Origin of the sequence: Novosphingobium sp. NPDC080210 (genome assembly GCF_050281025.1) — a bacterium.
Lineage (GTDB): Bacteria > Pseudomonadota > Alphaproteobacteria > Sphingomonadales > Sphingomonadaceae > Novosphingobium.
Map to the genome: position 1 here is coordinate 1181013 of NZ_JBNNWL010000001.1, position 57671 is coordinate 1238683.

The 57671-nt window shown below is 61.5% G+C and carries 51 protein-coding genes and 2 pseudogenes (2 of these 53 cut by a window edge); 22 read left to right on the top strand and 31 right to left on the bottom strand.

Going from position 1 to position 57671, the window contains the following annotated elements:
- The 8 genes and pseudogenes from ACQKOE_RS05620 to ACQKOE_RS05655 all read right to left on the bottom strand — a co-directional run.
- Positions 1-224, bottom strand: partial view of an SMP-30/gluconolactonase/LRE family protein gene (locus ACQKOE_RS05620; RefSeq protein ID WP_427511912.1) — the beginning only. 682 nt of this gene lie to the left of the window's left edge; the window shows 224 of its 906 coding nt (coding positions 1-224); the start codon lies at positions 222-224; its stop codon lies off the left edge, out of view.
- The gene (locus ACQKOE_RS05625; RefSeq protein WP_427511913.1) at positions 179-979 is read right to left on the bottom strand and encodes a cyclase family protein; all 801 of its coding nucleotides are present in this window, start codon (positions 977-979) and stop codon (positions 179-181) included. Before ACQKOE_RS05625 ends, ACQKOE_RS05620 begins: the two co-directional genes overlap by 46 nt.
- Before the next feature lie 14 nt (positions 980-993).
- Positions 994-2232 carry a thiolase family protein gene (locus tag ACQKOE_RS05630; protein ID WP_427511914.1) on the bottom strand — a complete coding sequence of 413 codons (1239 nt, stop codon included), beginning with the start codon at positions 2230-2232 and terminating at the stop codon, positions 994-996.
- An 11-nt stretch (positions 2233-2243) separates the two neighbouring features.
- On the bottom strand, positions 2244-3800 hold the full coding sequence (locus ACQKOE_RS05635) for a class I adenylate-forming enzyme family protein (RefSeq protein WP_427511915.1): 1557 nt from the start codon (positions 3798-3800) through the stop codon (positions 2244-2246).
- A gap of 18 nt (positions 3801-3818) precedes the next feature.
- Positions 3819-4715, bottom strand: coding sequence for an MBL fold metallo-hydrolase (locus ACQKOE_RS05640; RefSeq protein WP_427511916.1), 897 nt, complete (start codon positions 4713-4715; stop codon positions 3819-3821).
- A gap of 93 nt (positions 4716-4808) precedes the next feature.
- On the bottom strand, positions 4809-7193 hold the full coding sequence (locus ACQKOE_RS05645) for a TonB-dependent receptor (RefSeq protein ID WP_427511917.1): 2385 nt from the start codon (positions 7191-7193) through the stop codon (positions 4809-4811).
- 115 nt (positions 7194-7308) lie between these two features.
- Positions 7309-7956 carry a TetR/AcrR family transcriptional regulator gene (locus ACQKOE_RS05650; RefSeq protein ID WP_427511918.1) on the bottom strand — a complete coding sequence of 216 codons (648 nt, stop codon included), beginning with the start codon at positions 7954-7956 and terminating at the stop codon, positions 7309-7311.
- Between the two features lie 522 nt (positions 7957-8478).
- Positions 8479-8643 (bottom strand): annotated as a pseudogene (locus tag ACQKOE_RS05655) (transposase); the annotation flags it as partial.
- Between the two features lie 99 nt (positions 8644-8742).
- Between ACQKOE_RS05655 and ACQKOE_RS05660 the strand changes: the two are divergent.
- A complete protein-coding gene (locus ACQKOE_RS05660) occupies positions 8743-8919 on the top strand; it encodes a hypothetical protein (RefSeq protein ID WP_427511919.1) in 177 nt (58 codons plus the stop codon).
- A gap of 77 nt (positions 8920-8996) precedes the next feature.
- On the opposite strand, the gene moaA is transcribed toward ACQKOE_RS05660, so the two are convergent.
- From moaA to ACQKOE_RS05690, 6 genes are all read right to left on the bottom strand, one after another.
- The gene (gene moaA, locus ACQKOE_RS05665; RefSeq protein ID WP_427511920.1) at positions 8997-9977 is read right to left on the bottom strand and encodes a GTP 3',8-cyclase MoaA; all 981 of its coding nucleotides are present in this window, start codon (positions 9975-9977) and stop codon (positions 8997-8999) included.
- A gap of 153 nt (positions 9978-10130) precedes the next feature.
- Complete coding sequence (gene cobA, locus ACQKOE_RS05670) at positions 10131-10910, bottom strand: uroporphyrinogen-III C-methyltransferase (RefSeq protein WP_374590881.1); 780 nt, start codon at positions 10908-10910, stop codon at positions 10131-10133.
- Positions 10907-13489: a molybdopterin-dependent oxidoreductase gene (locus ACQKOE_RS05675; RefSeq protein ID WP_427511921.1), complete on the bottom strand. Its 2583-nt coding sequence runs from the start codon at positions 13487-13489 to the stop codon at positions 10907-10909. Before ACQKOE_RS05675 ends, cobA begins: the two co-directional genes overlap by 4 nt.
- Before the next feature lie 4 nt (positions 13490-13493).
- Entirely contained in the window at positions 13494-13835 is a 342-nt protein-coding gene (gene nirD, locus ACQKOE_RS05680; protein ID WP_374590879.1) for a nitrite reductase small subunit NirD, read from the bottom strand.
- The gene (nirB, locus tag ACQKOE_RS05685) at positions 13832-16330 is read right to left on the bottom strand and encodes a nitrite reductase large subunit NirB (protein ID WP_374590877.1); all 2499 of its coding nucleotides are present in this window, start codon (positions 16328-16330) and stop codon (positions 13832-13834) included. Before nirB ends, nirD begins: the two co-directional genes overlap by 4 nt.
- A gap of 242 nt (positions 16331-16572) precedes the next feature.
- Positions 16573-17826 (bottom strand): nitrate/nitrite transporter, encoded by a 1254-nt coding sequence (locus tag ACQKOE_RS05690; RefSeq protein ID WP_374590875.1) that lies wholly within the window; start codon positions 17824-17826, stop codon positions 16573-16575.
- A gap of 95 nt (positions 17827-17921) precedes the next feature.
- On the opposite strand from ACQKOE_RS05690, the gene ACQKOE_RS05695 reads away from it, so the two are divergent.
- A complete protein-coding gene (locus ACQKOE_RS05695) occupies positions 17922-19613 on the top strand; it encodes a bifunctional protein-serine/threonine kinase/phosphatase (RefSeq protein WP_374590873.1) in 1692 nt (563 codons plus the stop codon).
- A 226-nt stretch (positions 19614-19839) separates the two neighbouring features.
- Here the strand turns inward: ACQKOE_RS05695 and ACQKOE_RS05700 are convergent, their stop codons facing one another.
- A complete protein-coding gene (locus ACQKOE_RS05700; protein WP_374590871.1) occupies positions 19840-21051 on the bottom strand; it encodes a CmpA/NrtA family ABC transporter substrate-binding protein in 1212 nt (403 codons plus the stop codon).
- A complete protein-coding gene (locus tag ACQKOE_RS05705; protein WP_374590869.1) occupies positions 21051-21629 on the bottom strand; it encodes an ANTAR domain-containing response regulator in 579 nt (192 codons plus the stop codon). Before ACQKOE_RS05705 ends, ACQKOE_RS05700 begins: the two co-directional genes overlap by 1 nt.
- A gap of 577 nt (positions 21630-22206) precedes the next feature.
- Between ACQKOE_RS05705 and ACQKOE_RS05710 the strand changes: the two genes are divergently transcribed.
- From ACQKOE_RS05710 to ACQKOE_RS05720, 3 genes are read left to right on the top strand one after another with little or no spacing between them, the layout of a single operon-like run.
- Positions 22207-22668, top strand: coding sequence for a DUF2924 domain-containing protein (locus tag ACQKOE_RS05710; RefSeq protein ID WP_427511922.1), 462 nt, complete (start codon positions 22207-22209; stop codon positions 22666-22668).
- The gene (locus tag ACQKOE_RS05715) at positions 22665-23981 is read left to right on the top strand and encodes a recombinase family protein (RefSeq protein ID WP_427511923.1); all 1317 of its coding nucleotides are present in this window, start codon (positions 22665-22667) and stop codon (positions 23979-23981) included. The genes ACQKOE_RS05710 and ACQKOE_RS05715 overlap by 4 nt, the downstream gene beginning before the upstream one ends.
- The gene (locus tag ACQKOE_RS05720; RefSeq protein WP_427511924.1) at positions 23978-24469 is read left to right on the top strand and encodes a hypothetical protein; all 492 of its coding nucleotides are present in this window, start codon (positions 23978-23980) and stop codon (positions 24467-24469) included. The genes ACQKOE_RS05715 and ACQKOE_RS05720 overlap by 4 nt, the downstream gene beginning before the upstream one ends.
- Here ACQKOE_RS05720 and ACQKOE_RS05725 read toward each other — a convergent pair.
- A complete protein-coding gene (locus ACQKOE_RS05725) occupies positions 24466-25083 on the bottom strand; it encodes a GntR family transcriptional regulator (RefSeq protein WP_374590863.1) in 618 nt (205 codons plus the stop codon). The genes ACQKOE_RS05720 and ACQKOE_RS05725 overlap by 4 nt on opposite strands.
- 142 nt (positions 25084-25225) lie before the next feature.
- Here ACQKOE_RS05725 and bioB point away from each other — a divergent pair, with 142 nt between their 5' ends.
- From bioB to ACQKOE_RS05745, 4 genes are read left to right on the top strand one after another with little or no spacing between them, the layout of a single operon-like run.
- Positions 25226-26245: a biotin synthase BioB gene (gene bioB / locus ACQKOE_RS05730; RefSeq protein WP_374590861.1), complete on the top strand. Its 1020-nt coding sequence runs from the start codon at positions 25226-25228 to the stop codon at positions 26243-26245.
- 5 nt (positions 26246-26250) lie between these two features.
- Positions 26251-27378 carry an 8-amino-7-oxononanoate synthase gene (locus ACQKOE_RS05735; protein WP_374590859.1) on the top strand — a complete coding sequence of 376 codons (1128 nt, stop codon included), beginning with the start codon at positions 26251-26253 and terminating at the stop codon, positions 27376-27378.
- Positions 27375-27992, top strand: coding sequence for a dethiobiotin synthase (gene bioD, locus ACQKOE_RS05740; RefSeq protein WP_427511925.1), 618 nt, complete (start codon positions 27375-27377; stop codon positions 27990-27992). The genes ACQKOE_RS05735 and bioD overlap by 4 nt, the downstream gene beginning before the upstream one ends.
- Positions 27989-29248, top strand: coding sequence for an adenosylmethionine--8-amino-7-oxononanoate transaminase (locus ACQKOE_RS05745; RefSeq protein WP_374590855.1), 1260 nt, complete (start codon positions 27989-27991; stop codon positions 29246-29248). Before bioD ends, ACQKOE_RS05745 begins: the two co-directional genes overlap by 4 nt.
- Before the next feature lie 71 nt (positions 29249-29319).
- Here ACQKOE_RS05745 and ACQKOE_RS05750 read toward each other — a convergent pair whose 3' ends face one another.
- From ACQKOE_RS05750 to ACQKOE_RS05770, 5 genes are all read right to left on the bottom strand, one after another.
- Positions 29320-29580, bottom strand: a complete 261-nt coding sequence (locus ACQKOE_RS05750; protein WP_374590853.1) for a hypothetical protein — start codon at positions 29578-29580, stop codon at positions 29320-29322.
- Between the two features lie 37 nt (positions 29581-29617).
- Positions 29618-29950 carry an excalibur calcium-binding domain-containing protein gene (locus ACQKOE_RS05755; RefSeq protein WP_427511926.1) on the bottom strand — a complete coding sequence of 111 codons (333 nt, stop codon included), beginning with the start codon at positions 29948-29950 and terminating at the stop codon, positions 29618-29620.
- A 21-nt stretch (positions 29951-29971) separates the two neighbouring features.
- Complete coding sequence (locus ACQKOE_RS05760; protein ID WP_427511927.1) at positions 29972-30826, bottom strand: DNA/RNA helicase domain-containing protein; 855 nt, start codon at positions 30824-30826, stop codon at positions 29972-29974.
- Positions 30802-31914 (bottom strand): DNA/RNA helicase domain-containing protein, encoded by a 1113-nt coding sequence (locus tag ACQKOE_RS05765; RefSeq protein WP_427511928.1) that lies wholly within the window; start codon positions 31912-31914, stop codon positions 30802-30804. Before ACQKOE_RS05765 ends, ACQKOE_RS05760 begins: the two co-directional genes overlap by 25 nt.
- A gap of 245 nt (positions 31915-32159) precedes the next feature.
- Complete coding sequence (locus ACQKOE_RS05770) at positions 32160-32789, bottom strand: hypothetical protein (RefSeq protein WP_427511929.1); 630 nt, start codon at positions 32787-32789, stop codon at positions 32160-32162.
- A 611-nt stretch (positions 32790-33400) separates the two neighbouring features.
- On the opposite strand from ACQKOE_RS05770, the gene ACQKOE_RS05775 reads away from it, so the two are divergent.
- Positions 33401-34587 (top strand): IS3 family transposase gene (locus ACQKOE_RS05775; RefSeq protein WP_414690812.1). Its coding sequence is split into 2 segments (ribosomal slippage): positions 33401-33653 and positions 33653-34587, totalling 1188 coding nucleotides; the frame shifts between segments, so codons are not numbered across the junction.
- A 23-nt stretch (positions 34588-34610) separates the two neighbouring features.
- Here the strand turns inward: ACQKOE_RS05775 and ACQKOE_RS05780 are convergent.
- From ACQKOE_RS05780 to ACQKOE_RS05795, 4 genes and pseudogenes are all read right to left on the bottom strand, one after another.
- Positions 34611-34805, bottom strand: a pseudogene (locus tag ACQKOE_RS05780) (transposase); the annotation flags it as partial.
- A gap of 633 nt (positions 34806-35438) precedes the next feature.
- Positions 35439-36968 carry a DHA2 family efflux MFS transporter permease subunit gene (locus ACQKOE_RS05785; protein WP_292970588.1) on the bottom strand — a complete coding sequence of 510 codons (1530 nt, stop codon included), beginning with the start codon at positions 36966-36968 and terminating at the stop codon, positions 35439-35441.
- Positions 36969-36974: 6 nt separating this feature from the next.
- Positions 36975-38120: an EmrA/EmrK family multidrug efflux transporter periplasmic adaptor subunit gene (locus ACQKOE_RS05790; RefSeq protein WP_292970586.1), complete on the bottom strand. Its 1146-nt coding sequence runs from the start codon at positions 38118-38120 to the stop codon at positions 36975-36977.
- The gene (locus ACQKOE_RS05795; protein ID WP_292998785.1) at positions 38117-39604 is read right to left on the bottom strand and encodes an efflux transporter outer membrane subunit; all 1488 of its coding nucleotides are present in this window, start codon (positions 39602-39604) and stop codon (positions 38117-38119) included. The genes ACQKOE_RS05790 and ACQKOE_RS05795 overlap by 4 nt, the downstream gene beginning before the upstream one ends.
- 92 nt (positions 39605-39696) lie before the next feature.
- Between ACQKOE_RS05795 and ACQKOE_RS05800 the strand changes: the two genes are divergently transcribed.
- Positions 39697-40161: a MarR family winged helix-turn-helix transcriptional regulator gene (locus ACQKOE_RS05800; protein WP_169495421.1), complete on the top strand. Its 465-nt coding sequence runs from the start codon at positions 39697-39699 to the stop codon at positions 40159-40161.
- Between the two features lie 28 nt (positions 40162-40189).
- Here ACQKOE_RS05800 and ACQKOE_RS05805 read toward each other — a convergent pair whose 3' ends face one another.
- Genes ACQKOE_RS05805 through ACQKOE_RS05820 form a run of 4 tightly spaced genes read right to left on the bottom strand, consistent with a single transcriptional unit; the run spans position 40190 to position 43072 of the window.
- On the bottom strand, positions 40190-40582 hold the full coding sequence (locus ACQKOE_RS05805) for a PaaI family thioesterase (protein ID WP_169495422.1): 393 nt from the start codon (positions 40580-40582) through the stop codon (positions 40190-40192).
- Positions 40579-41430, bottom strand: a complete 852-nt coding sequence (locus ACQKOE_RS05810; RefSeq protein WP_427511930.1) for an alpha/beta fold hydrolase — start codon at positions 41428-41430, stop codon at positions 40579-40581. The genes ACQKOE_RS05805 and ACQKOE_RS05810 overlap by 4 nt, the downstream gene beginning before the upstream one ends.
- Positions 41431-41446: 16 nt before the next feature.
- Positions 41447-41773 carry a 2Fe-2S iron-sulfur cluster-binding protein gene (locus ACQKOE_RS05815; protein ID WP_100868275.1) on the bottom strand — a complete coding sequence of 109 codons (327 nt, stop codon included), beginning with the start codon at positions 41771-41773 and terminating at the stop codon, positions 41447-41449.
- A gap of 33 nt (positions 41774-41806) precedes the next feature.
- The gene (locus ACQKOE_RS05820) at positions 41807-43072 is read right to left on the bottom strand and encodes a cytochrome P450 (RefSeq protein WP_169495424.1); all 1266 of its coding nucleotides are present in this window, start codon (positions 43070-43072) and stop codon (positions 41807-41809) included.
- A 276-nt stretch (positions 43073-43348) separates the two neighbouring features.
- Between ACQKOE_RS05820 and ACQKOE_RS05825 the strand changes: the two genes are divergently transcribed.
- Genes ACQKOE_RS05825 through ACQKOE_RS05875 form a run of 11 tightly spaced genes read left to right on the top strand, consistent with a single transcriptional unit; the run spans position 43349 to position 56980 of the window.
- The gene (locus ACQKOE_RS05825; RefSeq protein ID WP_240960230.1) at positions 43349-44050 is read left to right on the top strand and encodes a FadR/GntR family transcriptional regulator; all 702 of its coding nucleotides are present in this window, start codon (positions 43349-43351) and stop codon (positions 44048-44050) included.
- Between the two features lie 22 nt (positions 44051-44072).
- The gene (locus tag ACQKOE_RS05830; RefSeq protein WP_169495426.1) at positions 44073-45212 is read left to right on the top strand and encodes an NAD(P)H-dependent flavin oxidoreductase; all 1140 of its coding nucleotides are present in this window, start codon (positions 44073-44075) and stop codon (positions 45210-45212) included.
- Between the two features lie 15 nt (positions 45213-45227).
- The gene (locus ACQKOE_RS05835) at positions 45228-46025 is read left to right on the top strand and encodes a ubiquinone biosynthesis protein COQ4 (RefSeq protein WP_240960231.1); all 798 of its coding nucleotides are present in this window, start codon (positions 45228-45230) and stop codon (positions 46023-46025) included.
- Entirely contained in the window at positions 46022-47194 is a 1173-nt protein-coding gene (locus tag ACQKOE_RS05840; protein WP_169495427.1) for a thiolase C-terminal domain-containing protein, read from the top strand. The genes ACQKOE_RS05835 and ACQKOE_RS05840 overlap by 4 nt, the downstream gene beginning before the upstream one ends.
- Complete coding sequence (locus ACQKOE_RS05845) at positions 47194-47643, top strand: Zn-ribbon domain-containing OB-fold protein (protein ID WP_206379278.1); 450 nt, start codon at positions 47194-47196, stop codon at positions 47641-47643. Before ACQKOE_RS05840 ends, ACQKOE_RS05845 begins: the two co-directional genes overlap by 1 nt.
- Positions 47644-47657: 14 nt before the next feature.
- The gene (locus ACQKOE_RS05850; protein ID WP_169495428.1) at positions 47658-48881 is read left to right on the top strand and encodes an acyl-CoA dehydrogenase family protein; all 1224 of its coding nucleotides are present in this window, start codon (positions 47658-47660) and stop codon (positions 48879-48881) included.
- The gene (locus ACQKOE_RS05855) at positions 48881-49975 is read left to right on the top strand and encodes an acyl-CoA dehydrogenase family protein (RefSeq protein ID WP_169495429.1); all 1095 of its coding nucleotides are present in this window, start codon (positions 48881-48883) and stop codon (positions 49973-49975) included. Before ACQKOE_RS05850 ends, ACQKOE_RS05855 begins: the two co-directional genes overlap by 1 nt.
- Positions 49976-49996: 21 nt before the next feature.
- Positions 49997-51610, top strand: a complete 1614-nt coding sequence (locus tag ACQKOE_RS05860; protein ID WP_169495430.1) for an acyl-CoA synthetase — start codon at positions 49997-49999, stop codon at positions 51608-51610.
- Entirely contained in the window at positions 51607-53214 is a 1608-nt protein-coding gene (locus ACQKOE_RS05865; protein WP_292970569.1) for a flavin-containing monooxygenase, read from the top strand. Before ACQKOE_RS05860 ends, ACQKOE_RS05865 begins: the two co-directional genes overlap by 4 nt.
- 21 nt (positions 53215-53235) lie before the next feature.
- A complete protein-coding gene (locus ACQKOE_RS05870) occupies positions 53236-54210 on the top strand; it encodes an alpha/beta fold hydrolase (protein WP_169495432.1) in 975 nt (324 codons plus the stop codon).
- A 55-nt stretch (positions 54211-54265) separates the two neighbouring features.
- Positions 54266-56980 (top strand): TonB-dependent receptor, encoded by a 2715-nt coding sequence (locus tag ACQKOE_RS05875; RefSeq protein WP_292970564.1) that lies wholly within the window; start codon positions 54266-54268, stop codon positions 56978-56980.
- 91 nt (positions 56981-57071) lie between these two features.
- On the opposite strand, the gene ACQKOE_RS05880 is transcribed toward ACQKOE_RS05875, so the two are convergent.
- On the bottom strand, positions 57072-57671 hold the 3' portion of the coding sequence (locus ACQKOE_RS05880) for an NUDIX hydrolase (protein WP_169495434.1). It continues 174 nt past the right edge of the window; 600 of the gene's 774 nt are visible here — the last part of the coding sequence; the start codon falls outside the window, past its right edge; it ends in the stop codon at positions 57072-57074.

A 57671-nucleotide genomic window follows, 5' to 3' on the forward strand; every position in this document is an offset into this window, starting at 1 on the left:
TTGAACGGCAGGGTCAGCTCGGTGCGCAGATCACCGGCCAGGCTGACCGACTTGATCGCATTGTCATGGATATCAATGAACCACAGCCGATCCCCGCGCCAACGGGGGCTTTCGGTAAAGCGCAGCCCGTGGCCAAGGTCGATCAAGGTGCTGGGATGATGCAAGGCCTGTATCCTCGTCAATTGGGAACGAAAGCAACGACCCGCGACGGGGCGGCGCTGCACCGGGCGAGCTTGATCGGAAAGAAGCCGACATGGAAACCGGTGGGAGGCAAAGCGCCAAGGTTGCAGAGCTGCTGGACGATGAATGCTTCGCGCTTGGTGATGGCCTTGTGCCCGTCCCATAGCAGCGCCTTGTCACCTTGTTCCTGCCACTTGGCATTCATCAGGCGGAACGGCAGATCCCAGCCAACAGCGTCGGTGCCCAGGATCGTCGCGCCCATGGCGGTGAGGTGCAGAGTCGATTCTGCCGACATGCCCGGCTGGTTGTAAAACTGCGGATCATCCATCGTGTAGGCTTCCTGCCCGGTGCGTAGCAGAACCGCATCGCCGGGTTGCACCGGCCGTCCGACTGCCGCAATCGCGCGGTCCAGCATGTCAGGCGTGATATATTCGCCGCCCTTGGCCCAGGGCCGCAGATCGAGCACCATGCCGGGACGATAAAGTTCGTTCAGGTCGATCTGGTCGATGGTCCGGGCAGGTTTACCCTCGCACTGCGTGCCGGAATGCAGCGGTGCGTCGACATGGGTGCCGCAATGGGAATTGAAATCGTTCAGGTGCTCGCTGCCCCAGCCTTCGCCATCCGGCAGATCTCCATGGGTGCAGCCCAGGCTGGCACAGAATTCATCCTTGCCGGCCTGTTCTGCCGGGTTGTTGTAGTCGATCCGCGGCGCCACCACGCCCGCGGCGTGTTGCAGTGCGGGCGGCAGCTTCTCGCGGTTGGCGGGATCGAGCAGAACGGTCAGGTCGATAAGGCGCATGGTTGCTGTTCCGATCACTTGCTGAGGATGTGCACGGCAACGGCCGCTTCTTCGACGCCGATATTGCCGCCACCGTTTTCCTGAATGGCATGGCGCGCGCCTTCAACCTGGCGTGCGCCAGCTTCGCCGCGCAGTTGGGTGACGAGTTCGTAAAGCTGGCCGATGCCGGTCGCACCCAAAGGATGCCCCTTGGACTCAAGCCCACCTGACGGGTTGACCGGCAGACGTCCGCCGATGGTGAAATCGCCGCGCTCCGCCGCAGGTCCGCCTTCGCCCATTTCGACGAAACCGAGGTTTTCGACCTGGATGATTTCGCCCATGGCGGCGGCATCGTGAACTTCGGCAACGTGCATGTCGCTGGGGCCAAGACCGGCAATTTCGTACGCCTGATTTGCAGCGAGGCGCGCCAGATTGAGATCTTGCTGGTCAATGCTGCGGCTGGTTGCCGAGCGTACCACGCTGGCCGCGACCTTGATGCAGCGGCTGCGATCAGCCCCGATGCGCTTCAGCCCCTCTTCGGTGCAGATGATCGCTGCGGCCGCGCCATCGGTTACCGGGGCGCACATCGGCAGGGTCAGCGGATAGGTGATCGGCGGAGAGGCCAGCACTTCGTCAATCGTGAACGGCTTGCGGAACTGCGACCACGGATTGTGCACCGAGTGTTGGTGGTTCTTGGCCGAAACCGCGGCGATCTGGCGCTGCGTAGTGCCCCACTTCTTCATGTGATTGCGGCACAGGGCGGCATAGATCGACATGAACTTGGAATAGGGTTTGTCGGATTCCGAACCGGCTGGCGGTTCAATTCCTTCGCCCAGCTTGACCAAGCGGGCATAGTTTTCCTCAACCCGGCTAACGTCCCATCCGGCTTCCATCAGTTTGAGAACGGAAAGCTTGTCCTCGACGTTCATCTTTTCGGCGCCGAGCGCCAGCGCAACATCGGTAACGCCCGCTTTCAGACTTTGCACGGCAAGAGCGAAGGCAGACGATCCCGCCGCGCAGCCATTGTCGATATTGTAGACCGGGATCCCTTCGATCCCCAGCTTGCCCAGCACGACCTGGCCCGGAATGGCAAATTGGCCTTGCAGCGGACCATTGGTGATCCCGGCGTAGAATGCCGTGCCAAGGTCTTCCCGGCGAGCGCCGGCATCCTTGAGTGCACCGTCAACGGCTTCACGCGCAAGGTCTTCAAGGCTGCGTTCGAAGTGACGGCCAAAAACCGTCATGGCAATTCCGGCGATGTAGATATCGGTCATGTCCTGTCCCTTCAGATTTTCTTGTCGTGACCCTGCCAATAGGCAGCGCGCAGGTCTTTCTTGAGCACCTTGCCCACCGGGCTGCGGGGCAATGCGGGTACGAAATCGACGCTCTTGGGCGCCATCACACTGCCCAGCTGGTCCTTGCACAGTGCAATGATTTCCTCTGCGCTGACGCTTTGCCCCGGCACCAGTTCGACCACGGCCTTCACCGCTTCGCCCCATTTGGGATCGGGCACGCCGATCACGGCGCAATCCTGGACGGCCGGATGGCCCCAGATCACCTGCTCAACCGTGGCCGGGTAAACGTTGAAACCGCCGGTGATGATCATGTCCTTCTTGCGGTCGGTCAGGTGGAGGTAGCCGCTGGCATCAATGTGGCCGATGTCGCCGGTGTGCAGCCAGCCGTCGATGATCGTTTCGGCGGTCTTGTCGGGCGCCTTGTAATAGCCCTTCATGATCAGATCGCCGCGCACGCAGATTTCTCCGGTTTCACCGCGCGGCAGGATGCGGTTCTGATCGTCCATGATCTCGACCCGGACCAGCGGATTGGGACGGCCCACGGAAGCCAGCTGTTCGTCGCTGGCCATTTGCCCGTTCACCATATGCTCGTCGGCGCGCAGTGTTGCGATCGACCCCATTGCCTCGCTCTGGCCATAGGATTCGGTCAGCACCGGCCCCCACAGGGCGATTGCCTTCTTCAGCTTTTCGACCGACATCGGCGCGGCCCCGTAGAGCAGGTAGCGGACGCTGGAAAAGTCGACCTTCTCGATCCCCGGCGCTTCCAGCAGGGCATAGATCACCGTTGGAGGCAGGAAGAATTCCGTCACCCGGTGCTTGCCAATTGCCTGGACCAAAAGCATCGGGTCGGGCTTGGCCAGCACCACCACGGTTCCACCCTGCGCCGTGCACGGTAGGGACAGAAGCCCGGCAGTATGGGTCATCGGCGCAGCCGTAAGGTTCACCGGCAGCGTGCCATCACGATAAGTGCAGTTCAGCATGAAATGGACGAAAGTCGTCTGCGCCGCCCGGTGGGTATTCATGACACCCTTGGGCGCACCAGTCGTGCCGCCAGTGGGCATGATGATGAACACATCGTCCAGCCCGGCCACAAGCGGCGGCTTGGTGACGGGCTGCGCTGAGCACCATTGATCAAGGCTGGGTGCATCCGGCAAGTCCGCATCGATGCAGATCCAGTGCTTGATCTTGGGCAAGGCGGGGCGAAGCGCGGCAATGGTGTCGCTGAAGGCGTGCTGGTAGAACAGCACCTCGCAGTCAAAGGCATCGAGGAGGTAGCGGTTGTCTTCCGTGGCATTGCGCGGATTGACCGGAATCCAGGTCATGTTCGCCCGCCACAGGCCCAGCGTGCAGGTCCAAGCCATGACGTCGTTGCCTGACCAGACTGCGCCCTTGGTGTCCTTGGGTAGGCCCAATGCCAGCAAGGTATTGGCGATCCGGCAGGACAGTTCGCCCACTTCATCGAAAGTGAACGTGCGATCATCCTGGATATAGGCGATGGCTTGGCCGTTCAGATCCCAGCCGCGGTCGAAGAAATCAATGATGGCCATCGCTATGTTTCCTTCTGTTCAGTAAGCGCCGAGATCATGGGCGAAAACGACCGGACCGCGCCATTTCCGGGCCAGTTCCGATCGCGCCGCCTGCATCCGCGCAGGGGTGATGCCGATGTGGGTAAACACAACCCGTCCTACGCCTGCGGCCTGCGCCAGACTGCCGGCGGCCTCTGAGCTCAGGTGATGCTGGGCAAAATGGGCACGCGCCGTTTCGAAAAAGGCGGGCGGAGCGTTCGGACGGCTGGCCCGGATAGTGGCAACGGCCGCGTCCAGATCGAGGATCGAGGACACCAGCACGTCAGCGCCGCGCGCCAGTTGGACCAGCCGCTCGCTGGGGCCAGTGTCTCCGGTCAGGACGATGCTACGGCCCGGAAAGTCAAAGCGCAGCGACAAGGACTGGGCCAGGGCCGGGTCGGGCGCATTGGCGCCGGATAGATAATGGGTATTGGCAATGGTCCGAACCCTGACCCCTTCGATGGTCAGATCGGCGCCATCAGAAAATTCCACGACTTTCACACCGTCACCCGGATTGCGCAGCGGCACACCGGGAAGCGCCGGGCTGGTAAGCTTCAAAGGCTCCATCGCTGCAACCAGGCCGTTGACCATGACCCGGGTTCCAGGCGGGCCAAAGATCGTGATCGGCGGGTCCATCAATTGGTAACGCCGGGTAAGCAAGGCGAAGAGCCCGCCAATATGATCCGCATGGATGTGCGTGATGATCACGCTTTTCAGGGGAACAGGATCAATCCCGGCCCGTGCCATTTGCTCAACCGCAGCGTCCCCGACGTCGACCAGGATCATTCCGCCCGGCCATTGCAGAAGTGTGGCCGGCTGGCTGCGCTCCGGGTTTGCCATTGGTCCGGCCATGGTCCCCAGCGTGACGATCCGGGCTTCAGGAGTGCTCGCCCCCACACTTCCTGGAGCAAGCAGCGCGGCGAAGAGCGCAAATGCCAGACCGGTCCGTGCGAACCGGCTTTTCGGCGCTGTCTCTTCGCCGCGCATCGATCAGAACCCCAGCCGTGCGGTCACGCCGATCTGGCGAGGCGCACCCAGATAGTTCTGATAACCAGAGGTAGTGCCAAAGAAGCTCAGCACGCCCGACTGGTTGACCACGGTCTTGTTGGTCAGGTTGGTCGCCCAGACCGAGAGGTCCAGTCCGTTTTCAAGGCGCAGACCGAGCCGCGCGTTGAGCAGGGCATAGGCACCCTGCAGATTGCGCGGATCAAGGCTGGCGCTGTTCGTATTGGCCTTACCCTGCCAGTTCAGATCGGTGCGGGCATAAAGCTCGCCGAACGAAACCGAACGCTCGTATTGCAGTGCCGTGGTCATGCGCCATTTCGGAGCAAGCGGCAGCTGCTGGCCTGACAGATCGCAGCTGGTGAAAGCTCCAGTGGGGGTCGGATTGGCATCTGGTGCGCGCCCGAACCAGCAGGCTCCGCCAGTATATTGGCGGAACTTGGCGTCGATATAGGCCGCGCCAAGGTTTATGGTCAGGCCCGATCCCAGACGGAAGGTGCCTTCGGCTTCAGCCCCCGTGACCCGCACCTTGTCAGCGTTGTTCACCAGATACTGCAGGCCTACAAAACCTGCGTTCTGGTAATTGGTATAGTCGGACCGGAACAGGCTGAGAGCAATCCGCGCCTTGCGGTCGGCCAGGTCAAATTTGCCACCCAGTTCCCAGTTATCGACCTTTTCCGCGCCGAAACCGCGTTGCGCCGGTACGGCATTGCCGAAGCCGATGTTATGGCCGCCAGATTTGGTACCCCGCGCATAGCTGGCATAGAGCAAGGTATCGTCATTCGGGGTGACATTGGCCGTGACGTTCCAGGTGACATTGTCATCCTTCACATCGGGCAGCGCCCCGTTGATCTTCACGCCTGCGGGGAAAGTCGCAGACGGAACCAGGACGGCGGTCAGGAAGTTGAGGCCAGCCAACGGATGCCCTGCAGGCAGGCCGGGATTGGGCGTAAAGGTAGCGCTATTGTTGATCGAAGCCTTCTTGGTTTCGGTCTGCCAACGCAGCCCGCCGGTCAGCGCAAAGAGGTCGCTGAAGCGATAGGTCGCCTGCCCGAACAGGGCAAAGTACTTCGAGCTGGAACGGGAATCGAGGTAACCCTTGTCGCCGTTCTGACCATAAACGATCAGCGGCGATGGGGCGCCGGGGATGGAGAACCGCGAGGCGGCGGCCTGAACTTCGAACATCGGCGTCTTGCCGCGATCACCGCGTTCGAAGCTGGTGTCGAGGTAGTAGCCGCCGACCAGCCACTCGAAAGCTCCGCCGGACGGCGAAACCAGGCGCATTTCTTGCGAGAAGGATTCCCCTTCCTGCGTATCGCGGAACGTGAAGAGCGGCAGCGAAACCTGATCGATGTCGGTGGCCAGCAGGCTGCTCTTGTACTGCGACCAGCCAGTGATCGATGTCAGCGTGGCTGCACCCAGATCTGCCGTCAGCGTACCCGACACCATGTCCGACGTGCTGTTCGAACGGTTCGGGTCGGTGGTGCAGATGATCCGGTTGGACGGATTGTTGTCCGGGCAGGCTGTCACGCCATACAGCGTGTTCAGCGCCGCATTGTTGTCGAGCAGATAGCTGGGCTCGGCGATGGTACCGCGATACCAGTCGGGATTGGTGCCGTTGCTATCCAGGACTTCGCTGCGGGCTGCGGTAATGTTGATGGTGACGGCTTCGCCCAGATCGAACTCAACCTGACCGCGCAGCGCATAGCGCTGCATTTCATTGGCCTGCTCGGCATTCGGTGTCAGATTGCGGAAGGTTGCTCCCGCATCATAATAGACACCGGTCAAGCGGACGCGAACCTTGTCACCGATCGGGCCAGTCAGCGAGCCCGCAAAGCGCATGGCCGTGGCATTGCGGCCACCCTCGATGTTCGACAGCGACGCTTCGATGCTGCCGCCGAATTCACTGGCCGGACGCGCCGAGACGACGCTGATCACGCCTGCCGTGGCATTCTTGCCATAGAGCGTCGATTGCGGGCCCTTGAGCACTTCGATGCGGGCGATGTCGACCAGGTCCTCAACCCCAAGCCCGGTGCGCGGCATGTAAACGCCATCGATAAACAGAGCGACGCTCGGTTCGAAGGTCGGGATGTTGGGATCGGTCCCAAGCCCGCGGATGCGATAGCTTTGCGCTAGCGGCTGGTTGTTCGAGACGGTCGCCAGCGAGGGAACCATGGCTGCAAGTCCGTCGATACCAGTGGCGCCAGCCTCGCGCAGGGTTTCACCCGACACAGCCGAGATTGCCATTGGGACATCCTGCAACGATTGTTCACGCCGCTGCGCGGTAACGATGATTTCCTCGATCCCGCCGTCTCCAGCGGACGCATCTTGCGCGATTACGGGCGTTGCCAGCAAAGCCGTCGCGAGTGCCATTCCGCTCGCATAGGCAAGCCCAGTTTTGACGTGTTTCATAGACAATACCTCCCCGTTCCCGCCGAAGCGGCGAGTTTTTGAAATTCAGTTTTTGGATTGAGGCTAGTTAGTTAGCTCACGGCTCGGCCTCGTCGGGCTTGGTCAAATCGGCCATTACCAACCGGGTCATGCCAAGCAGCATGTCCCTGAACTGGCTGCGATCAATACGCTTGGTTTCCAGCCGCTGCTCCGCGTGAATGCCGACCATCATCGACAAAATAGCCGCCGCAGCGAGATAAACCCTCTGCCCTTCCACGCCGGTCTCGCGGGCCAGTTCAGCCGCAATCAACTGTCGCAGATGCTCGTGGAAGTCGGCGTAAAGTGGATGGATGGTGGAATTTTCTCCGAACTCCACGAACATGCGCGCAAACAGGTCCGCCGTTGGCGAATTATCAAATGCGCGGTCCAGTCGATGAATTAAATCAAGCGCACCCGAACCCGCAGCAGGAACAAGCTGCGTTTTGGCACGGGCCAAGGCATCTTCAAGGCAGGCTTCAAGCAAGCCAGCCTTCGTCTTGAAATGGAAGAACACCGTGGCTTGGCCGTAACCAGCTTCCTCGGCAACCTGCTCTGTCGAGGTGCGCGCAAAACCTTGCCGACCGAAAATGGCCGTAGCCGAATCAAGAATCTTGCGCCGCGCCTCTGCCGAATTCTTCGACACGCCGCGCACCCGCTTCTGACGCGGAGCAATATCCTCGGATTCGCGTTCTTTCGCTTTTCCCATTCAAGCCGTATCGCACAGGCGTAAAAACTGATCAAGTGATTATTTGAGTGAACACTCAGTTGAGTGTCGAGTCAGATGAGCGAAAAATCCTCCATCTGTTAGCGGCTGAAAATCAATGAAATATTGACTCATCAATGAAACAGCGAGGTGCCGAAAACTGTTTAAACTGGATATTTGGGACACACGCAGTCACCGATTTAAATCTTAATCAGCCCACCGACTTGAATATGGCGGCACTGACTCGCCACTCGTTGGAATCACGAAGCACACTGAAAATCGTACAACCGAAATTCAAACTAGTGAGGCTTCAACCTAATTTTCCCGCTTCTTTCATTCGCAGAATTCCCTGAGCCAGTATCCGACCAACCTCGGCGATGCGCTCATCATCCGTTATGGTTGCGGGGTTAAGGCCCTCTCCGACCCAGCCCAAAGGCTGAGGGTAAAGCTTGGCATAAAGCTCCGTAACCCAGTTAGGCTGTTTGGCTATCAAAGCTAAGAGGACCTTAGCGGGCCCCGTAGGCTGCCATAGTCCTTCGGCGCATCACACCAGCGCGACCCGTTGCGATTGACGAAAATGATCCCGCTCAGCACCCGCCGATCATCCACACGTGGCCTGCCGTGGCTCTTGGGAAAATACGGCTGAAGCCGCGCCATCTGCTCGTCCGTCAGCCAGTACAGGTCGCTCATGTTCAGTCTCCTTGCGGAGCCTGAATCAGATCATGCCTCTCGGATCAATGGGTCCTGAGCCTAGTGGACATGGGCCGCGCAGTGCCAACCCCGCCGGGGGTGTTCGTGCTGCACGACGGGATTGGCCTGGTCGCTAAGCGTCTAGAGCACATCCCCAATAGCGAGCCGCCCGTCGTGCGAGTCCTTTCAGACAACAAGACCTATTCCGCCTACGAGCGCACCGCTGACGAGGTGAACATCGTTGGAAGGGTTCGGTGGTTCGCGCGGGAAATCTAACTTATCCGACCGCTGACCCTAATCACAGCTTGTCCCGTTTTCCGGCTCACAGTTCCACGCTCAAGCGGGCAGTCACGCTATCCTCCGATCGAAGCCAGGTGCGGCGTGCCGCCGCTGTTGCCTTCGTGCAGGCGGTGCGCGGGGGCCTTGGTCGCGGTCAGCTTCATGATCCGCCGGACCAGCTCATCGCCCTGCGCATCGTCCTGCAGCAGATCGCGCAGGTCAATCCCGTGATCGCCGAACAGGCACAGGTGCAGCTTGCCCTTGGCCGAAACGCGCAGGCGGTTGCAGGTGGTGCAGAAATCCTTGGAATAGGGCGCGATGATCCCGATCCGGCCGGGCGATCCCGCCTGGGCATATTCCACCGCGGGCCCGGCGCCAGCCTGACGCGGGAGGCGCTGCCAGCCGAGCGCTTCCAGCCGCTGCGCGATTTCCGCTCCAGCCAGGTGATGGCGCTGGAAGAATTCGGTATTGTCGTTGGTACGCATCACTTCGATGAAGCGCAGCGCTATGTCGTGCTGCTGGACGAAGCCGATGAAGGCGTCCAGCTCGTCATCGTTGACCCCGCGCATCAGCACGCTGTTCAGCTTGATCGAAGCGATCCCCGCCGCGCGCGCTGCCGCGATCCCGGCGAGTACTTCGCCCAGCCGGTCATGCCCGGTAATGCTGGCAAAACGTGCCGGATCGAGCGAATCCACGCTGACGTTCAGCGCGCCGATCCCGGCAGCGGCATAGTCCTGCGCCCGCTCTGCCAGGCGGTAACCGTTGGTGGTCATCGCCACGCGGCGGATGCCGGGAACGGCAGAGACAGTGCGGGCAATGTCAATCAGTTCGCGCCGCAGCGCCGGTTCGCCGCCAGTCAGCCGCACTTTCCACAGGCCGAGGCGGGCAAAGGCGGTGACCAGCCGGCGGATTTCCTCCACCGACAGGCTGGCCGGCTGCTCCGCCTGCTTGCGATAGCCATCGGGCAGGCAATAGCTACAGCGGAAATTGCAGACATCGGTCAGCGACAGGCGCAGGTATTCGAACCTGCGACCATGTCGGTCGTGGAGGATCACAGAGTGCAGTCCATTTGTGCACCGAATTGAAATTTCATGCGCTCGCATATCCGCAGCACGGGCATCGTTTTTTATGCGCGGGGACTCTCCAAACTTTGCCGCAAAGTATGCAGACCGAGGGAAGTAGAATGCGGAGCGCCTGCTCAAGTCCTTTCATGGAACAACCTCCGGAATGATTGCCCCTACTGCAGCTTGCGCCGCAGTATCCAAGCGCATCGCTTCGCCGATCAGCAGCAGGACCGGGCCGCTGCCCAGCCCTGCCTTTGCTGCCAATGGCAACAGATCAAGACGCGTCGCGATATGGCGTTCGTCCGGCAAGCTGGCATTCTCAATCAGCGTCACCGGCGTGGAAGCAGGCAGCCCCGCAGCGCGCAGATTGCGCGAAACCTCTGCTGCGGCGGCTTTGCCCATGTACACGGCAAGCGTGGCCTTCGGATCGGCCAACGATGCCCAATCGAGATCCAGCGGCTCTTTCGCCTTGGCATGTGCGGTTACGAACACAAGTTTGCGCGCCATTCCCCGCAAAGTGAGCGATCTGCCCAGGCTTGCGGCAGCCGCGCTGGCGGCGGTAACACCGGGGCAGATTGCCACAGGGACGCCTGCCGCGCGGCAAGCCTCGATCTCTTCACTGGCCCGGCCGAAAATTGCAGGGTCTCCCCCCTTGAGGCGAACCACGCGTTCACCCGCCAGCGCCGCCGCAACGATCAGTCGATCGATAGTGCCCTGATCCTTGGAATGCCGTCCTGACCGCTTGCCCACGTAAACCAGCCGGGTTCCAGGCAGGGCCAGGTCGAGCACGCCGGGACCGACCAAGGCATCGTGGAAGATCACACTGGCAGTCCGAATCAGGCGTTCCGCCTTGCGGGTCAGGAGTTCGGGGTCGCCCGGCCCGGCTCCGACCAGCCAGACCATGCCTGCGCTAAAATCACTCATTCTGCCGCCTCCAGGTTGATGGCCAGTGCCGCTTCGAGCAGTTTGGCGATTGCCGGCCGGCACGAACCGCAATTGGTCCCAGCCTTGGTGGTCGCGCCAATCGCGTCGATCGTAACCGCACCTGCGCAGGCCGCAGCGGTGATCTCGTTCGCGCCGACGCCTAGGCAGACGCAAGTGATCGGCCCGCGGTCCAGGGCTGGGAATGCGGGTCGGCCCGCCAGCAGTTCCGGCCCTGACGCCTCCGCTCGTGTAAGTTGCTGCGCAGCCCAATCGCGACGGGGAAGTTCGCCGGTTCGGGTGATGTAGAGCGCTGCTTCGAGCCGGCCTTCAGGATCCAACACGGCAATCCGCCGCATCCCCCGCACCAGATCAGCCGCTTCCAGGCGGAGGCCAGCGGGCAAGATTGCCTCAGGCTCGAGATCTTCGTCGCCGGCCAATTCACAGAGCCACCCGCCCTCGACCCGCGACCGGCTCCAATAGGTCAGGTCAGGCAAATCCGGAGCAACGCGACAGATCAGGAATGCGCGCCACTTCGGCCTGACTGGCGCTACGTTCGCCGGAGTATCCTTGAATGCTGGCTGCCCGGAAACCGGATCGACCTCGGACAGCGCGAGGCGGTTAGCTCGTGCTTCCCCTGCCATCACATCAGTCCAGTGCATTGGCACGAACAGATCGCCGGGGCGCTGGCCCGCGCAGATCGCTACCCGGAATACCGCGCTTCCAGCGGCTGTGCCCACGCGCGCCAGTGCGCCATCGACCAGGCCATGGCGCGCGGCATCGCCAGGGTGAATCTCAAGCAAGGCTTCGGGCCGATGCTGCGACAAGGTTGCCGAAAGTCCGGTGCGGGTCATCGTATGCCACTGATCGCGGTATCGACCGGTATTGAGCCGCAGTGCGAAGCCGGCATTGCTTGGCGTCACAGCTGGTGCAGCAATCGGCACGATCCGCGCCTTGCCGTCGGCGTGACTGAACCGCGCAGCCAACGGCTTACTACCGCCCCATTGGAACGGTTCCAGATCCGCGTAGTCAGCATCGGATAATTGCGCCAGCGACGTCAGGTCGAGCGCTTTGCCGTGTCGCCGCGACAGCGCCGTCATCGCTGCATATTCCCGGAAGATCTTGGCTGCACTGGCGAACTGGAATGCCTCGCCCCAGCCCATTCGTGCAGCGACGTCGCACAGGATCGCCCAATCGGCGCGCGCCTCTCCAGGAGGGGCGAACAAGGCGCGCTGGCGGCTAATCCGGCGTTCTGAGTTGGTGACGGTCCCGTCCTTTTCTCCCCAGGCCAAGGCCGGCAGACGGACATGGGCCAGCCGGGCCGTGTCGGTATCGGCAATGACATCGGACACCACGAGCGTTTCGCACCTGGCCAGCGCCTCGCGGACAAAACCGGCGTCCGGCATTGAAACGGCAGGATTAGTGGCCATTACCCACAGGAACCTGACCTGCCCGGAATGGACCGCGCGAAACAGGTCCACGGCCTTCAGCCCGGGACCAGTGCAAAGGTTGGGCGCGTCCCAGAAGTCGGCCACTTGCGCGCGCTCTTCGGGAGAAAAGCCAAGGTGGCAGGCCAGCGTGTTGGCAAGTCCGCCCACCTCGCGTCCCCCCATGGCGTTGGGCTGGCCGGTGATACTGAATGGCCCCGCACCGGCGCGATTTATGCGCCCGGTAGCAAGGTGGAGGTTGATGATTGCATTGCCTTTGTCGGTCCCGCTGCGGGACTGGTTGGCGCCCTGGCTGAACAGAGTGACCATGCGAGGCCGGGCTGCAATGAGATCGGCCAGGGCAGCAAACGCGCCCGGATCAATTCCGTGCGCATGGGCATCCAGTTCGGCCAGCAAGTCGTCCGGCACATCGCATCGGGCCTGCAGGAACTGACGGTCCAGCAGTCCGCGATCCCGCATTTCGGCCAGCAATGCATTGAACAGCGCCACGTCACCATCCGGCGCAAGCTGGACATGAAGATCTGCCTGCTCGGCGGTTTCCGTCCGGCGCGGGTCGATCACGACAAGCCGGGTGCCGCGTTTGGCGCGAGCCGCCTCGATCCGCTGCCAGATCACCGGATGGCACCAGGCCGTGTTTGATCCCACCAGCAGGATCAGATCCGCCACGTCGAGATCTTCGTACGTGCATGGCACCACGTCTTCGCCGAATGCGCGATTGTGCGCGGCCACTGCACTGGCCATGCACAGGCGACTGTTGGTGTCGATGTTGCCGCTGCCGATAAAGCCCTTCATCAGCTTGTTGGCGACATAGTAGTCTTCGGTCAGCAGCTGGCCCGAGACGTAGAAGGCCACGCTTTGGGGACCATGCTCGGCAATACAGGCGCTCATTCGCTGGGCAACAAGGTCCAGCGCCTCATCCCAACTGGCCTGCAACTCGCCAATCATTGGATGGAGCAAGCGCCCCTCCAGTCCGACCGTTTCGCCAAGATGGGTGCCTTTTGAACAGAGCCGCCCCAGGTTTGCCGGATGGTCCGCGTCTCCTCTGATGGTGACGGTGCGTTCACCGCCCACCAATGCCCGGATCCCGCAGCCAACGCCGCAATAGGCGCAGGTGGTGCGAACCTCGCGGCCCATCGGCCTACGCAACCTTCGGCCGCACGACGGCTTCGCGCAGCAGGTAGATGCGTCCGGCATCGACCCGCAGAGGAATTGTCGGGACGCAGCCCTTGTCATCGCCCAGCGCCTCACCGGTCTTGAGCGAAATGTTCCAGTTGTGCAGCGGGCAGGTCACCACGCTGCCGTGAACGATGCCCTGGGACAGCGGGCCGGCCTTGTGCGGGCACTTGTTGACCAGTGCATAAAAGCCGCCTGCAAGCGTGTGAAATACGGCGATCTCCTCTCCGCCCCGCACTGGCAGGGTCCGCGCCGTGCCAGGAGCGATCTGACCCACCGGGCCGATATCAAGCCATTCACCGATCATTGGGCAGTCTCCAAAACAAGGGGGCGCACTTCAGCCAGGTGCTGGTGCAACTGGGAATCCTCGCCGGCCACGCGGCGGGCCCAAGGGTCTTCCTGCATGAAGGATTGCGAATACCGGAACCGTGCTGCCAGCCGCGCGACGGCATCAGGATCGTCCAGCAGCGCCGACTTGACATAGTCCAGCCCGACCCGTTCGATCCATGGTGCGGTACGTTCAAGGTACCAGGCATCCTCTCGGTAGAACTGGATGAAGGCGGCGCATACTTCCATCGCCTGTTCCTCGGTCTCGACCTTGCACAACAGGTCGGTCGCGCGAACCTTGATCCCGCCATTGCCGCCGACGTGCAGCTCGTACCCGCTGTCAACGCAAACCACGCCAAAGTCCTTGATCGTCGCCTCGGCGCAATTGCGCGGGCAGCCGCTGACTGCGATCTTGAACTTGTGCGGCATCCAGCTGCCCCAGGTCATCTGTTCAAGTTTGACGCCCAGGCCGGTCGAATCCTGGGTACCGAACCGGCACCATTCGCTGCCCACGCAGGTCTTTACGGTGCGCAGCGACTTGCCATAGGCGTGCCCTGAAACCATGCCGGCGGCGTTGAGATCGGCCCATACGGCGGGCAGGTCTTCCTTCTTGATCCCGAAGATGTCGAGCCGCTGGCCGCCGGTGACCTTGACCATGGGCGCATCGTATTTCTCTACCACGTCGGCAATCGCGCGCAGTTCCCGGGGGTTGGTCAGCCCGCCCCACATGCGCGGGACCACCGAATAGGTGCCGTCCTTCTGGATGTTGGCGTGCAATCGTTCGTTGACGAAACGGCTCTGCTGATCGTCAACATATTCACCCGGCCAGGCGCAGAGCAGGTAATAATTGAGCGCGGGACGGCATGAGGCACAACCATCCGGCGTCGACCAGGATAACTCTTGCATCACCTGCGGGATCAGCCTGAGCTGCTTTTCCAGGATCAAGCGGCGCACATCGGAATGGGTAAAGCTGGTGCACTTGCACATGGTTTTCGGGCCGCTTGCGACCGCATCGCCCAAGGTAAGCGCCAGCAGGCTTTCGACCAATCCGGTGCAGCTGCCGCAGCTGGCCGAAGCCTTGCACTGGCTGCGTACCGCATCAAGGCTGCAAGCCCCTGCGCGGATCGTTTCGACTACCTTGCCCTTGGTTACGCCGTTACAGCCGCAGATTTCGGCATCATCCGAAAGCGCTGCAACGGCGGCATTAGGGTCCGCAAGGGCACCTCCCGCAGCAAAGGCCTGGCCGAAGATAAGCGCTTCGCGGATCGCGGATATGTCCTCGCCTTTTTTCAGCAGGTCGAAATACCAGCTGCCATCAGCCGTATCGCCATAGAGCACCGCGCCGATCAGGCGGTCGTCCTTCACGATGACGCGCTTGTAGATCCCCCGCGCCGCATCGCGCATCACGATGTCTTCTGCGCCCTCGCCGCCGGAAAAATCTCCGGCCGAAAAAAGGTCGATCCCCGAAACCTTCAGCTTGGTGGAAGTCACCGAGCCGTGGTAGCCGGTCGGCGCATCCGTCGCCGCATCGGCCAGTGCCCGGCACATGTCCCACAGCGGCGCGACCAGGCCGTAGCATTGCCCACGGTGCTGCACGCATTCACCCACCGCCATGATCGCCGGGTCCGACGTGACCATGTGATCGTCCACCAGAATGCCGCGCTCAACCTCGATCCCGGCCGCCTGGGCCAGACCGGTCGCCGGACGGATGCCAACGGCCATGACCACGATGTCGGCGGCAAATTCGCGGCCGTCTTTCAGCCTTACCCCGCCGACGCGTCCATCACGGGCCATGATCTCGGCCGTGTCGCCGCCCGTCACAATGGTTTGCCCGCGCCGTTCCAGTTCGCTCTTAAGCAGGTAGCCGGCCGCTTCATCCAACTGACGCTCCATCAAAGTGGGCATCAGGTGCACGACCGTCACCGCCATTCCGCGCAGGGCGAGTCCGTGGGCAGCTTCCAGGCCGAGCAGGCCGCCGCCGATGACCACCGCGCTGCCGCCACGACCCGCAGCTTCAAGCATCCGTTCGACATCGTCGAGGTCGCGGAACGTAACCACACCAGGCAAATCGTGGCCGGGAACCGGAATGATGAACGGGTCCGATCCCGTGGCGATCAGCAGCCGGTCATAAGGCTCGACCCGGCCCGACCGCGCCACGACCGTCTGGGTCGCCCGCTCGATCGCCACCACCGGGTCGCCCGACACCAGCGTGATGGCATTCTCTTCGTACCACGCGGCGTCGTTGATCACGATATCGTCAAACGCTTTCTCGCCGGCCAGGACGGGGGAAAGCATGATGCGGTTATAGTTCACCCGCGGCTCGGCCCCGAAGATCGTGATCGCGTAGCGGGCGGGGTCGCGGGCCAGGATTTCCTCGACCGCGCGGCAACCCGCCATGCCGTTGCCAATCACCACAAGGCGTTCGGCCCTGCCCCCATCCGAATCTGTCTGCTTGAAGTTTGCGGGCGCGTTCACCGGTTTTGCTCCTTCATCACGCGCAACGCAAAAAACCGCCTCGGACCGGTCCCTTGAAGGAGCGGTACGGGCGGCTACGTTGCCACGCGTCGTTCGATTGTTCAGCGCCGATGCTGCTTCGTCCATCGTTGGACGGCATCAAGCGCTGAAAGGAAGACTAAGGGATTCGCTTGCCGCGATGCAAGCGTTTTTTGCAGTGCAGCATGGCGGGACAGGCGTTTTCCTGTCCCGCCACGAACCAGTCAGATCCGCGCGCCCTGTACCGCCGCGCCCCAGGTCGTCCGCCAGCGACGCTTCACCGCCGTCAGCCCAGCCAAAGCGACCAGCGCCAGGGCGGCGAAGATCACGAAACCGATCGAAGGGCTGCCGGTGGCCTGCTTGATCGCCCCCAGGGACGAGGCGAGGTAGAACCCTCCCAGACCGCCGCCAAAGCCGACCAGGCCGGTCATTACCCCGATCTCTTTGCGAAAGCGCTGCGGGACGAGCTGGAACACGGCCCCGTTACCAATGCCGAGCGTCCCCATCACGACAACGAACAGCGCTACGGCCAGCCACAACCCTTGCGTAGCGACCGCTGAAATCACGCTCAGCAATCCTGCCGCAACAGCATAGACAACGCTCAGGGTCTTGATCCCACCCAGCCTGTCGGCCAGCGCGCCGCCAACCGGGCGCAGCAGCGATCCCATGAATACCGCCGCCGCAGTGCAATAGCCGGCCACCACAGGAGTCACGCCAAAGCTGTCGGCATAAAACGTGGGCAGCGAGCTGGAGAGGCCGACAAAGCCGCCGAAAGTGACGAAGTAGAACAAGATGAACCACCAGGCATCCTTTTCACCCAGCACTGCGACATAGGTCGACAGCGGCTTGGGCGCGGGCTGTTCGGGACTGTCCTTGGCTGCGATCAGGTAAACCGCGAAAACCGCCACCAGCGGCACCAGCGCCAGGCCCAGTACATTGTTCCACCCGAAGGCATTGGCCAACAGGGCAGCGAACAACGAAGCGAAAACTGTGCCGGAGTTGCCCATTCCGGCAATCCCCATGGCCTTGCCTTGGTGTTCGGGCGGATACCATCTGCTCGCCAGCGGGAGCGATACGGCGAAACTCGCCCCGGCAAAGCCAAGCACCACGCCTACAGCCAGAATTGCCGCATAGCTGGAGACGCCGAACCACCAGGCTGCGAACAGGCCGCAGATCACCACCACCTGGTTGAACGTTCCCGTCCGCTTGGGCCCGATCCGGTCGACCATGAACCCGTTGATCAAGCGGATCATCGCTCCGGCAAGCGTTGGCACTGCAACCATGAACCCTTTTTGGGCAGCATCCAGCCCAAGGTCTTTCGAGATGATCGGAGCGAGCGGGCCAAGCAGAACCCAGCACATGAAGGCAATGTCGAAATAGAGGAACGCTGCCAGCAGCGTTGGCCGATGGCCAGACTGCCAAAAAGGCTTGCCGGTGGGAATTGCCGGAACATCCGGCGTCATCGCGAAAGATGCCATGATAAGGCTCTCCTGAGGCTTGACGGAACGAGGAAGGGAACGATCCTCACGCGGGCGGGCGACGTGCCCGTGCGCGTAAGGGGCTGATTTTGACGATGCGCAGCAAAGGGGAACTCGTGGTCGCGGTGGGCTTTGCCACGCTGACCGGACCGCGGGCCGACAACCAGGACTTTGGTGGCGTCCATCTTGGCACCGCATTGGAACGCGCGCGCCACGGAATATTGGCTGCGGTGGCGGATGGCGTATCGGGAGGAAAGGCCGGGCGCGTCGCTGCGGAACTGGCGGTGCGCGCGCTGATCGAGGGGTTCTATGCCATGCCCGCCACGATCGGCCCAGCCCGCGCCATGCATCGGCCGTTGGCGGCGTTCAATCGGTGGCTGTTCAGCCAGGCTCGCACCGAAGCGATGACCAACAGCGCCACGACTTTCACCGCGCTGGCGCTGCGCGGCAGGCGCGCGCACTTGGTCCACGCGGGAGACAGCCGGGCATGGCGCTTTTCGGGCGGTCGGCTCACCTGTCTCACCACCGACCATGTCCGCCCCGAACCGGATCTGAGCCACGTGCTTATCCGCGCTCTGGGCATCGAGCCGGAACTGCGGCTGGACCATAGCGATGTGGAACTGGCTGAACTGGACCGCCTGGTGCTCACTACCGACGGGATCCACGGCGTGCTTTCGCCTCCGCGAATCGCTGCGATCCTCTCGGAACACGCGAGCGCCGAAGCGACCGCACAGGCGCTTGGCGACGCGGCGATCGCGGCCGGGGGCCAGGACAATGCAACCGCGCTGGTGCTCGATATCGTGCGGTTGCCGGATCCGGACCACGACGGAATCCTGGCTGGCATTTCCGCGCTGCCCTTCGCGGCAGCGCCCCTGCCCGGAGAAAGCATCGACGGCTTCCGCGCCGAACGCGTGCTGTCCGAAGGTCGCCACGCCGTGCTGCTGCTGGCCACCGATACCGAGGACGGCAGCAAAGTGGTGCTCAAATTCCCGCAGCGCGAAGTGCTGTCGGAACGGGCATTGCGCCTCGCTTTTGCGCGCGAAATGCTGCTGGCGCAGCGGATTGCCAGCCCGTTCGTCCTGGCCGCCCATGCGGTCCGGCCAGACCGGCAAAGCGCGCTTTATTCGGTCCTGCCGTTTCTTGACGGGGAGACGATGGCGCAGCGTTTGGAGCGCAGCCTGCCGCCGCTCAGGCAGGGGCTCGATGCCGCGATCATGCTGACCCGGGGGGTTGCGGCACTGCACCGCTTGGATGTCGTTCACCGCGACATCAAGCCCGACAATGCGATCCTCACGGCCACCGGCGGTCTGAAGCTGATCGATCTTGGGGTTGCGCGGCTCCCCAAGGTTGAAGATTTCAAAAGCGACGAAATACCGGGAACGCCCGGATTCATGGCGCCCGAGCAGTTCCATGGCAATGCCGGCGACGCACTGACCGATCAGTTCGCGCTGGGCGTTACGCTGTACCGTTGGTTCACCGGCAAGTGGCCTTATGGCGAACAAGAAGCCTTCCAGCGGCCGCGGTTTGGCCGAGCCTTGCCACCTTCGCGGCACCGGCCGGAGATTCCGAGCTGGCTGGACGATGCTATCATCACGGCGATCCAGCCCGAACGCGATGCCCGCTTCGGCGATGTGATCGAACTGCTGCGCACGCTGGAAGGCGGCGGTGCGCTGGATCTCGGTCCGCCCCGGAAAACCGCCTTGATCGAGCGCGAGCCGGTACGGTTCTGGCAGGCAGTCAGCGCGCTGCTCGGCGCGGCGCTGATCGCCTCGCTGCTGCTGCGCTGATCCGCCACGTGCCACGCCGTAAAACCCCTTGCTTTCGCGCACGCAAAAAAGCCGCCGCGAACAAGCTCGATAGAGCTAATTCGGGCGGCGCCGTTGCCACGCAATGTCAGTCTAACGCCGGTTGCTGGTTACGTCCCGTCATTGGAACGCGCATTCCCGGCGGAGCTCAGGCTAAGCGAAGAACAGGCTTCGCCGCAAGAACTTTTTTGCAGTGCAGCAAGATCCGTCAGGGCAGGTTTGCAAGGTAGCCGCGCATCTCGTGCGGATCGAACGCGATTCTGTCAAAGAAGCGGTTGTCTTCCAGCGTCATGGCCCCTTGTTGCGTCCCCACGGCGGTCAGCCCGGCAAGGCTGCCTTCAACTTTCGAACTGGCTCCGGGCAGCGGCTCCCTGCTGCCCAGCAGCGCACTACGATAGACGTCGGGGCGGAACACGCGCGCTACCTTCTCGGCCTCTTCGTCGGAGTACTCTGTACCGTCCCACCGCGTCATCTGGGTGTAAAGCCAGAGCGCCTGGCTGATCCAGGGAAAGTTCGCCGCCTCACGATACTGGAACATGAAGTCCGGATAGTGAACGGGCTTTCCGTTCTTTCTCAGCAGCAGTCGATCAGAGATCGCGCGCCGGATCAATTCCACTGACCCGTCAAGATATTCGCTACGCGCCAGTATGGCAGCATTTGCCTCATGGTTGTCCGGATCTACAAAATGCCGCGCGGCAGCGATCAACGCGCGGACCAGGGCTTCGATGTCTTCGCGCCGCTCGGCCAGCACCGGTTCCCGCATCGCGAGTACCTTTTCCACCCCGCGGCGCCAGATTTGCGCCGTGGCCAGTACGATCCGGCCCGCGCCGCGTGCTACGGCAACGCTGTTCCATGGTTCCCCGACGCAAATGCCATCGACGTCCCCAGCTTGCAGTGCATCTGCACAAAACGGCGGCGCAACGGTAACGATTTCGACATCCGCATCGGGGCGAACACCGCAGGCTGCCAGCCAGTAACGCAGCATATAGTTATGGCTCGAATAGCGATGGACCACTCCGAACCGCAGGCGGCTGCCCGCGCGCTTGCGTTCCATTGCTGCTTCCCGCAGCGCGGCACCGACAGCAGTGGGATCGCCAAGTCGCCCAGCACTGGGCGCAACCCGGTCCGCAAGGTCGCACCGCAGCGTGATCGCGTTCCCGTTCAGCCCCAGCACAAAGGGGACGGACAAAGGGGTGGCCGGTCGCCCCCGCCCCAGCGTTGTCGCAAGCGCAAGCGGCGCGACCATGTGCGCAGCGTCGCTTTGCCCATAGAGCAAGCGATCCAGCACCGTCGCCCAGCTCGCGTCCTTGACCAACCGAAGCGAAAGTCCCTCTGCTTCGGCAAATCCATGTTCGCGCGCCAGGATCGGCAGACATGCATCGATCAGCGGAAGAAAACCGACCGTCAGTTCGCTTGACATCACTTTCCTCCAAGCAACTGGTGCGCGGTTAGGACAGCCTCGGCAATGTCGATGATCCGTCGCCCCTGGTTCATCGCAGTCTTGCGCAGCTCTGCATAGGCTTGCGGTTCGCCCATACCGCGGCTGTCCATCAGGATGCGCTTCGCCCGGTCAATTGTTTCGCGCTCGGCCAGCTTACCGCGAGCCTCGGCCAGGTCCGCCTCAAGCCGAGCGAATGCATTGAAGCGCCGAACGGCCAGATCGAGCACTGGCCGAATGCGGTGCGGAGCGAGGCCATCGACGACATAAGCTGATACTCCTGCCTCGACAGAAGCTGCGATTGATTCCGCATCGCTTTCATCAACGAACATGGCGATTGGCCGAGCCACCGCCCGACTAACCGCAAAGTATTCCTCGAGCATATCACGCGATGGATTCCCAAGGTCCATGAGAACAATATCGGGCGACACCGCGCTAATTCGCGCCACCATTTCCCGGCGTTCGGTAATGACGAAAAGCTCGCAATCATCAAGCGCAGCCAGGCCATCGCAGATTACTGCGGCCCGCGTAGCACTCTCATCGACAACCGCAATGCGCATTCCCGCCTTGTGCAATGCTGCATTGCATCATTCAATCGCAAATCGGGAATTGACACTTCGAATGAAGTTGGAGCTGTCGAATTGCGCCAAAGGAGTCAGCTTTTACGAGCAGAGGTGGTCTTTCCACCTCGAAGCATCATGGTGAAGCTCTGAGCATAGCTCCGGCCATATTTCCGAAAATCCGAATCAAATTACGCCCGAACTCGCTGGCCATGCTTCAGACAGTGGCTCAGCGCTCTCCGAAAATTACGCCCACCTACGATTGTAAACGTCGAAACCAGATAAGTCCCAATTTCTTATTGTTATTCTGCTCACCACGCGTACCTCCGAACAACCCCTCGGAAAGATCGCAGGACCAGATGCAGGCCGGACAAATACCAGATCGCCATAACATGATAGCAAACATGACCGACGATCAGCGCTTCACCGAGTTGGGGCAAATTATCGCCGCCGGCATCATACGGATGCACGCAAAGTCCAGTTCTATATCTGCGGGGGACGCAGATAGTTCACTCGCTATCTCGCCGAGCAAGAGCGTGTGTCGAACCCGGGGACGCCCCCGAGTTGGAGAACGCTAATGCAGAACTATGACGACCCGCAGGTGCTTGCGCGCCTGGCCGCGCTAAAGACCATGACAATGCCGCAGCTACGGCAGCAGTGGGAGAAGCTCTTTGCTGCCGGTGCTCCCAACAACAGCCGCCCTTTTCTTGAGCAGCGCCTCGCCCACCGGATCCAGGAGCTAGCCTTCGGTGGCCTTAGCAAACCCATCATCCGCACCCTGGGTATGCTGGCCGACGAGGTCGAGGGCAAGAAGATCAGGAAGTCGGTGATCTCAGATCCCCGCAACCCTATCATTGGCACGCGCCTGATCCGGGATTGGAAAGGGACCGAGCACACGGTCTTGGTCGCCAAGGATGGATTCGACTGGAATGGTCGGCGCTATAAATCGCTCTCGGCGATTGCCAAATCTATCACCGGCACGAACTGGAACGGATATCGCTTCTTTGGCCTGCGGGCAGCCGAGGGAGGTGCGCGATGACTGAAGCACGTCGCCGCATCCGCTGCGCTATCTACACCCGGAAGTCATCAGAGGAAGGCCTTGAGCAAGAGTTCAACAGCCTCGATGCGCAGCGCGAAGCTTGTGAAGCCTACATCGCAAGCCAGCGCCACGAAGGCTGGCTCACCATGCGCGAAGGGTATGACGACGGCGGGTATTCAGGGGGCAACCTTGATCGTCCGGGCTTGCAGAACTTGCTGGAAGACATCCGCGCAGGCCTGGTCGACGTCATCGTAGTTTACAAGATCGACCGCCTGTCCCGCTCGCTGATGGATTTTGCTCGGCTCGTCGAGGTGTTTGATGAGCACAAGGTGACGTTCGTGTCGGTCACCCAGTCATTCAACACGACGACCTCGATGGGGCGCCTCACCCTGAACGTCCTCCTCTCATTCGCGCAGTTCGAGCGCGAGGTGACCGGTGAGCGCATTCGCGACAAAATTGCGGCCAGCCGCGCCAAGGGTATGTGGATGGGTGGGTTCGTGCCATGGGGCTACGACGCCGTCGATCGCAAGCTGGTTATCAATGAGGCGGAAGCGTCACAGATCCGCTTCATCTTCGAGCGCTTTATTGAACTGGGCTCGGCCACCAGGCTGACCCGCGAGCTCGTCCGCAAAGGCATCACCAACAAGCGCGGTCGGCCAATCGACAAAGGCTTCCTCTACAAGCTGTTCCGCAATCGGGTTTATCTTGGTGAAGCTGTTCACAAGGGCACCAGCCACCCCGGCGAACATAAAGCGATCATCGACCAGCCGCTCTGGGATAAAGTCCACTCTATCCTGAAAATCAGCCCCCGGGTTCGGGCCAACAACACCCGTGCGCAAACCCCCGCAATGCTCAAGGGGCTTATCTACACCGACACCGGCGTTGCGATGACGCCGACGCATACACGTAAGGGTGAGAAGCTATATCGCTATTACATCTCGATGGATGCTCTGAAGAACCGCAGCGACGAAGGCCAGGGCTCAATTGTTCGCCTCAACGCCGGCGTAATCGAAAGCGCGGTCGTTCAGAAAATCCGACAGATGTTGCGCGCGCCCGAAATTGCAGCCAAGGCTTGCGCTGCACTCAGTGCTGCGAGATCGGGCCTTACCGAGAACGATGTAGCGAGTGCTTTGGCAACCTTCGACAGCTTCTGGGACAATCTGTTCCCGGCAGAGCAGGACCGGACCGCCCGGCTGCTCATCGAACGCGTTGTTGTCAGCAAGGAAGGCATGTCGCTTGATCTGCGGACCAGCGGGCTTAGCTCTTTGGTCAGCGACATGTTGCAATTGCCCAAGCTGGACAAAGCCGCATGAGTGAAGCTGCCGGCATCACCACGGTCTTTATCCCACTCGTGATCCGAAAGCGGAACGGGCGGCCGCGCATTGCGCCGCCGGACGACTATGTTGCGAACGACGACAATGGCGGCGTCGATCCGCACATAATGCGCGCACTGGCGCTGGCATGGAGCTGGAAACGTAAGCTTGAGGCCGGTGAGGCTTCCTGCAACCAGGACATCGCCAATGCAGAGGGATTTACTGCTGCCTACGTCGGGCGGGTTGTGAGGCTGGCTTATCTCGCGCCCGCCGTGCTCCACAAGCTGCTGATTGAGCGGAATGCTCCGGCCGCCAGGCTTAAGGACTTATGGTCTGCGATTGATCTGCCTTGGGCGAAGCAGGAGGCGGTCATCTTTCGGACAGGCGGCAACCAATATGAACGCCCCTTTGATTCAGCGCCTCTATGGGCGCTGAAGACCGCTATGTCGGCTGTAGCCCGCATTACAATTTCGATGCGACCGAACTAGCGGGCGCCTCGCAAGGGCTTAACCCGGTCAACAGCGTTTACGTGACGGGCCAGGAGTGCGCCGGCTTGCTCAAGATTGGCAGCCGCGTAGGCTTCGAAGATCCGCCAATGGTCGAAGTTGTATCTGGGCTTCCATGGTCCGCGTTCGCGCGACGCAAACACGTGACGGGAATAGGCTAAATTCAGCTCCGCAATCGAGGCAATCAGCCGCGGCATCCCGCAGGGTTTGGCGAGGCCGACATGAAATTCGCGATTAGCGGCCTCACTTTCAAACAAGTCCTGCGCTGCATCACCTCGGCGCAGCACGCTTTCGAGGAACTTGAGGTGATCCTTGCCTGGGGGTCGCGCGATCGAGCGCACTGCCAGCACCTCGAGAGCTCCGCGCATTGCCGCGACTTCACGTTCTGTCGCGGCATCCAGCGCGGTTACGCGCACGCCGCGACGCGGCAGGGATTCGAGCAATCGTTGGGCTTCGAGCTTTCGAAATGCCTCGCGCATGGTTCCCTGGCTGACGGCAAATTCCCGGGCCAGATCATCCTGCCTGAGGCGCTCATTGGGTGCGAAGTCGCCGTGGAGGATGCGTCGCAGCAAGGCTTCCACAATCCGCTCGACCAACCCATCGGCGTTTCCATGAGGTGACCCGGGCAGCATTATCGATAATCGATCGCGAATCTTGGTGACGCAAGCATAACGCCGCCCATACAGCCCCGGAACGAAAGCAGCGACACCTCATATTATCGATAATTTGGAGCAGGACATGAGCAAGAACCAGGCCGAAGCAAAGTCGCGAAACGACTGGACACGCGAAGAAATCGCAGTCCTGTTCGACCTCCCGTTCGATGAACTGCTGTTCCAGGCTCAGTCCGTCCACCGCACGCATCATCGCCGGGGCGAGGTCCAGCTCAGCACCTTGCTATCGATCAAGACCGGGGGCTGCCCAGAGGATTGCGGCTATTGCAGCCAGTCCGCCCATGCCGAAAGCGGGGTCAAGGCCGAGAAATTGATGGACGTCGAGGCCGTGCTGGCCAGTGCTGCCGAGGCGAAGGCCGCAGGATCGCAGCGGTTCTGCATGGGGGCAGCCTGGCGCAACCCCAAAGACCGCGACATGCCCGCCTTGGTGCGCATGGTCGAAGGCGTCCGCGCGCTCGGCATGGAAAGCTGCATGACCCTGGGGATGCTCAGCCAGGACCAGGCCCAGGCGCTGGGGCAGGCCGGGCTCGACTACTACAACCACAACATCGACACGAGCCCGGAAAATTACGCCAGCGTCATTACCACCCGCACCTTTCAGGACCGGATCGACACGATCGAGCACGTGCGCACGGCCGGCATCAACGTATGCTGCGGCGGAATCGTCGGAATGGGCGAGACGCGGCAGGACCGGGTTGGCTTCATCCACGCGCTTGCAACGCTTCCCCGGCATCCGGAAAGCGTGCCGGTCAACGCCCTGATCCCGATTCCGGGAACCGTGCTGGGCGACATGCTCGAAGGCACGCCGCTCGCCCGGATCGACGAGATCGAGTTCGTCCGCACCGTCGCGGTGGCGCGGATCACCATGCCGAACAGCATGGTGCGGCTTTCGGCGGGACGCGAATCGATGTCGGACGCCGGCCAGGCGCTGGCCTTCCTCGCTGGTGCCAACTCCATCTTCACCGGTGACAGGTTGCTGACCACTCCCAATGCCGGGGACAGCCGCGACAGCGCACTGTTCGCGCGGCTTGGGCTCGTGCCGATGGCAAGCGACCAACCGATGCGAGCCATGGCAGCGGCTGAGTAGCGGTGATGCCCTTCACCGCCCAGGCCGAAGACCTTGGCCGGTTGACGCGGGATGCCCGTCGCCGGGCTCTCTCGCCGCAGGTCGGCATCGACTTCAGCTCGAACGACTACCTCGGGCTGGCACGTTCGCCCTTGCTTGCCGCGGCGGCACGCGGCGCGCTCGATCGCGGGGTGCCGACCGGTTCGGGCGGATCACGACTGCTGCGGGGAAACGATCCCGAGCATGAGGCGCTTGAAGCCTATGCCGCGACATTGTTCGGCTGCGAGCGAGCGCTGTTCTTCTCAAGCGGGTTCGCAGCGAATGCGACCCTGTTTTCCAGCCTCCCCCAACGCGGCGATCTGGTCGTCCACGACGAATTGATCCATGCCAGCGCGCACGAAGGTCTCAGGATCGGCCGCGCCGAACGGGTCGCGGTGGCGCACAACAACCCTGACGCCTTCGATACCGCGATCCGGCGCTGGCGTGCTGGCGGCGGCGCTGGCCGGGTCTGGATCGCGGTCGAGAGCCTCTATTCGATGGACGGTGACCGCGCCCCGCTCGACGCCCTGATGACGATCGCCGCAGGCCACGACGCAGTGCTGCTGATCGACGAGGCCCATGCAACCGGGGTGTTCGGCCCCGACGGCCGCGGACTCGCCGCCCATCTCGAAGGCCGCGCCAATGTCATAACCCTGCGGACCTGCGGCAAAGCACTGGGAGTGGAAGGCGCACTGGTCTGCGGCCCGGCGGTGGTCGCCGATTTCCTGGTCAATCGCGGACGCGGGTTCATCTTCTCCACCGCGCCTTCTCCGCTAATGGCGGCCGTGGCGCGCGCAGCACTGGGCTTGATGCACAGTGCTGCGCAACTCCGCGAAGCGCTGTGGAGCCGAATCCGCCACGCAGAAACGGTCTTTGCCCCCTTGGGCGCGACCGTTACCGGCTCGCAGATCCTTCCGTTGATCGTCGGCGACGACGCGCCGGCGATGGCGCTCGCCGCCCGGGTTCAGGCCGCCGGGTTCGACGTGCGCGCGATTCGCCCGCCGACCGTGACGCAGGGCACGGCACGGCTGCGGATCACCATCACCAACAACGCCAGCCTGGAGCAGATTACCCAGCTTGCTGGCCTGCTCGCCGAATTGCGGCAATCCGCATGAGCCGCTTCGTCGTCACCGGGACCGATACCGACGTCGGCAAGACGGTATTCGCCGCCGCGCTCGCCGCACACTTGGGTGCACACTACTGGAAGCCTATTCAGGCCGGAACCGGTGACGGCACCGACTCTGCCCGGGTTGCCGAACTGTCGGGCTGGCGAGCAGCAGTCCTGCCCGAGGCTTACGTGCTCAAGACCCCTTGCTCGCCGCACGAGGCCGCGCGCATCGACGGCGTGATGATCGCTCCCGATCGGCTTGCCCTGCCTGCCGAAGATGGGCCGCTGGTAGTCGAGGGCGCCGGAGGCGTGCTGGTGCCGATCACAGGCGATCTGCTCTATGCCGATCTCTTCGCCCGCTGGGGCCTGCCGGTGATCCTGGTTGCGCGTACCATGCTCGGCACGATCAACCACAGCCTGCTCTCACTGGAAGCGCTGCGCTGCCGGGGCGTGACCGTCCACAGCATCGCATTCGTCGGCGAGGCCGAGCCGGCGAGCGAGGAGGCTGTGATCCGGCTGGGCAAGGTAACCCATCTCGGCCGCCTGCCCCGGCTCGACCCGCTGACCCCGGACACGCTCGCCAAGGCCTTCGCCGCCCATATCCGGACCGACCACCTTTGAGCTCGCCTGTCTGGCATCCTTTTCACCAGCACGGCCTGGAAGAGCCGATCCCGCTGGTCACCCGTGCCGAGGGTGCCGTGCTCCATACCGCCGACGGCCGCCGGGTAATCGATGCGATTTCGAGTTGGTGGGTGACCACGCATGGCCACTGCCACCCCCGGATCATGGCTGCGATCCGCGACCAGAGCGAACGGCTTGACCAGCTGATCTTCGCAGGCTGGACGCACCAACCGGCTGAGGATCTCGCCGCCGAACTCGTGCGGATCATGCCGCGCCCGCTCGACCACGTGTTCTTCTCCGACAGCGGTTCAACCAGCGTCGAGGTGGCACTCAAAATGGCGCTTGGCATGTTTGCCCACCGGAACGAGAGCCGCCACCGCATCGCCGTGCTCGAGCACAGCTATCATGGCGACACGATCGGCGGAATGTCGGTCGGTGCGCGCGGCGTGTTCAACCGGCCCTATGCGCCCCTGCTGTTCGACGTCGAAACGATCCCCTTTCCAGCGCAAGCCGCCGAGCAATTAGCGCTCGATGCGTTGGAGCGCTTCTGCGCGAGGGGCGCTGCCGCGGCCTTTATTGTCGAGCCGTTGCTGCTCGGTGCGGGCGGCATGCTGATCTATCCCGCTTGGGCCCTGGCCGAAATGCGAGCGATCTGCGCGGCTCACGGTGTGCTGTTCATCGCCGACGAGGTGATGACGGCCTGGGGCCGCACCGGTACGCTGCTTGCCTGCGAGCAGGCCGGGGTCGTGCCCGACATCCTCTGCCTTTCGAAAGGGCTGACCGGTGGCTCGCTGCCGCTGGCCGTCACTATCGCAACGCCCGAAATCTACGCCGCGCATTATTCGAGCGATCGCGCGAGGCAGTTTTTTCACTCGTCAAGCTACACTGCAAACCCATTGGCTTGCGCCGCAGCCAATGCCAACCTTGCGATCTGGCGTGACGAGCCAGTGGCGGAGCGGATCGCCAGCCTTGCCGCGCGCCAAAGCAAAGGCCTTTCCCGGCTTGCCGAATACCCCCGCATCACCAATCCGCGCCAACTCGGCACTGTGATTGCGATGGATGTGGCGGCGAACGATGATGGATATCTCTCCGAAATCGGACCCACCCTCAAGGCCGCGTTCGCGGCACGCAATGTGCTGCTGCGACCTCTAGGCAACACAGTCTACGTCATGCCCCCCTATTGCATCGATGATGTCGATCTCAGGCGTGTCCACGATGTGATCGAGGAAGTGTGTCATGAGGCACTTCCGAAATAGGCACGTCATGAACGAGCGGTGGGCTTCGAAGGGGATCACGGCGCCGTTCAACTCATGCTTTGTTTGCGTGGTCAGGCCGGCGTTTCGACAAGCTCGGCGATGTCGAATGCGAAACTCTTCCATCCGCGCACTCGAGCAGCCTCTCTGGCTGGCTCACTCTTTCGGCGAGCCTCAGCCAGCGAACGAGTGTGGCCCCAGAATACCTCTGTCTTGCCGTTCTCACGCTCAGCCACGATCCGCCAGTAATGCGTGAAGCCATCGGTTGTCGGCCCGATGGTCTTTACATACCCATCGGGAAGAGTGGCGGTGAGATAGCGGCGCTCCTTTTTCATGGAATTTCAATCTTGTCTTCGTGGATTACTTGCGAACTTATTCGCAAGCCACCCCATCCCCATCGCGATCCAAGCCAGCACGATAGCCGGGGTCTCCCGCACGAATGGGTGCGGCACCTGCAGCGAGCGCCGCGGAGCAATTTGGATAATACTCAGCACGTCTCCCCATCAACCCCGAACGCGAAGCCGCACTAGATTCACGCTTCGGGCCCGAACCAGCCCGATGACAGTGATAGTCTCCGGTCTTGCGGTTGTTATCGCATCCGCTGGCATCCAGTCCGCCGGGATGGGCTATCGCAGCGTCCGTTGACGAAAGCAGCAATACTGCAGCGATTAAAGCTCGCACAGCCGATCTCTCCTGGAGCACCACCCCAACTGGGCAATAGGGCAATCACATCACAAGCTCTTGAAAGCCGCAAGTCCGCAGGAAGTCATAGATTGCGTCATAGACCGCTGGCGGCCGGGTCGCGTCCTCAACGCTACCCTCAGGCAAAAACACTACCAGCCCCTGCCGTGCACGCGTCAGCAGCACTCGGTAGGAGTTGGCAATGTATACTTTTCGGGTTTCGTCATTGACTGCCTGCCAGCGCGTTCCCTTGAACTGTAGCGCCTCCCAGCCATTGGCACCTCGGCGGTAATTAGCGTCCCAGCACAGGCAGCCCCAATCCAGCTCAAGACCTTGAACGTCGAACTCCGTCGCGGCATCTTCCAGTGCATCGGAAGACCGAACATCGTCGGAGAGTGCTAAAAACCACTTTGCCGGCTCGATCTTCGCTTTGACGAAAACACCATATGGCTTGAGGCGAGCAGCATTAGACGACGCCAACAAACCCATGCGCTCTTGTCCGCGTCGCTTGCTGCGCAGCCATGCACGGGCAGCCTCCAGATCACGCGTTACAAAGAGCGGGTAACTCGGCAGCTCTTCTGAAACGCCGCGGGCAGCTTCAGCTTTTCCAGCAATCACATGGCCAACAAAATCCGAAAGACGCTCTGCACGAAAGGAGCGGATCGAGGTGGCAAGATGCAGGGCGGGCGCAGTGACTTCGTCCTGAATTCGGCAGGAATGCGTCAGCGTCAGGGGCACATGCACCTGCCAATGCGAGAAGGATCGCTCCAGCGCACGGAGCCATTCTTCAATACCCGCTTCACCGGTATTGATCTCTTGGCCGCCACCAACCAGGCAAATGATCGCGCACCAATCCTCGTGTCGGTCCATGACGCTCAGGAGAAATTCGGGTTCAGACATCGAGAACCCAATTTGCCCCTTCTTTTGCTGCATGAATTTTGACGTCTGCTCGACGTCCAGGCGCGCTGAGCTTCATCAAAGACCGCCACCTTCTCGATTGGGGCTGACCTCGAAGCCAATGCATCGTCACGAAAATGATGGATGTTCTGAATGAATGCGGCCGCGCGTCGGTCCTCTTGAACCTTTGAAGTCGACTGACCTGCATCTTTGGATTTGGCCACCGCATCCTGCGCCAGAGCTTCACGCAGGACATCTACCAACGGCCCGTTTCCAGACAAAAAAACGGCATGCTCATCGCTGTGCGCACGTTGACGGGCAGTTGCCAGATTAAGTCCCGCCAGCGTTTTTCCTGAACCGGGGACACCAGTGATAAAACAGATGATCTTGCGATGCTCGCGCTTAGCCGTCTCAATAGCCTGCGCCACATAATCTGCGGTATGCGTCAGATTTTCAGCGCCGGACTCTGAGCGAGAGATCTCCTCAACATTATGACCGCGGTAGAGTGCTTGCGCCGCCTCAACGATTGTTGGCGTTGGTCGATAACGCCCTGCCACCCAAGAATTCGGATCAATGGCCGGACGCTGCGCGTCGCTTCCTACCTTCAAGATGGTCGCAACCAATGATCCTGGATTTGAGCGCATTGGACGTGCAAGATTGTCGCTGTCCCATTGAACCGCCTGAGTTCCGTCAGCCATCGCCCCTGTCGCAACCAGGATTGGGACCACAGGTCGGTCGTGGCTGGTTTCATGGAAGTGCTTTAGGTCCAGACCATAGCCATAGACCTGATCCAGGCTGGAGCGATCGAACTGCCGTGCACCGAGTTTATACTCGACCACGAAAATGATGCCTGCATGGAGGATGATAAGATCTGCGCGCCGCCCCATCCTGGGTATCAGGAATTCCATGAAGAAGTGCGCATGGGGCAAATCGACTGCAAGCTGGCGTAGATGCTGGATTTGATATTCCCACGCCGCGGTCTGCGTCGGCTCGAGGGCGAAGGGAAGCTTCTTGGCGAGTTCGCCAAACAACGCACTGTCGCTCTCGTGCGGCACGCTTTCAGCTGCGATAGAAAGGTAAGCCCGGTCCATATGTGGCTAGCTGCCGTAATCGGCAGCGACTTGCAACGAAGTCACACACTTAACTCCTACTATACTGCAGGTTTTACGCATCTCACTCGGTCAAGTTTAGGCGCAAACAGTATCGATAGGGAAAAAGGTAAAAGCCGCAGGAATCTGCCATTTTTTCGACCTAAACCTTTTTGGACGAAGTTTAGGTGAAAAGAGACAAACGGCGATCTGAGACTGATTTTGGCGTTTTCGGCAGTCTGAGGAGTTTAGGCGGCCACGCAAAAAAGGCGCAGAACTGCGCCATTTCGAAGCCCCATTCGGGAGTTTTCTTTAATTTTCAATGGTATAGTGGCGGATCGACTGGTTATTCCCGTCCAACTATCGGAAGTTGGATTTGAAAGAGGCTCACGCTGCTCGAAAGCTCGGACATCGATTGCTCCATCATGGATACGATTCTTCCTCCTCTTGCCTGTTTTGGACTTTGAGGCGGACGGTTGCCGCTGGCCTACCGAAACGTGGCGCGCAGGATCACCAACATTACTTCGCGCAACAATCCTTTCGCGGATAGTGCGTAAACCGCCCGTCAAACGGTTCATTTCCGATATCTTGTTTGGGCCATTCAGAAGCTCGGCCAATTCAAGGATGGTCTCGGGGAGTCCAAGTCCATCAAACGACACTCGAACAGATTGGCCATAACCGGGTGCATCATTCTGAAAGACTTTACGTATATATGCGTACAGAGTCTCGTCCCCACGCTTTGGCACACCAGATATCGAAAGCCTGTTGATCAAGCCCTCAAGCTCTCTCACATTCTCGAAAGTAGCTATCACCGATCGATTGCGTTTGGTTTTTGCCCCAGTGGAGGGTGGAACTCCCACTGCCTGATCCTTAGCCATGCTCCCCCCCCCTCACTTAAGATGCGACAGAGACACCCTGCGATCTGCTGCAATCGACTATACCTCAAGTTTTCAGCATCTCACTCTTCAAGATTGCGCACAAACAGTATAGGTAGGACGGAGAGAAAAAAGCCGCGAAATCCGCCATTTTTCTGGCCTAAACCTTTTTGGACGCAGTTTAGGTGAAAAGAGATGAAAGCCGTTCTGAGACAGATTTTGGGGCTCTCGCCGGTCTGAACGGTTTAGGCGCCCATGCAAAAACGGCGCAGAACTGCCCGATTTGGAAGCCCCAATTGGTACTGTTCTTTAAATTTCAATTAGATAGTGGCGGAGAGGGTGTCCGCCCTGAATCTGTCATATAGTATTGATATTGCTCTGATAAAATGTTTCAAAAGCGCAATGGACCCACACTCAGACCCACACATCTAGATCGCTCAACATTGGTTTTGCGGACGAATTGAGCCGAAATCCATTTTATCATATGAAATATTATCATACCGAACGGTCTCCGCTAAATAGAAATGTCACTGTCGGGGACCCAGGGTGACGTGACCCCCTGATTTCCCTCCAAGATTGATTAGAGTCCGGCCCTTGAGAGAAGGAACGGACAGATGAAGCGACTACGATTTACAGAAGAGCAGATTATCGGGGTTCTGCGTGAGGCAGAGGCAGGCGCGAAGACGGCTGACCTGGCCCGCAAGCATGGCGTGTCGGAAGCGACGCTATACAACTGGAAGGCCAAGTATGGCGGCCTTGAGGTGTCGGAGGCGAAGCGGCTGCGGGCGCTCGAGGACGAGAACGGGCGGCTCAAGCGTCTGCTTGCCGACGCGATGCTGGACAACGCGGGTCTGAAGGATCTGCTGGCAAAAAAATGGTAACGCCTGCCGCCAAGCGGGAAGCGGTCGCGCATCTTCAGGCCCTGCTTGATGTCAGCGAGCGGCGGGCGTGCAGGGTCATCGATGCGGACCGGACAGTCATTCGCTACCAGTCGCGGCGCGATGATGGTGCTTTGCGCGAGAAGCTGCGGGAACTGGCGCATCAACGCCGCCGGTTCGGGTATCGGCGGTTGCACATCCTGCTGCGGCGCGAGGGGCTGACGATCAACCGCAAGAAGACCCAGCGGCTGTACCGCGAGGAAGGCTTGACCGTGCGGCGACGCAAAGGGCGCAAACGCGCGGTTGGTGCACGGGTGCCAGCTCCCGTTTCGGCGCTACCCAACCAGCGCTGGAGCCTGGACTTCGTGCATGATCAGATGATCACCGGTCGCCGGTTCCGGGTGCTCAACGTCGTCGATGATGTGACGCGCGAGTGCCTGGCGGCGGTTCCCGACACCTCGATCTCGGGCAAGCGGGTGGTGCGCGAACTGGCCGAGCTGATCGCGGTGCGGGGCAAGCCCGGTATGATCGTCAGCGACAACGGAACCGAGCTGACCTCGAACGCGGTGCTCGAATGGTGCGGCGATGCCAAGGTCGAATGGCATTACACGACGCCGGGCAAGCCGACCCAGAACGCGTTCGTCGAGAGATTTAACGGGCGGATGCGCGACGAGCTGCTCAATGAGACACTGTTCACTTCGCTGGCCCATGCCCGCGAGAAGATCACTGCATGGGCCGACGATTACAACACCGACCGACCGCACTCCTCACTCGGATACGCCACCCCGGCGGCCTTCGCCGCCGACCTCAAAAAGCAAGGGGCTGCTGCGCTCCGCATAGCCGGAGGCTACGCTACGCAGCCCCTTGCTTCACCCGCGCAACCGCGCAACAACGATGCCGAGGCTTTAATCGCAACTGGATGAAAGTTGGGGGTCACGTCACAGGTGTAATACAAGCTCTGCGCGATGCCTTCCTTGCGGCACAGCTCAGCAATGCTGTCCTCGCCGCGCAGCCCATCGAGCACGATGCGGATCTTGTCTTCGGCCGAGAAATGGCGACGGGTCTGCCGCCGAATGTCCTTCACGACCCGCTCAGCAGGAGCCTTTACCGGCGATTTTTTCAAGGAGTGTTGGGACTTCATCTTCGTTCCTTCGTCACTACGACGAAGCCCCAACACTCCTTAAATCACAACGTCAAATCTGTGCCATTGGTGCTGACGGGGGACACTGGCCACGTCTGCAACTGGCTCGGGGGGAAGCTCTAAGGGGCTTGGATCAGCTGCATTGCCGTCTTTCAGCCTAAGCTGGGAGAAGTCCTCGACGGCCACTTCACGTGCATGGGACTGAAGCCCGAGCACAGCGGTGGCTGCAAAAATTATGAAACGCTTCACGTCACGCCTTTCGATGGCGTGCTGTGCAGATGGGGTTGCGCGAAACCCAATTTAGGCGCGCCCCTTTACTACTGTCAATCCAGCCGACAAGCCGACGACTAACTACGCAATGGAAATCTACGACTACGGCCCATCAGTAACCGGTTGGGTGTGCGAACTGCAATCAGAAGCCGCATAATGGCCAAGCATGCAGACTCTCTACGTTAGCAGGACAGGGTTGCGAAAGTCTCCAAATTGACGGTTGCTTGCCTTGATACAATCGACATCGCGCTCTTGCACGATTGGCGTAGTTGGAACGCAGCGCTTTCGGCTCTGCCAAGGGGGAGTCTTCTGTCGGCTCTGGTGACGACCCTGGAACGGAAGACATTGCAGCCGCGCACTGGATCAGTGCCCCAGCGGCATCCCGCCCGATCTAGTCGGGCGTGGAGCGAGCCAGATGAGAGCGGCGGCGAAGAGCAGGATGGCGCTGGTGGCCCAGAAGGTATGGATGAGCGCCAGGGTTGTCGCTTCGAGATCGACCATGTTGCTGAGAATCTGCCGCACCTGATCGGGCGGAAACCCGAGTCCGGTCAAGCTATCCTGCACGGCTTCCGGTTGCATCGCTCCGACGGCATCGCTCCGCGCCAGGCGCTGCGTGTCGGCCCAGTAGGAGAGCGTTATCGAGGTCGCTACCGCCGTTGCGATGGTCCGCATAAAGCTCTGAAGGCCGGCAGCCGACGCCACTTCATTGTCATCGACGGTGTTGAGGGTGAGCGACATGAGCGGAAGCATCATGAAGGTCACCCCCAAGCCCTGAACCAACTGCAGAATGCTGAGAGTCCAGAAATCGGCGTCCGTCGTCCAGGTCGTTCGGACGAGCGTCGTCGCCGCAATCCAGGCGATACCGCCCGAGACCAACAGGCGGGGGTCGAGGCGACTCATCAAGAAGGCCGCCAGTGGCGCTGTAAACAGTGCGCCGGTGGCGGAGAAAGATGACGACAATCCCGCTGAAGTCGCCGGGAATCCGAGCCAGGCCTGTTGCCACTGGGGGACAATGACAAAACCCGCGAAATAGCCAGCAAATGCGAGCGACAGCACTGTCAGGCTGACGCTGAACCCCCGGTGTCTGAACACCCGCAAATCGACAATCGGGTGATCTTCGCCTAGCTCCCAGATAACGAAGAGCAGAAGACAGACAAAGGAGGTGATCGATAGCGCGACGATCATCGGATCGGCGAACCAGTCATGGTTGCGGCCAAGGTCCAGCACGAGTTGCAGGCAACCCACCCAAAGGACCAGCAGGGCGAGTCCGATGAAATCGATGGGCTGGGTCTGCCGATCGGTTTCGACGGGCTTCAGCAACACGATACCCACGCCAATACAAAGGATCGCAACGGGCACGTTGATCAGGAATATCCAATGCCAGCTGTAGTTCTCGGTAAGGTAGCCTCCGATCATCGGGCCAAGAGCTGGCCCCATCAACAGTGTGACAGCCCACATGCCCAAAGCCATGTTGCGCTTTTCCGGCGGAAAGACCTTCAGGAGCAGCGTCTGCGACAAGGGCATCAGGAACGCGCCGAAGATCCCCTGGCCGATCCGGCATGCAACCAGCATCCCCATTGTGATTGAAATACCGCACAAGAAGGAAAGAATGCCGAAGCCGACCATGCTGACGACGAAGGTGCGCACCGAACCGAAGCGTCCCGCGATCCACCCGGTCAAGGGAACGCAGATCGCTTCAGCTACCGCGTAAGAGGTGATGATCCAGGCCCCTTGCTCAAGCGTGATCCCGAGGCTGCCAGCGACATGCGGGATCGAGACATTGGCGATGGTCAGGTCGAGAATGACCATGAAATTGGCCAGCGCCAGCACCAGCCCGGCGGCCAATTGCCGCGACGGGGCAATGCCAGCGCTTTCGGGTTTGGCGCTACTCATCGTGCCTTACCTTCGAGAAACATCGATCTCGACTTCCATCGACAGCCCGACGCGCAAGGGATGTTTCCGTAGCTCGGCAGGATCGAGTTCGATCCGCACCGGGAGACGCTGGACAGTCTTGATCCAGTTGCCGGTGGCGTTCTGGGCCGGAATAACCGCCATTGACGATCCGGTTCCGCCAGCAAAGCCGGTGATCTTGCCATGATAAACAACGTCGCCACCGTAAAGGTCCGAGGTCAGAGTGACGGGCATGCCGATGCGGACGCGGCGCAGCTGGCTCTCCCTGAAGTTCGCATCGACATAGAGCTTGTCGACCGGGACGATGGTCATGATGATCTGTCCTGGGTTCAGTCGTTGCCCGACCTGAATTTGCAGACGGCTCACCACCCCCGAAACGGGCGCCCGGATTTCGGTGCGTTCAAGATCGAGCCGCGCCGAGTCGAGCCGCGCCGCGGCAGCTTGCACAGCGGGATCGGTGTCGATGTTTGAGCCGCGCACCAGTGCATCGTTGGCCGCGAACTGGCCCTGGGCAACGCGGCGGGCCGAACTGACCTCCGATATCCCACCGCGAGCGGCATCGAGTGCAGCGCTGGCGGTGGCAAAGGTCCTACGTGCTTGGGTGACTTCTTCGCCAGACACGGCTCCGCTGGCAACCAGTGTCTCGCGACGCTGAAGATCGATCCTGGCCTTGTCGAACTCGGCCTGGGCGCTGCGCAATCGCGCCTGCGCTTGGACAATAGCCGCGCTCGACGTGTCGATCTGCGCCGACAGGGCACCGTTGGTCGCAACCGCCTGACCGAAACGGCGGCGGGCAGCGGCGAGGTCGGCCTGGGCCTGCGCTACGGCAATCTTCGCATTGGCCTGGTCGAGCCGGACCAGCACGTCCCCTGCCTTCACCTGCTGCGTATCTTCTACTAGAACCTCGATCGCCGATCCCGCGACCAGCGGCGTGACCTGTGCGATCTGTGCATTCACATAGGCGTTATCGGTGCCGACATGGTTTCGCGTAACCAGCAGGTACCATGCAGCCCAGGCAAGACCCACCACTCCAAGAGCGATCGCCAGCCGCTTTAGCCACTTTCTGCGCGTTCCCTTGCGCGCAGCGGAGAGTTCGGGATCGATCGCTGGCAATTCGGTTGCTGGTTCGGTCATTGGCCTGTCTGTCCTGTTGGCCGGGCGGCGGCGGTATCGAAGCCGCCACCCAACGCCCGGATCATCGCGAGCGTCGCGCCCCTTTCGTATGTCTCAAGCCCAATCACCACGAGCCGCAGGTCATGGACGCTGCGTTCGTTGGCGAGTACGTCGAGATAGCTGGAAAGGCCCGCCTCGTAGCGACGACGGACCAATGCCAGGGCGTCCTCGCTGGCGGTCAGCGCAGTTCGGGCAGCTGCAAGCCTCTTGTCCGCGGCGTCGCGCTGGGTGACAGCATCAGCGACCTGCTGAAAAGCGGTGACCACCGTCTGGTTGTAGTTCGCGACTGCCTCGTCATAGGCCGCCCAGGCGCCGCCGTATTGCGCCTTGAGGGCACCGCCCTGAAAGATTGGCAGGCTGATTGCGGGGCCGACGTTGCCGAACAGCGACCCGGAATCGACCAGATTGCCGAGCCCCAGCGCCTGCAAGCCGACCAGCGCCCTGAGGTTGATCGAAGGAAAGAAGCCGGCGCGCGCGACCTTTACCTTGCTTGCCGCCGCTTCGACCCGTTCGCGCGCCGCGACGATGTCGGGACGGCGGCCCAGCAGATCGGTATTGATGCCCGCCGGAACTCCAGAAGGAGTGGAGGGTGCAAGCGGCGGGCGGGTGATCGATTGACCGCGGTCCGGCCCGGCACCGACCAGCGCGGCAAGCTGGTTGCGGCGGAAACCGATGTTCTCGGAGATCGCCGCGAGGTCCTGTTCGGCGAGGGCGACTTCGGCATCGGCGCGGCGCAGGCTCGCCAGGTTGTCGAGCCCGCTGCCGTGGCGCTGGGCGACAAGGTCTCGCGTCGACCGGCGATTGGCGAGTATCGACGCAGCATTGTCGTATTCGCGGTAGAATCGGCCCAGTTCGGCATAGGCGGCGGTGATCGCGACCGACAGCACGAGCCGGGCTTGCGCGGCATCGACCACCGCCGCGCGGGCCTCCGAGGTCGCCGCTGCATGGGCGGCGCGGTTGCGCCCCCACAGGTCTAGGTCGAATCCGAATGTCAGCGAGGCCTGACCGTAGTCTTTCCAGCCATCGGGCAGGAATTGCGCGGGGAGGCCGTTGTTACCGCTTTGACGCCGCAAGCCCCCTTCCGCCTCGGCACCAAGCGATGGCAGTCGTGCGGCTCCAGCCCTTTGCGCTTCGGATTCGGCCCGCTTGATCCGGGCTACGGCCACAGCGACCTGGGGCGAGTTGGCAAGACCTTCCTCGATCAGCGCGGTCAACTGCGGATCGCCGGCCAGACGCCACCATTGATCTGGCGGCCAGGCGGTGTTGCCGCGCGCGGCGAGTGTCTGCGATACCTCGATTGTATCGGGGGTGTGCATCGCGGGCCGAACCCCAGCATCGGGGACCGCAACGCAGGCGACCAGCATCAACGGCAGAGCGATGCCAGCCACGCGCATGGTATGGCTTGTCTTCGACTTGGGTTTTGGTTGCTCGGTAGATAGGGTCACGGCGCGTCGATAGCAGGTAGTAAAAATATTTACAATCTGTCTTGCAACAATAATGCTTTAAACGATCACGTAGATGCGCTATCAGATGTCGCATGTCTGACGCGGCGCAGCACGAACGGTTTGTTACCGAAGCGGATGAGTTGATATTCCTGATCGAGGAGGTTCCCCGCCGACTCAGGCGCATGTTTACGGTTTCGATGGCCGCGTTCGACATGACCACTCCGCAATGGCGGGCGCTGTCGTATATCATGCGCACGCCCGGCTTGAACCAGACCATGCTCGCGCGACAACTGGATCTCGAACGGGCTTCAGTGGGCCATATCGTCGATCAGCTCGAAGCGGCAGGCCTTGCTGAACGTCGCGCGGCCGGGGGAGACCGGCGGGTTTGGACCTTGCACCCCTTGCCGAAAGCAATCGAAATCCTCCCCTCGGTGCGTAAGGCCGCCGATCGACTATATCTGGAATTGCTCCGCAACGTCCCCCTTGAGGACATCGACCAAATGCGCTCCACGCTCTCCAGGATGGTAGCCAATATCAGTGGTCTAGACCCGGACTGAAGTCGGTTTGGGCTGGCAACAATGCCCGTTACATATTGTAGGCCCCGCGACCGCTGGCGACCAGCGTCCCGGCCTCGTCGTGAATGCGCACGTCGGCAACGCTTAGCGATTTCCCGGCCTTGATCAGCCGCCCTTCGGCATGAAGCGTCTGGCGGCTCGCTGCCCGATGGTAATCGACCCTCAGGTCGGCTGTGGATTTGCACATGTTTCCTGAGGCCAGGACTGCATAGAATCCCGTCAGATCGATCAACGAGGCGAGAATTCCACCGTGCATCGACGGGAGCGTGGGGTTGGAGATCATCTCGTCCCGCCATGGCATTTCGATCAGGATGTGCTCTGCGTCAGCTTCGACCATCCGCAAGTTCAGCCAGCGGTGAAACGGCGCGACCAGCAGGGCGCGGTTGAGCTCTTCCAGCGTCATGCAATCGTCTCCGGTTCGGACTGGCTTTCGAGGAATTCGATGATGGCCCTGCTGAACACGTCGTTGTCGTCGCCGACAACCATATGTCCAGCGCCCGAGACGTCGGTGAAGCGCGCGCCAGGCACCATCGCGCAGAACCGCTTCGCAGCCTCCATGGAAATCAGGTCGCTCGATCCGCCCCGCACCAGGTGGACCGGTAGCGAGAGGACGCTTGCCGCCGCCTGGGCTTGGGCATAGTCCTGTTCGCGCCGCCCGGTCATCCCGCTCAGAAAGCCGGGATCCCAATGCCAACGATAACGCTGGTCCGGGTCGAGACGGAGATAGCTCTTCAGGCCCTCGCTGGCGCCGCGCTTCTCGCGGTTCGGCATATAGTCCGCGATCGCCTCTGCGGCTTCGTCGTATGACGCGAAGCCGCGCTCCACATGGGCGTTCATGAAGCCGACAATTCGTGAAACACCCTCCGGGTCCATATCCGGAGTGACATCGACCAGCGTCAGCGACTCAAAGCTACCCGGTCGCACCGCCCCTTCCGCCACCAGCGCCGCCAATCCGCCAAGCGATGCGCCGATGACATGCGGCCGCTGGTTCAGCTTGTCGCAGACCGCGAGGATATCCTTGCCGAAATCGGCAAAGCGGTATCTACCGGGGGTGGCCCAGCCACTCTCGCCATGACCGCGCATGTCGATCGCCACCGAGCGATAGCCGTGCTCCGCCAATTGCTGCATCGTCTTGCGCCAGGTGCGCCGGGTTTGCCCTCCGCCATGCGCCAGTAATACGGACGGCCGACCATGACCATCGCCGACAAGGCTTGCCGCGATGGAGATGCCGCCGCTTCCGTCAAACGTCATGTGCATGGCGTCTTGCTCAGTGCTGAAGCTCGGGCAGATGCAGCACCAGCCCATCGAGTTCGGGGACCATCGGAATCTGGCACGCGAGGCGGCTGGTTTCGGTCGTTCCCTCGGCAAACTGGATCAGATCGCTCTCCATGCCGCCTTCTTCCGGCGGCCCGACCCGATCCATCCAGGCCTGATCGACATGGACATGGCACGTGGCGCAGGCACAGACCCCGCCGCAATCGCCATCGATCCCCGGTACACTGTTGAACAGGGCGGCTTCACGGGCGCTGAGGCCCTCGTCTATTTCAACCGACCGACGTGTGCCGTCGGCGGAAACAAAAGTTACGTTGATCATATGGAAGTTCCGTATTTGTAACGAGCCAAGCCTTCAGTGCGCGTGAAGTTTCACCGGCAGCCGGGTAATCCCGCGCACCAGATTGGACAGCAGCCGCTCCGGCTCGCCAACAACTTCGACGAAGCGAAAGCGCTTGAGGATCTCTTCCCAGATGATCCGCAGTTGCAATTCGGCCAGACGGTTGCCCATGCAGCGGTGGATGCCGAACCCGAAGGAGAGGTGGTGGCGCGGATTTTCGCGATCGATGATGAATTGGTCGGCCCGGTCGATCACGGTTTCGTCGCGGTTGCCCGAGAGATACCACATCACCACCTTGTCGCCTTTCCTGATCTGCTTTCCGCCAATTTCGGCGTCTTCCAGCGCGGTACGGCGCATGTGCGTCAGCGGGGTCTGCCAGCGGATGATCTCGGGAATCATGCTGGAAACGAGCGCCGGATTGTCCCGCAATTTCTGATATTCGCCCGGGTTCTGGTTGAGCGCCAGGACCCCGCCACTGATCGAATTGCGGGTGGTGTCGTTGCCGCCGACAATCAGCAGCAGCAGGTTGCCGAGAAATTCGAGGAACGGCATGTCGCGGGTTGCGGGCGAATGCGCCATCATCGAGATCAGGTCATTGCCGCCGGGCTTGTCGATCCGTTCGTCCCACAGGCCCTTGAAATACATCGCACACTGGATGAGTTCCTCGCGGCGCTGTTCGAACGATTCGACGATGCCGGTTTCCGGTGACGCGGTGGTGACGTCCGACCAGCGGGTCAGCTTGGCGCGCTCGTCCCAGGGGAAATCGAAGATCGTCGCAAGCGTCATGGTGGTAAGTTCGACCGACACCAGCTTTACCCAGTCGATCTCCTCGCCGACCGGCAGCGAATCGAGGATCGCGCCCGCCCGTTCGCGGATGATCGGCTCAAGCAGAAGCAGGTTCGATGGTGCAACCACCGGGCTTACCGCCTTGCGCTGCTGGTCGTGCTTGGGCTGATCCATCGCGATGAACATTTCGAGCTCGAGCGCGCCCTCGACGCTGTGCATGTCCTGGACCGAAATCCCACCGAGCTTGGCTTCCGACGAGAAGACCTTGTGGTTGGTGTCGACCGCTATGATGTCGTTGAACTTGGTCACCGACCAATAGGGCCCGAACCGGCTTTCTGCACAGTAGTGGACCGGATCCTCGCGCCGAAGCCGGGTGAAATATTCCCCCACGGTGTCATTCTGGAAGAGGTAGGGATTGGCGACATTGATCTCGTGCAGCGGGATCGAATCGACGGAAGCGTAGAGGACTTTTTCCTGAGTTGCCGAAGTTGCCATGGAACAGACCTTTCTCAATGGCGTCACCTAGGGCCGAAAGGGCCATTCTGTCAATAAAGATTATCAGCTTTAATCCGCCAACTCGGGGAGGTGCCAGGTCGGGATCGCTTACGATTACCGAAATGCCGAGTTTTCGACAGGTTTCAGGGCGCCAACGTTTTTCCGCAGGAGATGCTAGACACGGTGATCGATTAATGCTTATACGTTTTTATGGCTTCTGTTCCACATCGATCTCCGGACGACAACGCGGTGCCCGCAGGCAAGGCAAAGCGCGCCTTGCAGGTCGCGCAGGCCATCGTGTCCGATATCCAGCTCAACGCCCGTGAGGCCGGAGACCGCCTCCCGCAAGAGGAGGATATGCTGGCGCGTTACGAAGTCGCGCGCGCAACCTTGCGCGAGGCGCTCAGGTTTCTTGAGCTGCAGGGGGTGATCCAGTTGCAACTGGGCCGCGGCGGCGGACCGGTTGTGTCGCGGCCGCAGACGCGCGATTTTGCCAGCTCTCTGTCGCTCATCCTGCAATTCATGGATACCGATCTGCGGGCCCTGCTCGAACTGCGCGAAGCGATCGCGCCCGATATGGCGGCCAAGGCTGCGGCGCGGGCGACCAACGCAGATCTCGCCGCATTGAGCGATTGCTACGCCCAACTCGAACGCGACCGCGAAACCGCTGGGTTCGAGGAAACCAACCGGCGCTTTCACGATTTGCTGGGCTGGGCCAGCGGCAACCCGACCTTCGGATTGCTTACATCGGCACTGCATTTGCTGACCCGCGATCTTGCCATGGAATTGGGTTATTCCGCGCAGGAACGGGCCGGCCAATTGCGCTGCCTCGCGCGGGTACTGAACGCGGTGCGCCTGCGCGATGCCGATGGTGCACGCCGACACATGGAGCGGCTGGTCAAGGGATCGTCCGAATATCTCGCGGCTCGCAGCCCCGAGCTCGTTACGCAAAAGGTCAGATGGGGAGACCCAGGCTAGGCCGGCACTTCTGGAGAGGACGATGGCACTGAACAGCCGAATTTGCGGGATGCTCAAGATCGAGCATCCGATCCTGCTGGCCGGTATGGGCGGCGCGAGCGTGCCCCGGCTGGCCGCTGCGGTTTCCAACGCCGGTGGGCTAGGTGTGCTGGGCGCGGCGGCATGCTCGCCCGAACGCTTGCGCAGCTGGATTCGCGAGACCCGCGCGCTAACCGACAAGCCGTTCGGGGTCGATACCTTACTGCCCGCTTCTGTCCGCCGGGGCAAGGCACCTGAAACCGGGGCGGCTCCTACGGATCCGATGGCGGTGTTCGGCGAGTATCAACAATTCGCCCGCGATTTCATGGCACGTGAAGGACTGGGCGAAGTCGATTCCGCTGCGGCGATGCGCGCCGCCGCCGGGGCGGAAAGCGAAGGTGGTCCGCCGCTGTTCTCGAAGGAGTTCTTCGAAGCGCAGATGGAGGTGGTGATCGAGGAAAAGGTGCCCGTCTATGCGGCCGGACTGGGCAATCCCGGACCGTGGATGGATCGCCTGCACGCCAACGGCACGATCGTGATGGCGGTGGTGGGCAAGGTCAAACACGCCTTGCAGGTGGTAGAGTCCGGGATCGATATGATCGTCGCCCAGGGTCACGATGGCGGCGGCCACAATTCGCCGATCGGGACGATTTCGCTGATTCCCCAGGTGGTCGACGCCGTGGGGGACCGGGTCCCGGTGCTGGGTGCCGGCGGCATCAGCGACGGGCGCGGAGTGGCAGCGGTCTTCATGCTCGGTGCCGAGGGTGCCTGGGTGGGAACGGCCTTCCTCGCGACCGAAGAAGCCGGAATCGAGGATTTCCAGAAGCAAGCCATTGCCGAGGGCGGTGACGGCGACACGGTGGTCAGTCGCTCGATCACCGGCAAGCCAGCCCGGATGATCGCCAACAAATGGGCCAGTGCATGGATCGAAGCGGGCAAGGAGCCGCTGCCCATGCCTTACCAGTCGATGATTGCTGGCCCGGTCATGGCGGCGGCGATCCGCGACAAGCGGATGGATGTGCTTCCCGGGTTTGCGGGACAGGGCATCGGTTTGATCAAGTCGGTTCGCCCCGCCGCCGCGGTGATGCGCGATCTGGTGGCCGACGCCGAAAAGGCCTTGGCCGGAGCCAAGCGATTTGGGTGAGGAAGCCGCATCGAAATGGCAAGCGAGGCGAAGATGAAGGGACAGGAACTGAAGCGCCGCATCCGCCCAGGAGAAGCGCTCTCGGCGGTAAAGGTTCTACTCCGCGACAAGGAAGATACCGCACAGGTATTCAGGATTGTCGAGGCCTTGGCTGGAAACAGCTATTATCGCCATTTCAGGCGGTTTGCGGGATCCGAAGGCGGGAGGCGCATCCTGGCCAGCCGGAGCAATCTGCTCGATCGCCTGCGCGACCGCGAACGGTTGGCGCGCTGCCCGAAGGGGAGCCTGGGACAGCAATATCTGGCCTTTGTCTATGGCGAAGGCCTGAGCGCTGAAGGGCTGGTTGAGGCGAGCGAGGAGGGTGGTGTCCGGACCTTTGTCGATCCCGATGTCGCCCTGTTCCGCAACCGGATGAGGGATTCGCACGATCTCTATCACGTTGTCACCGGTTACGGGCGAGATGGGCTGGGCGAAATTTGCGTGCTGACCTTTGGCAACGCCCAGTTCCACAACCACGGCATCGGCTTTCTGCTGCTGCTCGGACTGCTCAAATCAAGACGTGAGCATCCCGGATTACCGGTACTGGGCCCGATGATCGAGGCTTGGCGGCGCGGGCGTGCGGCCAAGAACTTTCCCGAAATACAGTGGGAAGAACTGCTGGATCGTCCGCTCGAAGAGGTTCGCGCGTCGCTCAGTTTGGCTCCCGCGCCGCGATACAGAAGGGCCGAACCCGAGTCCAAACGGATCGAGGTCGAATTCCAGGTCCGCCGCGAACTCGCCATGCAACGACAAAGAGACCTGGAACCGGCATGACCTTTTCCGACAAGACAGCTATCACCGGGGTTGGCGAGACTGATTTCGTCAAGGGCACTGAACGCACCGCCGTCGACATGATGCTGGAGGCTGCGCGCAAGGCGATTGCCGATGCCGGGCTCAAGCCTTCGGACATCGACGGCATGGTGCCGCCGCCGATCTATACCACCAGCGAGGAGCTGGCCGCCAATCTCGGGATCGACGTGCTGCGCTATGCGGCGACGGTGCACATGGGCGGCGCCAGCCCGACCACCGCGCTGCAGAACGCCGCGATGGCGATATCCGCCGGGCTGTGCGATCACGTGCTGGTCACGCTGGGTTGGAACGGCTTTTCGGCGCTGCGGCCCAAACCGGGCGCGCCGCCGACCCGGTCGATGAACATGAACACCCTGACAAACACCATCCAGGGGTACTACATTCCTTACGGCGTATTCCTGCCGGTGCAGATGTACGCCTGGCTGGCGATGCGGCATTCGCAGCTTTATGGGGTGGGGCCGGAAGCAACCGCCGCCATCGCCCTGGCTTGCCGCAAGCACGCCCAGCTCAATCCCAAGGCGTTCACCTACGGGAAGCCGCTGGACCGTGAGACCTATCATGCGGCGCGGTGGATTTCGGAACCGTTCCGGCTTTACGATTGCTGTCTCGAAACCGACGGGGCCTGTGCGGTGGTGGTCTCACGGCTCGATCGCGCGCGCGACCTGCGGCACGTTCCGGTGACGATCGCGGGCGCTGCCGAAGGCCATCCTTATCCCGCCGATGATATTCCGTCCCGGCCCGATCCGTTCAAGATCGGCCTGTCCTATGCCGCGCCCAAGGCTTTCGAGATGGCCGGGGTGTCGCGTAGCAACATGGATTTCCTCCAGGTCTACGATTGCTTTACCTACGTGGTGCTGCTCCAGCTTGAGGCGATGGGCTATTGCGAGCCGGGCGGCGCGCTCGATTTCGTCAAGGATGGCCAGATCGAGCTTGGCGGGAACTTTCCGCTCAACACGCACGGCGGCCTGCTCAGCGAAGCCCACGTCTGGGGGCTCAACCACGTGGTCGAAGCGGTGCGCCAGCTGCGGCACGACTGCGGCGAGCGGCAGGTCGAAGGGGCGCAGACCGGGCTGGTCACCGGCTGGGGCGATCTGGGTGACGGCAGTGTTGCCATCTTGCGGAGGTTTGGCTGATGGACGAAGATCTTTCTCCCAAGGCGCGCGCCGCGGCCGCCGCTGCGCCGGCCAAGCCGCGGCCTCGCCCGCAAGACCCGGTCGAGCAGGAATTCTGGAAGCGGTGCCAGGATGGGCACCTCTACTTCCAGAAATGCGGGGGTTGCGGTTCGTGGCGGCACTTGCCGCGCTACATGTGCGCGCGTTGCGGCTCGCCTGACTTTGCGTGGGAACAAAGCTCGGGCAAGGGCACGGTGTTTTCGTGGACCGTGGTGCATCAGGCGCTGCACCCCGCCTTCGCGGCGGACATTCCCTATGTCGCCGCAGTGGTCGAGCTCGACGAGGGGGTCCGCATGGCCACGCGGCTGATCGATTGCCCGATCGACGCTGTCCGGCTCGACCTGCCGGTGGCACTCGCGTTCGAAACCATCGGGGAAGACTTTCGCTTGCCCGTCTTCCGGCCGGCCTGAAAGGACGCTGTGCAATGGACCTGAGTTATGGCCCCGAGTATGAGACGTTCCGCGAAGAGGTGCGCGACTTCATCGCCGTCAATCGCCATCTCGCACCAAAGAATGCCGGTCGTGCGGCCCGCCCGTCGAATGAAGGCGTGGCCTGGCAGAAGCTGCTGATCGAGCATGGCTACACCGCGCGCACCATTCCGCGCGAATACGGCGGGTTCGGGGCCGAGCCCGACATTCTCAAGTCCCGGATCATCGCCGAGGAGTTTGCGCGCGCCGGTGTGCCCGGCGGACTCGCCAACCAGGGCATTTCGATGCTGGTGCCGACCTTGCTCGAACTTGGCACCGAAGAGCAGAAGAGGCGCTGGATCGAACCGACTTTGGCCGGCGATGTGGTGTGGTGCCAGGGCTATTCCGAACCCGGATCGGGATCGGACCTCGCCAGTCTCAAGACCAGCGCCCGGGTTGAAGGCGGCGACTTCGTCGTCAACGGCCAGAAGATCTGGACCAGCACCGCCAAGGAAGCGGACATGATCTTCTGCCTGGTGCGGACCGAAGGGGACGCAGCCAAGCACCAGGGGATCAGCTATCTGATCTTCCCGATGACCACGCCGGGGATCGAAGTCCGCCCGCTCAGGACCATGACCGGCCATGCCGAATTCAACGAAACCTTCTTCACCGATGTGCGCGTGCCGGTCGATCAGATCGTCGGCCAGCGCGGGCAAGGCTGGTTCGTCGCCAACGCCACGCTCGGGCACGAACGCGGGATGCTGGGCGATCCCGACGCACTCGAAAACCGGCTGCTCGCGCTGATCGAACTGATGAAGGTGGAACAGGTCGGCGGTGCACGGGTGATCGACCTTCCGGCCCTTCGCGACCGGCTGGTGGCGCTCCAGGCCGAAGTCGCGGCGATGAAGTACAACGGGATGCGGATCCTATCGAACCAGATCAAGGGCGAGCCGGGCGGCATGGCCAAGCTGATCGTCAAGCTCCAGGCCTGCGAGCTGGCCCACCAGATTTCCGCTTTGGCGATCGACGCGCTGGGCGAATTGGGAATCCTCTACAACGGCAGCGCCCACGAGCGCGCAAACGGCAGCTGGCAATGGAACTACATGTTCCAGCTTGGCCTGATCATCGGCGGCGGAACCGCCCAGATCCAGAAGAACATCATTTCGGAGCGCGGCCTCAACATGCCGCGCGAGCCGCGCCTGGACCTGCCCAAAGGCCCGTCCGCGCAAGGAGGGCAGTGATGGATTTCGGACTTTCGCAGGAACAGCAGATGCTGGCAGAAAGCGTTACGCGGCTGCTGCGCGAACTCTCTCCGCTCGATCATGTCAGGCAAGTGGCCGAAGCCGGCAGCGCGGTTAGCGCGCAAAGCCAGGCCGCGCTGGCCGAATTGGGGCTACCCGGGCTGGTGGTGCCGGAGGCCCATGGCGGCCTTGGCATGGGACTGCTCGATGCAACGGTCGTTGCTACGGCGCTGGGGGAAGCGGTGGCGCCGGTGCCGTTCGCCGCTCGCAACGTGATGGCGCCGCTCGCGCTGATCGCGGCCGGATCCGAGGCGCAGCAGGCCCAATGGTTGCCGCGCATTGCAGCTGGCGAGGTGCGTTTCGGCGTCGGGGTGAATGAGCAGGTCTCCCGCCGCGATGGTTCGGGCGTGCGTTGCACCGGTGGCGCGCTGACTGGCACGGCGCTGTTCGTGCTCGATTGCGAGGAGGCCGATCACTTCATGATCGCCGACGAAGCCGGTCGGCTGCACATCGTATCGGCGCAGGCAGACGGGTTGGAGCTGATTGCCCTCAAGACGATCGACGCGACGCGCTCGGTCGGCGAACTGCGGCTTGCGTCGACCCCGGCGGAAGCCCTGGCCGACGACGGCGGTGCGGCGGCGCGGCGACTGATTGCCGCAGGCCGCATCCTGCTCGCGGCGGACAGCCTAGGTGCGGCGGATGCGATGATCGCCCAGGCGGTTGCCTATGCCGGGCAGCGCGAGCAGTTCGGGCGGGTGATCGGCAGCTTCCAGGCGGTCAAGCACATGTGCGCTGAAATGGCCGCGAAGAACGAGCCGTGCCGGTCGCTGGTGTGGTATGCGGCCCATGCGTTTGACGCGGTCCCAGCCGAAGCGGAACTGGTCGCTTGCCATGCCAAGTCGCACACCGGCGAAGTAGGCCGGTTTGTCGCCCGGACCGCAACCGAGGTGCACGGCGGCATGGGCTTCACCGACCTGTTAGGGCTGCATTACTGGTTCAAGCGGATCGGTTTCGACCGGCAGGTACTGGGCGGACCCGAAACGGTCCGGGAAGAGGCGGCGATACTGCAAGGCTGGACCGCAAGAGGGGTCTGACTAAGCGAGAGGACAGTTCCAATGGCAAAGTGGAATCTTGGCGACATACTGGACGCGATCGAGCCTGCCCTTCCCGCAGATACACCGGCCCTGATCCACGGCACGCGTGTCGTCACCTGGGCGGAAATGGGCGCGCGGTCGAACAATATCGCGCGCTTCCTTACGGCGAACGGCATTTTGCCCGGAACCAAGGTCGCGTTCTACATGCGCAACCGCCCTGAATACGGCGAACTGATGGCGGCTTGCTTCAAAGGCCGGTTCACCCATGTGAACATCAACTATCGCTACCGCCCCGAGGAGGTGTTCTACATCTTCGACGATTCCGACAGCGAGGCCATTTTCTACAGCGCCGAATTCCGCGATTGCATAGTCGAACTGAAGGACCGGCTGACCAAGGCCAAGCTTTTCGTCGAAATCGGCGATGCGGCGGCAAAGGCCCCGCTTGCGCTTGCCTATGAAGATCTCGCGGCATCGGGCGACGGTTCGCCGCTGGGGATCGAGCGGTCGCCGCACGATGAACTGTTCATCTACACCGGCGGGACGACCGGCATGCCCAAGGGTGTGGTCTGGCGCCACACCGATATGCGCGAAGCCCAGCTCGATGCGCAGCGCATGCTCGCGCCTGTGCCGGACAGCCTCGACGAAGCCGTCGCCATGATCCGCGCCGAAGGCCCGGGTCGGATGACTCTGCCAGCCTGCCCGATGATGCACGGGACGGGCTTCATCACGGCGATCGGGACGCTCGCCTCGGGTGGTTGCCTTGTCACGCTGGACAATCCCTCGCTCGACGCGGTCGAGTTGTGGGAAGCGGTCGAACGCAACAAGGTGCAGTCGATCGCGATCGTCGGCGATGCCTTCGCCAAACCGATGCTCAAAGCCCTCGATGATAACCCTGGCGGTTTCGATACCTCAAGCCTGATCACCATCGTCTCGTCGGGGGTGATGTGGAGCAAGGAGGTCAAGCAGGGCTTGATTGGGCATATTCCGCAAGTGGCCCTGATGGACAGCTTCGGCGCTTCGGAAGGGCTTGGTTTCGGGCGCTCGATTACGACTGCCGCCGGGACCACCGAGACGGCGAAGTTCACCATCGGCGGTTTCTGTGACGTGTTCGACGAGAACGACCAACTGGTCCGCCCAGGCACCGGCACACCGGGTTTTATCGCCCTCAAGGGGCCGATCCCACTGGCCTATTACAAGGATCCCGAAAAATCGGCACGGACTTTCAAGACCATCAACGGAGTCCGCTACTCGATCCCCGGGGACTGGTGCACGGTCGAGGCCGATGGCAGCCTGACCCTGCTCGGCCGGGGCAGCGTATGCATCAACACCGCTGGCGAAAAGGTCTATCCCGAAGAGGTCGAGGAAGTACTCAAGACTCATCCGGCTATCGAGGATGCGCTGGTCGTGGGGGTCGCCGATGAGAAGTGGGGCCAGGCGGTGACCGCAGTGGTTCACCTTACCGCGGGCGAGACGCTCGATGAACCGGCCGTCAAGGAGCATGTCCGCAGCAAACTGGCGGGCTACAAGACCCCCAAGGCCGTGTTCGCTACCGCGATGGCGTTGCGTGCGCCCAACGGCAAGGCCGACTACAAGGGCGCGGCAGACCTTGCCGCCAAGCTGAGCGCCGCCCAATGAGCGCACCCGATCCAGACTGCGACGCACTGATCATCGGGGCGGGATTCAGCGGAATCTATCTGCTCCACCGGCTGCGTCAGGCCGGGTTTCGCACAAGGTTGATCGACGCCGCCGCCGAACCCGGCGGGATCTGGTACTGGAACTGTTATCCCGGTGCCCGGGTCGATTCGCACGTCCCGATCTACGAATTCTCGCTGCCCGAGTTGTGGCGGGACTGGACCTGGAGCGAACGGTTTCCCGGCGGCGGAGAGCTGCGACGATATTTCCGCTACGTGTGCGAAAAGCTGGAGCTCTGGCCCGACATGGACATGGGGACGCGGGTGTCTGGTGCCCGCTTCGATGCCGAAAGCGATGTCTGGCGTGTCGATACGGCGCAAGGCCAGCAGATCAGCGCCCGCTTCCTGCTGCCTTGTGCCGGTTTTGCCGCCAAATGCTATACTCCGGACATTGCCGGCCTGGAAACGTTTGCGGGTGAACGGCACCATACCGCGCATTGGCCTCAGGACGGCCTTCCGTTGGCCGGGAAGCGGGTGGCGATCATCGGCACCGGGGCGAGCGGCGTGCAAGTTGCGCAGGAAGCCGCGCGCGACGCCGCGCAGCTGACCCTGTTCCAGCGCACCCCGATCCTGGCTCTGCCGATGCAGCAGCAGCCGCTGAGCCTTGAGCAGCAAGCGCAGGAAAAGGCTGCCTATCCCACGATCTTTGCCAGACGGCAGACCTCGAACGGCGGCTTCGATGCCGATCGAATGGAAATCAGCGCGCTCGACGTCGATGCAGTCGAACGTATCGCAACTTTCGAACGTCTATGGCGAGCCGGCGGCCTGCGGTTCTGGTACAACAATTTCGCCGATCTGCTGACCGACGAACGCGCCAACCGCTTCGCCTACGATTTCTGGCGCGAGAAGGTCCGCGCGCGGATTGCCGATCCCTTGCTTCACGAGGCATTGGCGCCGATGGAACCTCCGCATCCCTTCGGCACGAAACGACCCTCGCTCGAACAGAACTATTACGAGATATTCGCACAGGACAATGTGTCGCTGGTCGATCTCAAGCGCGATCCGATCGAACGTGTGGTCCCCAGCGGTATCGAGACCGCAAGCGGCCTGATCGAATGCGACATCATCGTATTCGCCACGGGGTTCGATGCCGGCAGCGGCGGGCTGATCGACATGAATCTGCTCGGCACCGAAGGCTTTAACCTGGGTGACGCGTGGAAGGACGGGGTCCGCGCCTATCTGGGCAATTCCGTTTCCGGGTTCCCCAATATGCTGTTCCACTACGGCCCGCTGAGTCCATCCGGCTTTTCCAATGGTCCGACCGCGGCCGAGCTGCAGGGCGACTGGACGACTGATTTCCTGGCTCACCTGAGGAGCGAGGGGATAACACGGTTCGAGCCCGATCCGGCAGCGGAGCGCGAATGGACCGACATGGTCGAACAGATCGGTGCGATGACGCTCTTTCCCAAAGCCAAGTCCTGGTACATGGGCGATAACATTCCAGGCAAGAAGCGCCAGCTGATCAACTTCCCGAGCGTATCAACCTACGCCCAGATCTGTGCCGACGTTGCCGCAAATGGCTATCGCGGCTTCGGTCTCGTTTCTTGAACATTCTGATCGGAAAATACCTTGTCGAGTGACATAACGAACGGTCTTGGCGATATCGATCCGGAATGGGCACCGAACCCTGAAGAACTGCCCCGCTGGTTTGTCGATGCCCTTGCCGTTCCGCGCGAGGAAGGCTTCGTTGAGGTTGATGGCACGGGGATCCACTATTTCCGGTGGGGGCAGCGCGGTAAGCCACCCGTGCTGATGACTCACGGCTTCCTCGCCCACGCCCGCTGCTTTGCCTTCATCGCGCCATTCCTTGCGAACGATTACGACGTCGTAGCCTACGACCTGTCCGCAATGGGCGACAGCGCGGTGCGCGAAAATTGCGACATGGCCGCGCGCGGCCGGGAAATGATCGGAGTGGCGCGGGCGCTGGGCTTGTTCGATGCTGACCGGAAACCGGCGATCGTCGCGCACAGCTTCGGTGCCAGTGTCGCGCTGGAGGCGCTTGAACAATTGCCTGGCGGCTTTGCCGGTGCAGCCACTTGCGACATGATGACCCTGCGCCCCGCCATGCTCGAAGCATTCTGGGCAGGCGGCCACACCAGCCCGGGTTCAGGCAATCCCGACAAGCCGCAGCGCATCTACCCGGACTTTGCGACTGCCCGCAGCCGCTACAAGCTCTCGCCGCCGCAGCAAGTGGGGGAACCGTTCCTGATGGACTATATGGCCTATCATTCCTTGCGCCGGGTCGAAGGCGGCTGGAGCTGGAAGTTCTCGCCTGCGGTGTTCAATCGCGACAATTCGCGTGCCGATTGGCTAGCGATCGGCCCTAAACTGGTTTCGGCACCGGGGCGAAAGGCGATCGTGCATGGCGAGGAAAGCCTGTTGTTCACGCGAGACTCGCGGAATTTCGTGCACGAGCTTGGCGGAACCGACATCCCGATCATCGCGATACCCAATTCACGACACCATTTGATGCTGGATCAGCCCTTGGCATTTCTTGCCGCGATCCGATCGGTGCTAGGATGCTGGCTTTGGCCGCCCGGTTGATCGGCAGCTAGAAATCAACGTGAGTTCAAGATTCTAAAAAAGTGAGGAGGATTATATGTTGAGATCTAATGGTTTTCATTTGATGGCGTTGTCGGGATCATGCAGCCTATTAGCGATAGCGAGTCCTGCTCTGGCCCAGCAAACCGCCGGGGGTGAGGCAAATGTGAGCGAGCAGGTCGAGCAGCAAGCGCCGGGTGGAGAAATCGTGGTCACCGCAACCCGCCGTTCGGAAACCCTCTCCAAGGTTCCGCTGGCGGTTACCGCCGTTAATGCTCAATCGTTGCAGAATTCCGGCGCAAGCGATATTCGGCAACTTGGCCAGCTCGCACCTTCCTTGATGGTCTCTTCGACAGGAACCGAAGCTAACGGCTCGGCGCGCGTTCGCGGCGTGGGGACAGTCGGGGACAATCCGGGCCTTGAAAGTTCGGTCGCGGTATTCATTGATGGCGTCTACCGGTCTCGGTCCGGCGTTGCCTTGTCGGAACTTGGCGAGGTCGAGCGGATCGAAGTGCTGCGCGGACCGCAGGGCACACTGTTTGGCCGGAATGCGTCGGCTGGCTTGATTCATGTGATCAGCAAGAAGCCATCCTTCACCTTCGGAGCGAACGCCGAGGCCAGCTATGGCAATTATGATTATTGGCGCCTGGCTGGTTCGATAACCGGCCCTTTGACCGATACACTCGCGGCAAAGATTGAGGGCGTATACGCCAAGCGCGACGGCTTTTATGACGATGTGAACACAGGAACGACAGTTAACAACCGTGATCGCTATTTCGTGCGCGGGCAATTTCTGTTCGAACCGACGGATGCAACCAGCGTCAGGTTGATCGGCGATTACACGCACCGCGAAGAAGCATGTTGCGGAGCAGCATATATCGATGCGGCCTTCAATCCGCTGATCGGGGGCCTCAACGATCCGGCTCAGAACAACATCGTCAAGGTTCTGCTCGATCTCGGCCAACAGTCCCAGGCATTCAGCGATCCGTTCAGCCGAAAGATCTGGACATCCACCGCCCATCCGATGGGCGGGACCATCAACGATGGTGGCGTTTCGCTTGAGATCAATCACGATTTCGGCGCGGCAAAGCTCACCTCCATCACGGGCTATCGCGAGTTCAAGAGCGAACAGGAAGGTGATAGCGATTATTCCACGGTTGATCTGCTCTACAGGGCTCCTGGCTCTTTCCGGCAGTTCAAGACCTTCACCCAGGAATTGCGCCTTCAGGGTTCAGCCTTCGACGATAAGCTGGATTGGCTGGTTGGGGGCTATTTCGCGGACGAAAAGCTGAATGTCGACGATGCGCTGCGCTTTGGCAGCCAATACGGACGCTTCGCCGCCTGCCGGATCGTTTCGGGCGGAGGCCTCGCGGGCTTCTACGATCCTGCAAGCACCGGTTGCCTCAGTGCAACCGGCCGGACTGTCGTGGGAAGTTTTGGCGCTGACATTATCAATGGCTTTGATCGCCTCGATTCGATCCGCAACGTCGGTACGACGATGGATTCGTACCACCAGCATTCCAAGAATTATGCGATGTTCACGCACAACATCATCACACTTGCCGATGAATTGAAGTTGACGCTTGGCGCGCGTTACACGTGGGAAGACAAGAGCCTCGACGCCACCTTTGGCAACAACAACACGATTTGTCCGGCATTGCAGGGAACCTTGATCGATGATCTTTCCAGCGCCAACGCCACGGTTCGCACGCTAGCCGGATCGCTCCTCAGCCTGGGCTGCCAGGGGAACTCGACATCCGAGGTGAACAGGGTCTCGATCAACGGCAAGCGCAGTGAAAGTGAATTCACCTATACGGCGGGCCTCTCCTATCAGGTCCGCCCAGAGGTAATGATCTATGCCAACTATTCAAAGGGATACAAGGCGGGTGGATTCAATCTCGATCGATCTGCCCTTAAGTCGCCAATCATGCCATTTGCGGCAGGTGGCGGCGCGCAGGCCTATGTCCACAACCTCATGTTCGATCCGGAATATGTCAAAGCCTATGAGGTGGGTCTGAAGTACAGCTCGCGGGAATTCAGCCTGTCCGTGACAGGATTTCGGCAGGAGTTCAGCAACTTCCAGTTGAACACTTTCGCCGGCGCGGTTTACATCGTTCAAACGGTCAACGGTTGCAAGGCTAGCCTGGGCGGTGCGGACAGGGACGCTGATCCAGCTACCGGCTCCTGTGCTTCCGGCGATGTTGGCTACGGTGTCCTCAGCCAGGGTGTGGAGATCGAGGGTTCCTTGCGCCCTGTGCGCAATCTGACCTTTAACCTTGGTGTCACTTACGCCAGCACAAAATACCGCGACAACCTGGTCGGAAACAGCCAAGGTGCTCCGCTTGACCCGGCATTGCGCGTGCTGCCTGGCAAGCAGATCTCGAATTCCGCACCGTGGGTGGTCACCAGTTCGGCCTCCTGGACACCCGAAATCGGCAGTTCGGGATTGCATGCGCTGTTTTACGTCGATGCCCGGCTCAGCTCGGATTATAATACAGGGTCGGACCTCTATCCGCAAAAGAGTCAAGATAGCTTCGTGGTCGTCAATGGACGCATTGGTTTGCGTGGTCAGGATGAGCGTTGGGGAGTGGAGTTCTGGGTCCAGAATCTCTTCAACCAGGACTACACTCAGGTAACCTTCAACACGCCTTATCAGGCAGGCGGAAGTTCAGCCAGTTACGGCTATCCCCAGTTTCCGGGCGGACGGCAAATCTTCTCGTCATTCCTCGCCGAGCCACGTACCTACGGTGTCACGGTGCGCGGCAAGTTCTGATTAGTCATCATCAGCTTCCGGGATGCTTCATTGTGTCCCGGAGGCTGCCTTGACTTGGCGTTATTAGTTTTTCAACCCTGATTAGTAATAGCTATCCGACAACTTCGACTACGGAACCATAACCGGCATTATCGGGAATCACGAGGAGACGTTTGCCATCGCGTTCTTCCAGCGCGGGGATAACGGTAACCAAGGTTCGCTCCTCCGCGCGCTTGATACAATCCGCCGCATCATTGGCTTCGGCCAGCAGTTGCACGTTCATCCGAGTCGGGAAGATAACCGTGCGCTCGCCGCATTTGGCCAGGCGCAAGACATCGCTTGGTGAGATCCATTCGGCATCGACGGTCTCGTGCCCATCGCAGGCAGCGACCTGGTTGGCGGGGGCGTGGACCACATAGAAAAAGGTGTCGAACCGCTTTGGCATGATCAGCGGCGTGATCCAACGGGCAAAAATGCTGAGCGCATCAAGCCGCAAAAGCACACCCAATTCACGCACCACGTCGATGAAGGCAATTTCGCCACGTTCGACGGAGGCACGCACATCTGGATCAGAAGCGGCCTCGAACAGGTCGCTGCCAGGATAGCGCGCCAGCAGAATGCCGGCCTCTTCGAAGACCTCACGGATTGCAGCTATGCGAAGGGAACGCTGAACAACGTCAAACTGATCCCATCCAGCGCAATGCTCCACCCA

Excerpts from the sequence above, each read along its gene's own strand:
- ACQKOE_RS05625 (WP_427511913.1), bottom strand. The coding sequence starts at position 979 with ATGCGCCTTATCGACCTGACCGTTCTGCTCGATCCCGCCAACCGCGAG.
- ACQKOE_RS05630 (WP_427511914.1), bottom strand. The coding sequence starts at position 2,232 with ATGACCGATATCTACATCGCCGGAATTGCCATGACGGTTTTTGGCCGT.
- ACQKOE_RS05635 (WP_427511915.1), bottom strand. The coding sequence starts at position 3,800 with ATGGCCATCATTGATTTCTTCGACCGCGGCTGGGATCTGAACGGCCAA.
- ACQKOE_RS05645 (WP_427511917.1), bottom strand. The coding sequence starts at position 7,193 with ATGGCACTCGCGACGGCTTTGCTGGCAACGCCCGTAATCGCGCAAGAT.
- ACQKOE_RS05650 (WP_427511918.1), bottom strand. The coding sequence starts at position 7,956 with ATGGGAAAAGCGAAAGAACGCGAATCCGAGGATATTGCTCCGCGTCAG.
- cobA (WP_374590881.1), bottom strand. The coding sequence starts at position 10,910 with ATGAGTGATTTTAGCGCAGGCATGGTCTGGCTGGTCGGAGCCGGGCCG.
- ACQKOE_RS05675 (WP_427511921.1), bottom strand. The coding sequence starts at position 13,489 with ATGGGCCGCGAGGTTCGCACCACCTGCGCCTATTGCGGCGTTGGCTGC.
- nirD (WP_374590879.1), bottom strand. The coding sequence starts at position 13,835 with ATGATCGGTGAATGGCTTGATATCGGCCCGGTGGGTCAGATCGCTCCT.
- ACQKOE_RS05690 (WP_374590875.1), bottom strand. The coding sequence starts at position 17,826 with ATGGCATCTTTCGCGATGACGCCGGATGTTCCGGCAATTCCCACCGGC.
- ACQKOE_RS05695 (WP_374590873.1), top strand. The coding sequence starts at position 17,922 with ATGCGCAGCAAAGGGGAACTCGTGGTCGCGGTGGGCTTTGCCACGCTG.
- ACQKOE_RS05700 (WP_374590871.1), bottom strand. The coding sequence starts at position 21,051 with ATGTCAAGCGAACTGACGGTCGGTTTTCTTCCGCTGATCGATGCATGT.
- ACQKOE_RS05705 (WP_374590869.1), bottom strand. The coding sequence starts at position 21,629 with ATGCGCATTGCGGTTGTCGATGAGAGTGCTACGCGGGCCGCAGTAATC.
- ACQKOE_RS05710 (WP_427511922.1), top strand. The coding sequence starts at position 22,207 with ATGCAGAACTATGACGACCCGCAGGTGCTTGCGCGCCTGGCCGCGCTA.
- ACQKOE_RS05715 (WP_427511923.1), top strand. The coding sequence starts at position 22,665 with ATGACTGAAGCACGTCGCCGCATCCGCTGCGCTATCTACACCCGGAAG.
- ACQKOE_RS05720 (WP_427511924.1), top strand. The coding sequence starts at position 23,978 with ATGAGTGAAGCTGCCGGCATCACCACGGTCTTTATCCCACTCGTGATC.
- bioB (WP_374590861.1), top strand. The coding sequence starts at position 25,226 with ATGAGCAAGAACCAGGCCGAAGCAAAGTCGCGAAACGACTGGACACGC.
- ACQKOE_RS05735 (WP_374590859.1), top strand. The coding sequence starts at position 26,251 with ATGCCCTTCACCGCCCAGGCCGAAGACCTTGGCCGGTTGACGCGGGAT.
- bioD (WP_427511925.1), top strand. The coding sequence starts at position 27,375 with ATGAGCCGCTTCGTCGTCACCGGGACCGATACCGACGTCGGCAAGACG.
- ACQKOE_RS05750 (WP_374590853.1), bottom strand. The coding sequence starts at position 29,580 with ATGAAAAAGGAGCGCCGCTATCTCACCGCCACTCTTCCCGATGGGTAT.
- ACQKOE_RS05760 (WP_427511927.1), bottom strand. The coding sequence starts at position 30,826 with ATGTCTGAACCCGAATTTCTCCTGAGCGTCATGGACCGACACGAGGAT.
- ACQKOE_RS05765 (WP_427511928.1), bottom strand. The coding sequence starts at position 31,914 with ATGGACCGGGCTTACCTTTCTATCGCAGCTGAAAGCGTGCCGCACGAG.
- ACQKOE_RS05770 (WP_427511929.1), bottom strand. The coding sequence starts at position 32,789 with ATGGCTAAGGATCAGGCAGTGGGAGTTCCACCCTCCACTGGGGCAAAA.
- ACQKOE_RS05785 (WP_292970588.1), bottom strand. The coding sequence starts at position 36,968 with ATGAGTAGCGCCAAACCCGAAAGCGCTGGCATTGCCCCGTCGCGGCAA.
- ACQKOE_RS05790 (WP_292970586.1), bottom strand. The coding sequence starts at position 38,120 with ATGACCGAACCAGCAACCGAATTGCCAGCGATCGATCCCGAACTCTCC.
- ACQKOE_RS05800 (WP_169495421.1), top strand. The coding sequence starts at position 39,697 with ATGTCTGACGCGGCGCAGCACGAACGGTTTGTTACCGAAGCGGATGAG.
- ACQKOE_RS05805 (WP_169495422.1), bottom strand. The coding sequence starts at position 40,582 with ATGACGCTGGAAGAGCTCAACCGCGCCCTGCTGGTCGCGCCGTTTCAC.
- ACQKOE_RS05810 (WP_427511930.1), bottom strand. The coding sequence starts at position 41,430 with ATGACGTTTGACGGAAGCGGCGGCATCTCCATCGCGGCAAGCCTTGTC.
- ACQKOE_RS05815 (WP_100868275.1), bottom strand. The coding sequence starts at position 41,773 with ATGATCAACGTAACTTTTGTTTCCGCCGACGGCACACGTCGGTCGGTT.
- ACQKOE_RS05820 (WP_169495424.1), bottom strand. The coding sequence starts at position 43,072 with ATGGCAACTTCGGCAACTCAGGAAAAAGTCCTCTACGCTTCCGTCGAT.
- ACQKOE_RS05830 (WP_169495426.1), top strand. The coding sequence starts at position 44,073 with ATGGCACTGAACAGCCGAATTTGCGGGATGCTCAAGATCGAGCATCCG.
- ACQKOE_RS05835 (WP_240960231.1), top strand. The coding sequence starts at position 45,228 with ATGGCAAGCGAGGCGAAGATGAAGGGACAGGAACTGAAGCGCCGCATC.
- ACQKOE_RS05840 (WP_169495427.1), top strand. The coding sequence starts at position 46,022 with ATGACCTTTTCCGACAAGACAGCTATCACCGGGGTTGGCGAGACTGAT.
- ACQKOE_RS05845 (WP_206379278.1), top strand. The coding sequence starts at position 47,194 with ATGGACGAAGATCTTTCTCCCAAGGCGCGCGCCGCGGCCGCCGCTGCG.
- ACQKOE_RS05850 (WP_169495428.1), top strand. The coding sequence starts at position 47,658 with ATGGACCTGAGTTATGGCCCCGAGTATGAGACGTTCCGCGAAGAGGTG.
- ACQKOE_RS05855 (WP_169495429.1), top strand. The coding sequence starts at position 48,881 with ATGGATTTCGGACTTTCGCAGGAACAGCAGATGCTGGCAGAAAGCGTT.
- ACQKOE_RS05860 (WP_169495430.1), top strand. The coding sequence starts at position 49,997 with ATGGCAAAGTGGAATCTTGGCGACATACTGGACGCGATCGAGCCTGCC.
- ACQKOE_RS05865 (WP_292970569.1), top strand. The coding sequence starts at position 51,607 with ATGAGCGCACCCGATCCAGACTGCGACGCACTGATCATCGGGGCGGGA.
- ACQKOE_RS05875 (WP_292970564.1), top strand. The coding sequence starts at position 54,266 with ATGTTGAGATCTAATGGTTTTCATTTGATGGCGTTGTCGGGATCATGC.